The following is a 57,671-nucleotide window of genomic DNA, read 5'->3' as shown; positions in this document are numbered from 1 at the left end:
AGTGCGCCGGCCTGATCGGTCGCAGTGACCACCTCGCAGCCCCACTGCCCAAGCAGCGCGCTCATGCTGTCGAGGATGCCGACTTCGTTATCCAGCACCAGCAGCCGCCTCCCCGGCAGCGGGTTGCCGGTGCTCGGTTGCGCGGCCACTACACTGATGGGCAGCGGCATGTCCTCGCTGATGGGGACTTCGATGCTGAACATCGAACCGCGCCCCGGCCACGAACGCACCGCCACCGGATAACCGAGGACCTCGGCGATACGCTCGACAATCGCCAACCCCAGTCCCACGCCCTTGCGGTCGGCGGCGCGGCCCACGTCCAGTTGATTGAACTCCAGGAAGATGGCGTCCAGGCGGTCCGCCGCAATTCCGCGCCCGGTGTCCCACACCTCCAGGCGCAACCGCTCACCCCGGCGGCGGGCGCCCAGCAGGATGGAGCCCGCGCTCGTGTAGCGGCAGGCGTTGCTGAGGAAATTGCGCAGGATCCGCGTCACCAGCCGCAGGTCGGTGTTGATTGCGTAATGGCCTGTACGCGCCCGCAGGTTCAGCCCGGACGCCGCGGCCACCGACTGGAATTCCGAGACCAGCGGTGCGAACAGTTCGTCGAGACGGTACAGGGCGATGTCCGGCTTGACCGCCGCTTGATCGAGTCGGGAAATGTCCAGCAAGTCGGTGAGCAAATCCTCGGCGCCTTCCAGGGCCTGATGGGTGCGCTCCACCAACACGTGTTCGACGCTGGGCAAGTTGCGCTCGCGCAGGGTGGAAATCAGCAAGCGTGCGGCGTTGAGGGGTTGCAGCAGGTCATGACTGGCGGCGGCAAGGTATTTGTCCTTGCTGCGGTTGGCGGCCTGGGCGGCATCCCGGGCATCGCGCAGGTCCTGCTCGATCTTCTCGCGCTGGGCGATTTGCTGTTGCAGGTTGCGGTTGGCTTCCAGCAACTCGTCGGTACGCGCCGCGACCCGCTGTTCCAATTCGTCGTTGAGGCGGATGTAGCGATTGCGCTCGGCTTCCAGCTCGTCGAGGCGCGCGGTCAGTTCGGGGTAATGACTCTTGCGCGCCGAGTGGTTGCCCAGCCCCAGGAGCCCCGCGAGTGCCCGTTGCTGATCGTCAGAGAGCTTCGCCATAGACGACCTCGACGTCACGCTGGCTGGACTCACGCGGGTTGGTAAGGATGCACGGGTCGTGCATGGCGTGCTGCGACAGAAAGGGAATGTCCGCCACTCGAATCCCATGCAGGCCGAGGGTTTCATGGAAGCCGATCGCATGCTTCAACGCGATCAAATGGTCCACCAGCCGGCCGCAGATTTGCCGGTGGTTGAGGCCCCGGCAATCAATGCCGAAGGTCTCGGCAATCACCTTGAAACGCTCCGGTGCCGCGCTGTAGTTGAACGCCACCACATGTTCCACCAGCACCGCGTTGCACAGGCCATGGGGCAGGTCGAGAAAGCCGCCAAGGCTGTGGGACATGGCATGCACCGCGCCGAGGATCGCGTTGGAAAACGCCAGCCCGGCCTGCATGCTGCCCAGCATGATTTTCTCCCGCAGGGCGATGTCGCCGGGGTTGGCGATCATCTGCACCAGGTTGCCATTGATCAGGCGCATGGCTTCCAGCGCGTGGGGATCGGTCAGCGGGCCGTGGCCGGTGGACACGAAGGCCTCGATGGCATGCACCAGCGCATCGATGCCGGTACAGGCCGAGAGAAACGGGTCCATGCTCGCCGTGGTTTCCGGGTCGATCAGTGAAACATCGGGCACCACCGCCTTGCTGACGATGGAGAACTTCATGCGCTCCTGCTGGTTGGAAATGATCACGAACTGCGAGACATCCGCCGAGGAGCCCGCGGTGGTCGGGATCAGGATCAGCGGCGGGCTCGGCACGCGGATGGTGTCGACGCCTTCGAAGTCGAGGATGCTGCAGCCATGGGCGACCACGATGCCGATGGCCTTGCCGCAGTCCATCGGGCTGCCGCCACCGACGGCGACGATCACGTCGCAATGGTTTTCACGGTAGACCTCGGCGCCGAGCATCACCTCTTCAACCCGGGGGTTGGGCGAAACGGCGGTGTACAGGCAGTAGTCGATGCCGATGGCTTGCAGGCTGGCCTCGACATCGGCCACCCAGCCGACAGCAACCACGCCGGGATCACTCACCACCAACACCTTGCGCGCGCCAAAGGTCTTGGCGTAGTTGCCTACGTTGTGCCGGCAGCCGGCGCCAAAGATGATTTCAGGGGAAACGAATTTACGCAGGAGACTCAGGTTCGGGCTCATTGGTAAGCCTGTTTTTATTATTCTGGAAGATGCGCTCCACACTAACCCATCCGACACTGATTGCAATCAGACCAATGGGTGGCGCTGAAACCGCGACGTACGGCACGATCTACTACTTTGGTACTGATTCCCCTCTCTATCGTCGCATTCCCAAGGCATCGAGACTGGCATGTAATGGGCGCATGACCCTATGGATCGGACCTGCTTGAATAAGCAAAAATAATAAGGCGAACGTCCATGTACAAAATTCTGATAGCCGACGATCACCCACTGTTTCGCGAGGCGATCCACAACGTCATCAGCGACGGGTTCCCGGGCAGCGAAGTGATGGAAACCGGCGACCTGGACAGCGCCCTGACCATGAGCCAGGAGCACGACGATCTGGATCTGATCCTGCTGGACCTGAACATGCCGGGCATGCACGGCCTCAATGGCCTGATCAACCTGCGCAACGAGTCGCCGACGATTCCGGTGGTGATCGTGTCTGCCGAGCAGGACAAGCAGGTCGTGCTGCAAGCCATCACCTATGGCGCGGTGGGGTTTATCACCAAGTCCTCGCCCAGGCTGCAGATGACCGAGGCAATCCAACAGATTCTCAACGGCAATGTGTATTTGCCGCCGGAGATTATTCGCAGCCAGAAAATCAGCGGGCAACGGCGCATGAATGATTGCCTGGGGCTTGCGCCGGAGCTGCTGCAGGCCCTGACCCGCAAGCAATTGCTGGTGCTGGAGCGGATGACCAAGGGTGACTCGAACAAGCAAATCGCCTATAGCCTGGAGATTGCCGAGACCACGGTGAAGGCCCATGTCTCGGCAATCCTGCGCAAGTTGAACGTGCACAATCGGGTGCAGGCGATTCTCAGCGCCGGGGACATCGACTTTGGTGCCTACCTGCGGCGCTGATACCCGTAGGGGCGGGATGCTGACCGCATTTCAAGGCACCTGAATGAGGGCCCGAAACAGCATGCCCGCCGCCACCAGCACACACAGGGTGGCAAAACCCACCTGCAAGGTGCGCGCCTTGATCACCGAGCACAGGCGCCGCCCCGCCAACATGCCGACAATGCTCGAACCGATAAACACCCAGCCCATCGGCTCGATACTGACCCCGGCATGAAACGCGCCGATCACGCCGATCAACGAGATCAGGCTGATCACCATCAGCGAGGTGGCGACGATGCCGCGCATCTGCACATCGGTCAGTTGCTTGAAGGCCGGTACGATCAGGAAGCCGCCGCCCACGCCGAGCAGGCCCGATACCGCACCGGTCACTGCGCCGAGGGCGGCCAGGGTGGCGGTGCATTTGGCGGTCCAGGAAAAGCGCCCGGTCTGTTGATCGAGCATGCAGTTCTTCTGGCCCCAGGACGCGGTGCCGTGGTCGCTCGGCCCGGCCTCAAGCTTCTCCCGTTGCAGCATGCGCCAGGCCACCAGCACCATCAGCGCACTGAACAGGCCCATCAGGACTTTCTCCGACATCTGGTGGGCGAAGAAAACCCCCAGCGGCGAAAATAGCGCGCCAAGCAGCGCAATCAGCAGCGCCGCGCGGTAACGCACCAGGCCATGGCGCAAACCGTCGACAGCCCCCACGGCAGCGGCCGCGCCCACCGCGAACAACGACACGGGCGCGGCCTGGGTCATGGTCAACCCCAGCCCCAATACCAGGGCCGGGACACCAAGAATGCCGCCTCCGGCACCGGTCAAGCCCATGACCAACCCCATCAACACGCCCAGAAAACTTGCCAGCAGCATAGGGTTGCCTCAATCCACCTTGGCCAGACGGGTCAGCCACTCGCGGCCCTTGAGCATGCCGTTCCAGTAGAACCACGGCAGGAAACTCGCCTTGAGGAACCACGCCGAACGCCGCGCCACAGTCGGGTCGAGGGGAAAGGTCGGCAGCAACTTGCCGCCATAGCCGAACTCGGCCAGCACCACCTTGCCCTTCTCCACGGTCAGCGGGCAGGAGCCATAGCCGTCGTACTTGAGGGGCAACGGTGCCTGTCTGCGCAGGGCCAGCAGGTTTTCCGCCACCACCACGATTTGCTTGCGCACCGCCGCGGCGGTCTTGGCGTTGGTGGTGGAACACACATCGCCCAGGCCGAAGATGTGCGGGTAGCGCAGGTGTTGCAGGCTCTGGGGATTCACTTCGCACCAGCCGGCGGCATCGGCCAGGGGGCTGTGGCGAATGAAGTCCGGCGAGACCTGTGGCGGGACGACGTGCAGCAGGTCGAAGGTTTTCTCTTCGACGCGCACATTGCCTTCGGCGTCCTTGATTTCGAACCAGGCCTTGCGCGCGGGGCCGTCGACCTTGACCAGGTTGGAGTTGAATGCCAGTTGCGCCGAGTACTTTTCAACGTACTTCATCAGCGGCGGCACGAAGGTCGGCACGCCGAACAAGGCGGCACCAGCCAGGTTGAATTCGACCTTGATGTTTTTCAGGTCACCCTGGCGGAGCCAGTGATCGCACGACAGGTACATGGCTTTTTGCGGAGCGCCGGCACATTTGATCGGCATGGCCGGTTGGGTAAAGATCGCCTTGCCATTTTTGAGTTGCTGCACCAGCTGCCAGGTGTAGGCGGCGTGCTCATAGCTGTAGTTGGACGTTACGCCATGCCGGCCGAGGGTCTCTTGCAGGCCTTCGATCTTCTCCCAGGCCAGGCGCAGGCCCGGGCACACGATGAGGTTCTTCCAACTGACGCGCTGGCCACTGTCGAGCACCAGGGTTTGCTCGTCGGGCAGTAATTCGCTGACCGCGGCCTGGATCCAGGTGACGCCGTTGGGCAGCACGTCGGCCATGGGGCGCACGGTCCTGGTAACGTCATAAGCCCCACCGCCCACCAGGGTCCAGGCCGGCTGGTAGTAGTGGTGGTCGCTGGGCTCGATCAGGATGATGTTCAGGTGCGGGTCGCGCTTGAGCAGGCTGGCCAGCAGGCCGATGCCTGCCGAGCCGCCACCGATGACAACGATATCGCCACTGATGGTAGGTCCCCAGTGTTGGTCGTTCATGGTCTATGGCCTTTTTCAGTTAATGCACGCAAGGGTCGTTGCCGTATGGCACCACGCCCTAGCTGTTTGCCACCACGATGCCATCCTTTGCCTCGGGTCCTTTAATTCACTTAAGCTCACAAGGTTATGTGGAAACCTAACTGAATGTAAGTCGCCATTAGCTATCTGGGAAACCCGTCATGTCAGCGTTGATTCAATCCTTTCTGGACGAGGCGTCGTCGACCTACACCTACGTCGTCTACGAAACGGACGGTGGCCCATGCGCCATCGTTGATTCGGTGCTCAACTACGACCCGGCCTCCGGACGCACCGGCACCGGCCAGGCGGACAAGGTGATCGCGTTTGTGCGCGAGCATGGCTTGCAGGTGCAGTGGTTGCTGGAAACCCACGCCCATGCGGATCATCTGTCGGCTGCGCCTTATTTGCGTCGCCAGCTGGGGGGCAAGATCGCGATTGGCCAGTCCATCAGCAAGGTGCAGGGAGTGTTCAAGAACCTGTTCAACCTGGAGCCGGAGTTTCGGGTGGATGGGTCGCAGTTCGACCATCTGTTTGCGCCGGATGAGGTGTTTCACATTGGCAACCTGAAGGCCCAGGCGCTGCATGTGCCGGGGCATACGCCGGCGGACATGGCTTACCTGATTGATGACCAGTTGATTCTGGTGGGCGACACGCTGTTCATGCCGGACGTGGGCACGGCGCGCTGCGATTTCCCTGGTGGGGATGCGCGCCAGCTGTATGGGTCGATGCGCAAGCTGTTGGCCTTCGCGCCTGAAACCCGCCTTTATGTGTGCCATGACTATCCGCCCGAAGGACGCGCAGCCAAGTGCCTGACCACGGTGGCTGAACAGCGGGCGGGGAATATTCATGTGCATGACGGGGTGGATGAGGCGGCGTTTGTCGAGATGCGCACCACGCGGGATGCCGGGTTGGGCATGCCCACGCTGTTGTTGCCGGCGATTCAGGTGAATGTGCGGGCCGGGGTGATGCCGCCGGCGGAAGGAAATGGGGTGGTTTATTTGAAGATTCCCCTCAACCAGCTTTGAAATGCACTACAAAATGTGGGAGCGGGCTTGCTCGCGAATGCGGTGTATCAGTCTATATTTTCGGTGACTGACACTCCCCATTCGCGAGCAAGCCCGCTCCCACATTTGTTTTGTGTCGTTCGTTAGCCGAGGTTGATGCCGTTAGCCGGTAGCGGCAGTGCGGTCTTGTAGCGCACTTGCTTGAGGGCAAAGCTGGAGCGGATGTTGGCGACACCCGGGACTTTAGTCAGGAAGTCCATCATGAAACGCTCCAGGGACTGGATGGTCGGCACCAGCACCCGAATCAGATAATCGGGGTCGCCGGCCATCAGGTAGCACTCCATCACTTCGGGGCGATCCGAAATCGCCCCTTCGAATTGCTGCAATGCCAATTCGTTCTGCTTTTCCAGGCTGACGTGGATGAACACATTGACGTGCAGCCCCAGCAGGTCGGCGTCCAGCAGCGTCACCTGGTCGCGAATCAGCCCCAGTTCTTCCATGGCCTTGACCCGGTTGAAACACGGCGTGGGCGACAGGTTGACCGAACGGGCCAGGTCGGCGTTGGTGATGCGAGCGTTCTCCTGAAGGGCGTTCAGAATGCCGATATCGATACGGTCCAGTTTGCGCATGAGACAAAACCACCTGTTTATTATGTTTATGCAGTTTTTTTATCCCCAAATGATCTCCAACGCAATGAAACAGAGATAAATATTCTCCTGAGCCGAGCCTATGATTGTTGTAGGACAAGATTTCTTCTACCCGAAGAAGGACTGTCAGCTACCGCGCCCACTACAAGAAATTCACAAGATAGAGCGTAGAAAGCCATGACTCAGCAGTACGAACCACTGCGCCTGCACGTTCCCGAACCCTCGGGCCGCCCAGGCTGCAAGACCGACTTTACCTACCTGCGCCTGACTGACGCTGGCCTGGTGCGCAAACCCCCAATCGACGTAGAACCCGCCGACACCGCCGACCTGGCCAAGGGCCTGATTCGCGTGCTCGACGATCAAGGCCAGGCCCTCGGCCCATGGGCTGAAGGCGTGCCAGTCGAGATTCTGCGCAAGGGCATGCGCGCCATGCTCAAGACGCGGATCTTCGACAACCGCATGGTGGTCGCCCAGCGTCAGAAGAAGATGTCGTTCTACATGCAAAGCCTCGGCGAAGAAGCCATCGGCAGCGCCCAGGCCCTGGCCTTGAACATCGACGACATGTGCTTCCCCACCTATCGCCAGCAAAGCATCCTGATGGCCCGGGAAGTGCCGCTGGTAGACCTGATCTGCCAGCTGCTGTCCAACGAGCGCGACCCGCTCAAGGGCCGCCAGTTGCCGATCATGTACTCGGTAAAAGATGCCGGCTTCTTCACGATTTCCGGCAACCTCGCCACCCAATTCGTACAAGGCGTGGGCTGGGGCATGGCCTCGGCCATCAAGGGCGATACCAAGATTGCCTCGGCCTGGATCGGCGACGGCGCCACCGCTGAGTCCGACTTCCACACCGCCCTCACCTTCGCCCACGTGTACCGGGCACCCGTGATTCTTAACGTAGTGAATAACCAGTGGGCGATCTCCACCTTCCAGGCCATTGCCGGCGGTGAAGCCACAACCTTTGCCGGACGCGGCGTGGGTTGCGGCATCGCCTCCCTGCGGGTGGACGGCAACGACTTTGTCGCGGTGTACGCCGCCTCCGCCTGGGCCGCCGAACGTGCCCGCCGCAACCTGGGCCCGACCCTGATCGAATGGGTGACCTACCGTGCCGGCCCGCACTCCACCTCCGATGACCCGTCCAAATACCGTCCCGCCGACGACTGGAGCCACTTCCCGCTGGGCGACCCGATCGCCCGCCTCAAGCAGCACCTGATCAAGATTGGTCAGTGGTCCGAAGAGGAACACGCGGCGGTCAGTGCCGAACTTGAAGCCGAAGTGCTCAAGGCCCAGAAAGAAGCCGAACAGTACGGCACCCTGGCCGGTGGCCAGATTCCAAGCGCCGCGACCATGTTCGAAGACGTTTATAAAGAGATGCCGGAGCACTTGAAGCGCCAGCGTCAAGAGTTGGGGATCTGACATGAACGATCACAACAACAATATCGAGCTGGAAACCGCCATGACCACCACGACCATGACCATGATCCAGGCCTTGCGCTCGGCCATGGATGTGATGCTTGAGCGAGACGACAATGTGGTGGTGTTCGGCCAGGACGTCGGTTACTTCGGCGGCGTGTTCCGTTGCACCGAAGGCTTGCAGAACAAGTACGGCACCTCGCGGGTGTTCGACGCACCGATCTCCGAAAGCGGGATCGTCGGCGTGGCGGTCGGCATGGGCGCCTATGGCCTGCGGCCGGTGGCCGAGATTCAGTTCGCCGACTACGTGTACCCTGCCACCGACCAGATCATTTCCGAAGCCGCCCGCCTGCGTTATCGCTCGGCCGGCCAGTTCACTGCACCGCTGACCATGCGCATGCCCTGCGGCGGCGGCATCTACGGCGGCCAGACCCACAGCCAGAGTATTGAAGCGGTGTTCACCCAGGTCTGCGGCCTGCGCACGGTGATGCCGTCCAATCCGTACGACGCCAAGGGCCTGCTGATCGCCTCCATCGAAAACGATGACCCGGTGATCTTCCTCGAACCCAAGCGCCTGTATAACGGCCCGTTCGACGGCCACCACGACCGCCCGGTAACCCCGTGGTCGAAACACCCGCAAGCGCAGGTGCCGGACGGTTACTACACCGTGCCGCTGGATGTGGCCGCCATCGCCCGCCCGGGCAAGGACGTGACGATCCTCACCTACGGCACCACGGTGTATGTGTCGCAAGTCGCCGCCGAAGAAACCGGCATCGACGCCGAAGTCATCGACCTGCGCAGCCTGTGGCCGCTGGACCTGGAAACCATCGTCAATTCCGTGAAGAAAACCCGTCGCTGCGTGATCGTTCACGAAGCCACCCGTACCTGCGGGTTCGGCGCCGAGCTGGTGGCGCTGGTGCAGGAGCATTGCTTCCACTACCTGGAAGCGCCGATCGAGCGCGTCACCGGTTGGGATACCCCGTATCCCCACGCGCAAGAGTGGGCGTATTTCCCTGGCCCGACCCGAGTGGGCGCGGCTTTGCATCGGGTTATGGAGGTCTGAATGGGCACGCACGTTATCAAGATGCCGGACATTGGCGAAGGCATCGCAGAAGTTGAATTGTCGGTATGGCACGTCAAGGTCGGCGACCTGGTGGTAGAAGACCAGGTGCTGGCGGACGTGATGACCGACAAGGCCATGGTGGACATTCCGTCGCCGGTGCACGGCAAGGTGATTTCCCTCGGCGGCGAGCCGGGGGAAGTCATGGCGGTGGGCAGTGTTTTGATCAGTATCGAAGTGGAAGGCGCGGGCAATACCCGGGAATCGGCAGTGGTTGAAGACCTCGCGCCGGTACCCGCACCGGCGCCGAAAGTTGAAGCCAAGGCCGCGCCCGTGGTTGAGCCCAAGCCGGCAGCCAAACCTGCGGTGGCGGCTGCGCAAGCGCCCGTGGCCCGCGAGGCCGATGACCGCCCGCTGGCCTCCCCGGCCGTGCGCAAACATGCGCTGGATGCTGGCATCCAGCTACGACTGGTCCAGGGCTCAGGCCCGGCTGGCCGGATTCTGCATGAAGATCTGGACGCTTACTTGCTCCAGGGTCCGGCGAAAAATTCCGGGGCCTCCAACCCGTACGCCGAACGCAACGACGAGCAGCAAATCCCGGTGATCGGCATGCGCCGCAAGATCGCCCAGCGCATGCAGGACGCCACCCGGCGCGCCGCGCATTTCAGCTATGTGGAAGAGATCGACGTCACCGCCCTCGATGAGTTGCGCGTGCACCTCAACGAGAAACACGGCGCTACCCGCGGCAAGCTGACCCTGCTGCCGTTCCTGGTGCGGGCCATGGTCGTCGCATTGCGCGACTATCCGCAGATCAACGCGCGTTATGACGACGAAGCCCAGGTCATCACCCGCCTCGGCGCGGTGCATGTGGGTGTCGCCACCCAGAGCGATGTCGGCCTGATGGTGCCGGTGGTGCGTCACGCCGAAGCCCGCGACCTGTGGGGCACGGCGCAAGAAATCAATCGCTTGGCGAATGCGGCGCGCAATGGCAAGGCCAGTCGCGATGAGCTGTCGGGCTCGAGCATTACCCTGACCAGCCTCGGTGCGTTGGGCGGGATTGTCAGCACCCCGGTGCTGAACCTGCCGGAAGTGGCCATCGTCGGGGTCAACCGCATTGTCGAGCGGCCGATGGTGATCAAGGGCCAGATCGTGATCCGCAAGATGATGAACCTCTCCAGCTCCTTCGATCACCGGGTGGTCGATGGCATGGACGCGGCGCAATTCATCCAGGCCATCCGTGGCCTGCTCGAACAACCCGCCAGCCTGTTCCTGGAGTAACCCATGTCTCAAACATTGCACACCACGCTGCTGATTATCGGCGGTGGGCCTGGCGGTTACGTGGCAGCGATTCGCGCCGGCCAGCTGGGCATCCCGACCATCCTGGTGGAAGGCCAATCGCTGGGCGGCACCTGCCTGAACATCGGCTGCATTCCGTCCAAGGCGCTGATTCATGTCGCCGAACAGTTCCAGCAAACCGTGCACCACAGCCAGGGTTCGCCGTTGGGTATCGAAGTCGATGTGCCGACCCTGGACATCGGCAAAAGCGTTGAATGGAAAGACGGCATCGTTGACCGCCTGACCACCGGCGTAGCCGCGCTGCTGAAAAAACACAAGGTCCAGGTCATTCAGGGCTGGGCCAAGGTCGTGGACGGCAAGACCGTCGATGTCGGCGACCAGCGCATCCAGTGTGAACACCTGTTGCTGGCCACCGGCTCGAAAAGTGTCAACCTGCCGATGCTGCCGATTGGCGGGCCGATCATCTCCTCCACCGAAGCCCTGGCGCCGAAACGCATCCCGAAACGCTTGATCGTGGTGGGCGGCGGCTACATTGGCCTGGAATTGGGGATTGCCTATCGCAAGCTCGGTGCCGAGGTCAGCGTGGTTGAGGCCCAGGACCGGATTTTGCCGGCCTACGACGCCGAACTGACCCAACCGGTTGCCGAATCCCTGAAGCAACTGGGGGTGAAGGTGTTCCTCAAACACAGCGTCACCGGTTTCGAGAACAATACCCTGCAAGTGCGCGACCCCAGCGGCGAGACGCTGTCGCTGGAAACCGACCAGGTGCTGGTTGCCGTTGGTCGCAAACCCAACACCCAGGGCTGGAACCTCGAAGCCTTGAACCTGGACATGAACGGCTCGGCGATCAAGATCGACAGCCGCTGCCAGACCAGCATGCGCAATGTGTGGGCCATCGGCGACCTCAGCGGTGAACCGATGCTCGCCCACCGGGCCATGGCCCAGGGCGAAATGGTCGCCGAACTGATCAGCGGTAAATCCCGCGAATTCAACCCGGCCGCGATCCCGGCGGTGTGCTTCACCGACCCGGAACTGGTAGTGGTCGGCAAGACCCCGGACGAAGCCAGGGCGGCCGGGCTGGACTGCATCGTGTCGAGCTTCCCGTTCGCCGCCAATGGCCGGGCCATGACCCTGGAGTCGAAAACCGGCTTCGTGCGGGTAGTGGCGCGCCGCGACAATCACCTGATCGTCGGCTGGCAGGCGGTAGGCGTTGGCGTCTCGGAACTGTCCACGGCCTTCGGCCTGAGCCTGGAAATGGGTTCACGCCTGGAAGACGTGGCGGGCACCATCCACGCCCACCCGACCCTCGGCGAAGCGGTACAGGAAGCAGCCCTGCGGGCCCTGGGGCATGCATTGCATCTATAAAATGGCGAAGTTCAAATGTGGGAGCGGGCTTGCTCGCGAAAGCGGTGGATCAGCACCGAATGCATCGAATGACACGCCGCATTCGCGAGCAAGCCCGCTCCCACACAAGCCAAGAATGAAGTATTGTTGCGCCCATCCAGAAATAAACCATAAGCCTGCCTTCGACCAGGCGGTTGACAAAAGATAGAGGGTGTCATGGGTAACGAAAGCATCAATTGGGACAAGCTGGGTTTTGACTACATCAAGACCGACAAGCGTTTCCTCCAGACCTGGAAAGACGGCGAGTGGCAAAAAGGCACCCTGACCGACGACAACGTGCTGCACATCAGCGAGGGCTCCACCGCCCTGCACTACGGCCAGCAATGCTTTGAAGGCCTCAAGGCCTACCGCTGCAAGGACGGTTCGATCAACCTGTTCCGCCCCGACCAGAATGCCGCGCGCATGCAGCGCAGCTGTGGCCGCCTGCTGATGCCACAAGTGCCGACCGACGCCTTCATCGAAGCCTGCAAGGAAGTGGTCCGCGCCAACGAGCGGTTCATCCCGCCGTACGGCACCGGCGGCGCGCTGTACCTGCGCCCGTTCGTGATCGGCACCGGTGACAACATCGGCGTGCGCACCGCGCCGGAATTCATCTTCTCGATCTTCTGCATCCCGGTCGGCGCCTACTTCAAGGGCGGCCTGACCCCGCACAACTTCCTGATCTCCGGCTACGACCGTGCGGCTCCCAACGGCACCGGCGCCGCCAAGGTCGGTGGCAACTACGCCGCCAGCCTGATGCCCGGTTCCCTGGCGAAAAAAGCCAACTTCGCCGACTGCATCTACCTCGACCCGGCCACCCACTCGAAGATCGAAGAAGTCGGCTCGGCCAACTTCTTCGGGATCACCCACGACAACAAGTTCGTCACCCCGAACTCGCCGTCGGTGTTGCCAGGCATCACCCGCCTGTCGCTGATCGAGCTGGCAAAATCGCGCCTGGGCCTGGAAGTGGTTGAAGGCGACGTGCTGATCGACAAGCTGTCGGACTTCAAGGAAGCCGGCGCCTGCGGCACCGCCGCCGTGATCACCCCGATCGGCGGCATCGAGTACAAAGACAAGCTGCACGTGTTCTACAGCGAAAAAGAAGTCGGCCCGGTCACCCAGAAGCTCTACAAAGAGCTGACTGGCGTACAGTCCGGCGACGTCGAAGCGCCTGAGGGCTGGATCGTCAAGGTCTAAGCAACACTGCAAAACCAAACTGTGGGAGCGGGCTTGCTCGCGAATACGGAGTGTCAGTCGACAGATTTATTGACTGATCCACCGCATTCGCGAGCAAGCCCGCTCCCACATTTGATTTCAGCGTTTGGAAAACCGACGTTCAAGCTTTATCCATCGGGATGTTTTCCAGAATCTTCTTGCCCATGCTGATCCGCGGCTCCGCGCCATAACCCAGCGCCTCATAAAACCCCATCACCGCGTCATTGCCACTGGTGATCTGCAGGTTGATCTTCATGCAACCCAGCGCCGTCAACGCCTGCTCCGCATGCCGCACCAACGAGGCGCCCAGGCCCTGGCGGCGATAGTCGTTGTGCACCGCCACTGAATACAACCAGCCACGATGCCCGTCGTAGCCGGCGAGGATAGTGCCGATCACCGCCTTCTTGTCGGTGGCCACGAAGAACAACCCATCGTTGACCGCCAGCTTCTTGTCGATCGCCAGGCTCGGCAGGTTATGCGCCGCGTCATAACCAAACGCCGCCTGCCACAACGCCACCACCTGCGCCCGATGGGCCCGATCGCGATAGACGCCGATGGGATGGCGGGATGACAACGCCTTCTCCATCACCAGCGTGCGTTCATTGCCATGGTAGACATCGCGCACCGTGTGGAAACCCAGCTTGGTGTAGAACGGCTCGGCCGTCAGCGAAGACGGCACATGCAACAAGGTCACCCCGGCTTCCCGGGCGCGCAGCTCGATTTCAATCATCAGCAAGCGCCCGATGCCCTGCCCTTGCAGCGCCGGATTGACGAATACCGAGCGCACCACATTGGCGTCAAGTGCCGCCGTGGCAACGATCACCTCATCCTGAATGGCCACCAGCACCGTTCGACGCGCGAGCAACGCCACGACAGCCTCGGGAGTAAAGTTGCTCGCCACCCGCGCAATCACATCCGCCGGATAATCCCGGGCGTTGCTGTCATGCAGGGCCGCCAGGATGACCTGGCTGATGCCCTCGGCATCGGTAGTTTGGGCGAGACGAACTTCAGTGGGCATGGTTTCTCCATCCAGACAAAAAACCTCAGGCAACACAATACCAATGTGGGAGCGGGCTTGCTCGCGAAGGCGGTGTATCAGCCACCGAATTTATTAACTGACCCACCGCTTTCGCGAGCAAGCCCGCTCCCACATTTTGATCTCCACTCACCTCCACAGCCGATTCGGCTGCCCCACCCCACTTTTCAGCTTTCCCGGCTGAGCCACCCCCTCAGTTCAGCCGGGATTCTTCCTTCACACCGCACAAAATAGCCTCACTGCCCAACCCCATGGACCCGTGCCCCCATGCAAACCACCAACACTGTCCTGATGATCCGCCCGGCGCACTTTGCCTTCAACCCGGACACCGCGATCAACAACCGCTTCCAGCGTGCGCCCCTCGACCCGTTGGCGGCACAGCAGAAAGCGCTGGAAGAGTTCGACGGCTACGTCGACACCCTGCGCCATCACGGCGTGGAAGTGCTGGTGGTACAAGACACCCCCGCTCCCCATACCCCGGATTCGATCTTCCCCAACAACTGGTGGAGCAGCCACGCCGACGGCAGCCTGGTGCTGTACCCGATGGAAGGCCAGAACCGACGACTGGAACGCGACAAAGGCGTACTGCAAGTGCTGGAGCAACGCTTCGCGATCCACAACACCATCGACTTCAGCCACCTCGAACAACAGAACATGTTCCTCGAAGGCACCGGCAGCATGGTCCTCGACCGCCAGCACCGCATCAGCTACGCCTGCCATTCCGGGCGGACCCATCAGGATGCCCTGCGCCAGTTCGCCGAACGCCTTGACTACCAGGTCTGCGTATTCCACGCCGTAGACCGTCACCACGCGCCGATCTACCACAGCAACGTAATGATGAGTGTCGGCCGCGACCTCTCCGTGGTGTGCCTGCAAGCCCTGCCCGATGACCACGAGCGCCAGGCCCTTGAACGCTCCCTGCGCGACACCGGCAAAGACATCGTCGCCCTGGACTTCGACCAGCTGGAAGCCTTCGCCGGCAACATGCTCGAAGTCCATGACCGCGACGGCCAGCCGCTGCTGGTGATGTCGGCCAGCGCCTGGGGCTCCCTCAAGCCCGCCCAGCGCCAGCACGTGGAGCGCCACACGCGGCCGGTGGTGGTGAACATCGACAACATCGAACGCATCGGCGGCGGCAGTGCCCGCTGCATGTTGGCGGAAGTACATCTGCCCGCCCGCCCCTCATTTCAATAAGGAGTCTTCCCATGACCCGCTATATCGACGTCAACGACTTGAGCTACCTGGTTTCGCAAAAAGGCCTGCAAACCTGCATTACCGAGATGGCCGAGTACATCCGCGCCGACTACCTGCGCTGGCAGGACTTTGAAAAATGCGCGCGCCTGGCCAACCATTCCCCCGAGGGCGTGATCGAGCTGATGCCGGTGTCCGACGCGTCGCTGTACGCCTTCAAATACGTGAACGGCCACCCGAAAAACACCCAGAGCGGCATGCTCACCGTCATGGCCTTCGGCGCCCTGGGTGATGTGGACACCGGCAAACCGGTACTGCTGGCGGAAATGACCCTGACCACCGCGATCCGCACGGCCGCCACCTCGGCCCTGGTGGCGCGCTACCTGGCCCGGGACAACAGCCGCAGCATGGCGCTGATCGGCAACGGCTCCCAGAGTGAGTTCCAGGCCCTGGCCTTCCACGCGATGCTGGGCATCACTGAAATCCGCCTGTTCGACATCGACGCCAAGGCCACCGCCAAACTGGCCGCCAACCTCAAAGCCTTCCCGGCGATCAAGGTGATCCTGGCAGGCAGCGTGGCCGAAGCCGTGAAAGGCGCCGACATCGTCACCACCGTCACCGCCGACAAGGCCTACGCCACCATCCTCACGGACGAGATGATCGAACCGGGCATGCACCTGAATGCCGTCGGTGGCGACTGCCCCGGCAAGACCGAACTGGACCGACGAATCGTCGAACGGGCCCGCGTGATTGTCGAGTACGAGCCACAAAGCCGCATCGAAGGCGAGATCCAGCACATGCCGGAGGATTCGCCAGTCACCGAGCTGTGGCAAGTGATCAACGGCCAGGCGCCAGGCCGCGAAAACGCGCGCCAGGTCACCCTGTTCGACTCGGTAGGTTTTGCCATCGAAGACTACTCCGCCCTGCGTTACGTACTGGACGTGGCCACGGCGCTGGACGTGGGCAGCGAACTGGAACTGGTGCCGGACCTTGCCGACCCCAAGGACCTGTTTGCCCGCCTGGCCCAAGCACCGGTGGCACAGCAGAAAAAGCGCGCCTGAGACCGCTCTGGCCTGCCGCTTTGCGTGAAAGGCAGGCCGGAAAAACCCGGTCAACAAGCCGATTCAGCGGGTGCCGCAGCCGTTTCCGCTGTGACCCGCGTTTTAACAGCACATTCCGCCCGCCGCGGCAGGGGTAAACGACACAAAAAACGCACCATCTTGAAGCATTCTCTCTGACAACAAACAGCCCAATTTAGTGAGGCAGCCCAATGTGGCGAGGGAGCTTGCTCCCGCTGGAGTGCGTAGCGCTCCCGGGATTTTGGGGCCGCTGCGCAGCCCAGCGGGAGCAAGCTCCCTCGCCACAAAAGCCAGCTCGCCTTAGCTTTCAACTTTTCTACTGCCCTGACATCAATTACAAAATATAGGGAATACACATGACTCCGCTCCGATCACTTTTCGCTGCGCTGCTCCTGCCATTGGCCGCAACCGCTGCCCAGGCTCAGGAATGGAAAGAAATCCGCTTTGGGGTTTTCCCCGAATACCCACCGTTTGAATCCGTCGCCGCCGACGGCAGCCTGCAAGGTTTCGACATCGACCTGGGCAACGCCATCTGCGCCAAGCTGGAAGTCAAATGCGTGTGGGTCCACAACGAATTCGACGGCATGATCCCGGCCCTGCGCGCCCGCAAGTTCGACGCCATCATGTCCTCCATGGCCGTGACCCCGGCCCGCCAGAAAGTCATCGACTTCAGCGACCGGCTGTTCCTCAGCCCGACCTCGGTGATCACCCGCAAAAGCGCCGACTTCGGCGACACCCCCGAATCCCTGAAAGGCAAACAGGTCGGCGTGCTGCAAGGCTCGCTGCAGGAAGCCTACGCCCGTGCGCACCTGGCAAAACTTGGCGCGCAGATCAAGGCGTACCAGTCCCAGGAACAGAACTACGCCGACCTGCAAAACGGTCGCCTCGACGCCACCCTGACCGACAAGCTTGAAGCCCAGCTCAACTTCCTGTCCAAACCTGAAGGCGCCGACTTCAAGACCGGCCCGGCCTTCAAGGACCCGACCCTGCCGCTCGACATCGCCATGGGCCTGCGCAAGAACGACAAGGACCTGGTGGAGCTGATCAACAAAGGCATCGCCGCCGTCCAGGCCGATGGCACCTACACGCAGATCCAGAAGAAATACTTCGGCGATCAGGATATCTACAACGAGTGACGCCTCCTGTGGGAGCGAGCTTGTGTGGGAGCGGGCTTGCTCGCGAAAGCGGTGGGTCAGTCACACATGTATTGACTGAAACTCTGTCTTCGCGAGCAAGCCCGCTCCCACACAAGCTCGCTCCCACCGTAAAACTCTGCGCTCCATCGAGATACTTCCCATGAATGAATTCCTCAACTTGCAAGGCTTCGGCCCGCTGCTGGCCCAGGGTGCCTGGATGACGGTCAAGCTGGCGTTCCTGGCGCTGCTGCTGAGCCTGTCCCTGGGACTGCTCGCCGCCGCCGCCAAGCTCTCCAGCGTCAAGCTGCTGCGGGTTCCGGCCACGCTCTACACCACGCTGATTCGCAGCGTGCCGGACCTGGTGCTGATCCTGCTGATTTTCTACAGCCTGCAACTGTGGCTGAACGACCTGAGTGAAATGCTCGGCTGGGCCTACTTCGAAATCGACCCGTTCACCGCCGGTGTCATCACCCTCGGTTTTATCTACGGTGCGTATTTCACCGAAAACTTTCGCGGGGCGATTCTCAGCGTGCCCGCCGGCCAACTCGAAGCCGCCACCGCCTACGGCCTGAGCCGCTGGCAGCGCTTTCGCCTGGTGCTGTTCCCGCAACTGATGCGCTTTGCCCTGCCGGGCCTGGGCAACAACTGGCTGGTGCTGCTCAAGTCCACCGCGCTGGTGTCGATCATCGGCCTGTCAGACCTGGTCAAGGCCGCACAAAACGCCGGCAAGACCACCAATGACCCGCTGTATTTCCTGATCCTCGCGGGCCTGGTGTACCTGGTGATCACCACCCTCTCCAACCGCATCTTCAAACGCCTGGAACGGCGCTACAACGTGGGCATCAAGGGGATGGTGCGATGATCGAACTGATCCAGCAATACGGCCTGGCCTACCTGTTCACCGACGGTAACGGCTTTTCCGGGGTGGCGATGACCCTGTGGCTGTTCATTATCTCGGTGGTGCTGGGCTTCATCCTGTCGATCCCGCTGGCGATCGCGCGGGTGTCGGAACACTTCTGGATTCGCTGGCCAGTGGAGGTCTACACCTACCTGTTTCGCGGCACGCCGCTGTATATCCAGTTGCTGATTTGCTACACCGGCCTCTACGGCCTGGACGTGGTGCAGGACAACGCCCTGCTCAACCAGTTTTTTCGCAATGCACTGAACTGCACGCTGCTGGCGTTTGTACTGAACACGTGTGCCTACACCGTGGAAATCTTTGCCGGGGCGATTCGCAACATCCCCCACGGCGAGATCGAAGCCGCCAAGGCCTACGGCCTGCATGGCTGGCGCCTGAACCTGTTTGTGGTAGTGCCCGCCGCACTGCGTCGCGCACTGCCGGCCTACAGCAATGAAATGATCCTGATGCTGCACGCCACGTCCCTGGCGTTCACCGCCACCATTGCCGACATCCTCAAGGTGGCCCGCGACGCCAACGCCGAGACGTTCCTGACGTTCCAGGCCTTCGGCATCGCTGCCCTGTTGTACATGCTGCTGTCCTTTGCACTGGTGGGCCTGTTTCGACTGGCCGAACGTCGCTGGATGCGTTTTCTTGTTCCTACCCGAGGCTAACCCATGAATCAGTCCGCGCAGGCCCTGGCCGCTTATCCCACCGATGTACGCCCCGCTACCCAGCCGGTCGCCGTGGCCGAAAACGCCAACGTCAAACTCCAGGTCGAAGGCCTGCACAAACGCTATGGCGAGCATGAGGTGCTCAAGGGCGTTTCACTGAACGCGCGCAACGGCGACGTGATCAGCCTGATCGGCGCCAGCGGCTCCGGCAAGAGCACGATGCTGCGATGCATCAACTTCCTCGAACAGCCGGACGCCGGGGTTATCACCCTCGATGGCATCAGCATCGAAATGCAGCAAGGCCGCGCCGGCACGCGCGCGCCGCACCAGGCGCAATTGCAGAACCTGCGCACCCGCCTGGCCATGGTGTTCCAGCACTTCAACCTGTGGAGCCACATGACCGTGCTGGAAAACATCACCATGGCGCCGCGCCGGGTGCTGGGGGTGAGCGCCGCCGAGGCGGAAAAACGCGCACGCCTGTACCTCGACAAGGTCGGCCTGCCGGGCCGGGTGGCGGACCAATACCCGGCATTCCTCTCCGGCGGCCAGCAACAGCGCGTGGCCATCGCCCGGGCCCTGGCGATGGAACCGGAGATCATTCTGTTCGACGAACCCACTTCGGCCCTCGACCCTGAACTTGTAGGAGAAGTGCTCAAAGTCATACAGACGTTGGCGGAGGAAGGTCGTACCATGCTCATGGTCACCCACGAAATGGGCTTTGCCCGCCAGGTGTCCAGCCAAGTGCTGTTCCTGCACCAGGGCCGTGTCGAGGAACAAGGCGGAGCCGAAATCCTCGACCAGCCGAACAGCGAACGCTTGCAGCAATTTCTTTCCAACCGATTGAAGTGAACACCACACACCATGGATACCAAGGCCACCGGACCGAACGCCTCACCTGTGCTGGACCGCATCGATGAAGCCATCATCGACGTGTTACGGCACCAGGGACGCATCACCTACGAAAAACTCTCGTCGCTGGTGCACCTGACGCCCAGGCCGTGCCTGGAACGGGTACGCAAGCTGGAACGACGCGGGGTCATCCGGGGTTATGGGGCGATCATCGACGTGCAGATGGTTTCGCCGGGGCTGTCACTGCTGGTGCTGGTGGCCCTCTCCAACCAGAGCGGGCGCTCGGCGCAGAAGGCGTTCGAGGCATGTGTCAAAGCCTGCCCGCAAGTGTTCGAGTGCCAGTTAATCAGCGGGCCGTTCGACTACAGCCTGCGCATGCGCTGCCGGGACATGGAGCACTACCGCGTGCTGACGGAAACCTGGCTGAACAATGATGAATTGCACATCGATAAATTGGTGGCGCATCCCGAGCTGGCGGTCGTAAAAAACACCGCCACCGAACTGGCCTGAATCCGCCCCTACAGGCAATAGAGATCAAATGTGGGAGCGGGCTTGCTCGCGAATGCGGTGTGTCAGCAGCACATCCAGCGACTGATACACCGCATTCGCGAGCAAGCCCGCTCCCACATTTAACCGTGCCCGCTTGAAATTCGCTTGCCTGGACGCGCCCCAATCATCTTCGCCTGCCCATCCCGCTGCTTGCCCGTGCGCGCCTCGCTGATCAGCCCCGGAATCAACTTGCCCTCCGGCAGATTCTTCCAGAACCGGCTCGGCAAATGCCCTTCCATCACCTTCGGATTCAACCGCGCCGGGTTAAAGATATGGCTGTAGTACGTCAACCACATCGCACTGTGGGGATCCTCGACATTCTGCGCCAACGCCTGCCATTCCACCGGGCATTGCCGCTGCTGAATCAACTGCTCCCCGTCGTAATAAACCCCATCCAGGGGCGTGGCGATCATCCAGCGATGACGCCCCATGCGCCCGACAAAATGCTGGCTGGCCACCTTCAAGATATCGTGGGCCGGCTCATGCCACGCCACGTACTCCGGCAACTGCGGCCCCGCCTCTGCCGGCAATGCGATAAACCGCACAAACGCATGCAGGTGATGGGCCTCGCGCTGCACCTGCTTGATCCGCCTCTGCAATTCGCTGCCCAGCTTGTCCCCCGACATCATCGCCGTGCGGTCCCCATGGCTGACGCGCCACAGCACCTCATACAACAGGCTCCAGCGCTGTTCACCGTGATAACACGCGGCAGACTCCAGCAGCTCCAGCAGCGCCTTGGGAATCCGCGCCTGGAACGGCCCGCACTCCGCCGGGTACTGCTCGTCGGTGGCAAACAGGTCCGCCACCTCGGCCACGCCCCAACTCACGTGGCTGGGGTCGATCTGATGGCTGAGCAACCAGCGCGCCTGCTCGCGCCAGGTGCTGAACAGGTTGTCGCATTCCAGGCTGATCATCCCCACAGCCCCATTTGCTGCGGCTGCGGGCGGTCGCGCAGTTGTTCGCGCAGCAGCACGCTGGTGCTTTCCGCTTGCTGCGGGTGGTAGTCGCTGGTGATAAAAAACGGCTTGGCCTTGGTCAGCACACACCGCATGCGCGCCAGGTCTTCGAAGCGGATCTTGCGCTGGCGACGCAGGTCCACCAGCCGCTGGGTGGTGCGCAGGCCAATTCCGGGAATGCGCGCAATAAGCGTCGGCTCGGCCCGGTTCAAGTCCAGCGGGAACACCTCGCGGTGCTCCAGCGCCCAGGCCAGCTTGGGGTCGATATCCAGGGCCAGGTCGCCCGGCCCTTCAAACAGTTCATTGGCGCTGAACCCGTAGCTGCGCAACAGGAAATCCGCCTGGTACAAGCGGTGCTCGCGCATCAGCGGCGGCGCGGCCAGGGGCACGCTTTTCGGGCTGTTGGGGATCGGGCTGAACGCCGAGTAATACACCCGGCGCAGTTTGAAATTGCCGTACAACGCCTCGGCGCTGTGGAGGATGGTGCTGTCGTCGGTGTCATCGGCGCCGACGATCATCTGCGTGCTCTGCCCGGCCGGCGCGAAACGCGGCGCGCGGGGTTCGTTGAGCACCGTCTGCTCACCGGTATAGATGGTTTGCATGGCCTGCTTGATCGAGACGATCTGCTTCTCGGGCGCCAGGGTTTGCAGGCTCTTGTCCGTTGGCAACTCGATATTCACGCTGAGGCGATCGGCATACCGCCCCGCCTCGGCAATCAGTGCCGGGTCGGCTTCGGGAATGGTCTTGAGGTGGATGTAGCCGCGAAAGTCATGCTCTTCGCGCAGGAGTTTGGCGACCCGCACCAGCTGCTCCATGGTGTAGTCGGCCGAACGGATGATGCCGGAGCTGAGAAACAGCCCGCTGACGCAGTTGCGCCGGTAAAAGTCGAGGGTCAGGGTCACCACCTCCTCCGGGCTGAAGCGTGCACGGGGCACGTCGCTGGAGCGGCGGTTGACGCAGTATTGGCAATCGTAGAGGCAGAAGTTGGTCAGCAGCACCTTGAGCAACGACACGCAGCGACCGTCGGGCGTGTAGCTGTGGCAGATGCCCATGCCATCGGTGGAACCCAGCCCCGCCTTGCCTTCCGAGCTGCGCTGGGGCGCACCGCTGCTGGCGCAGGACGCGTCGTACTTGGCGGCGTCGGCGAGGATGCTGAGTTTTTCGATCAACTGCATGGGGCTTCTACCGATACTGGTTTTTTGTACAGTATCAGCAGCCGCCCCCGCGGTTCAAGTGCAGCCTGTCAGCTGGCGGTGGCCAGCAACACGTCCTGCACCGAACGGCTCTTGCCGCGGCTGCGGTCGTGTTCGTACAGCGACGCGGCAATCTCGTCGGCACGGATCGGCAGGATCGACAGCAAGGTATCGCTCAGGCCATGGCTGGCCTGGCTGAAGCCCTGCATGTAGATGCCGGCCTTGCAGCGCTCGTCGGTGACGATGCGGTAGTCGCGGCTGACTTCAAAGTCGCCCATATAGTCGGCCAACGGTGCGAGCAACTGACGATGCATCTGGCGCTCGTAACCGGTGGCCAGTACGACGGCATCGTAATGGTTGAGGCTGGTTTCGCCGGTGGCGTTGTTGCGCAGCGCCAACTCCACACCCAGCGGCCCGGCCGTGGCTTTTTCCACGGTGGTCAGGGTACGGAACGCGTGACGGGCAATGCCGGAAACTTTCTGGCGGTAGAAGATCCCGTAGATGCGCTCGATCAGGTCCAGGTCCACCACCGAATAGTTGGTGTTGTGGTACTCGTTGACCAGGCGCTCGCGCTCGCTGCCGTTCTGCTGGAACACCAGGTCGGTGAACTCCGGCGAGAACACTTCGTTGACGAACGGGCTGTCATCCGCAGGCTTGAGGGCCGAGCCACGCAGGATCATGTCGACCTGCACCGACGGGAAGCTGTCGTTGAGGTCGATAAACGCCTCGGCTGCGCTCTGGCCACCACCGATGATCGCGATGCGCATCGGCTTGCCGTCGACACACGGTTGCTGGGCCATGCGTTCCAGGTACTGGGAGTGATGGAACACCCGACCGTCATCCTTGAGCGCCTTGAACGACGCCGGAATACGCGGCGTACCACCGGCGCTGACCACCACCGAGCGGGTGGTGCGCACGTGCTGTTCACCCTGGGCGTCCCGGGAAATCACCCGCAGCGCCTCTACCTGCTGCTGATGCAGGATCGGCTCGATGGCCAGCACTTCCTCGCCGTAGCGGCTTTGCGCCTGGAACTGCCCGGAAACCCAGCGCAGGTAGTCGTTGTACTCCATGCGGCACGGATAGAAGGTACCCAGGTTGATGAAATCCACCAGGCGCCCGTGGGCTTTCAAGTAATTGACGAAGGAATAAGGGCTGGTGGGATTGCGCAGGGTCACCAGGTCCTTGAGGAAGGAAATCTGCAATTCACTCTGGGTGACCAGGGTGTTGCCGTGCCAGCGGTAGTCGGCCTGTTTGTCGAGGAACAGCACGTCCAGTTTGCCCTGGGCTTTCTCGCGTTCCTGCAGGGCGATGGCCAGCGCCAGGTTCGAAGGGCCGAACCCGATACCGATCAGGTCGTGAACGGCGGGCGATGCAATTGCCTGTGTCATTCCAGTGTCCTCTGGATAAGCCCCGTGGCAGTGGGGCGGGAAAGCCTCAGAGACCTGAAGGCACAGCAACAGGTCGTGTGTTGATAGGAGACGAGGACAATGAAATAAAATTTAGCTAACGCTGGAATCAGTGCGCATCCCACTCACGCATGCGCGCCCGGCAATGCTTCATGGCATTGACGATGTGTTTTTCCACCAGCGCGCGGGAAATACCCAGGCGCTCGGCGATTTGCAGGTGGGACAGGCCGTCGAGCTTGCGCAGCAGGAAGCTGTCACGGCAGAGCGGCGGCAACTCGGCCAGCGCGCGCTCAAGCATTTCCAGGCGCTGGCCGTGGTCCAGGCAGTGATGGGGCGAAGACAGCGAAAAACGCTCCTCGCTGTCGAGTACTTCCAGGGGTTCATCCTGGCGCAGGGCGTTGCGCCGATGCCCGTCGATCACCAGGTTCAGCGCCGTGCGATAGAGAAACGCCCGGGGCTGCTCGATCGGGACCTCACTGGCACGCCCCAGCACCCGCACATAAGCGTCATGCACCACATCTTCGGCCACCTGACGGTTGCCCAGCTTGGCGTTGAGGAAACACACCAGCTCGCGATAGTAGTTTTCCAACATGACTCCCGACCGCCTGTAGGCGGCATTAGGTCCTTTGAGTACGAAGATAACGGCCGATTCGATGATGGCAGTTTGAGGTGCGTGTAATTTATAGTAATTCTCATCTAGTTTTAAACAAGACTTGCAACGCCGGCCAATTATTTTGCCTGACACACCTGTAACGGCATATGTAACGGCCTAAATCCCCGGACAATTTCCTCGTCTACCTGTCAGCTTCCCGCTCCTGCGGGCCGATCTTTCCTGGCTGGAACTCTGCATGAAACGTCCTCGACCTGCCCGACGCGCCCTGCTTGTGGTCGCGTGCCTGATCCCCGTCATCGCTTTAGCTGCCTGGCAGGTCCTGCCGCCGGGCCGGGACAAGCTGGCGACCGTCACCGTGACCCGGGGCGATATCGAAAGCAGCGTCACCGCCCTGGGCACCCTGCAACCCCGGCGCTACGTCGACGTGGGCGCCCAGGCGTCCGGACAGATCCAGAAGATTCATGTCGAGGCCGGTGCCCAGGTCAAGGAAGGCCAATTGCTGGTAGAGATCGACCCCTCCACGCAAAAAGCCAAGCTCGACGCCAGCCGCTATGCCATCGAGAACCTGCAGGCCCAGTTGCAGGAGCAACGGGCCCAGCACGAACTGGCCCGACAGAAGTACCAGCGCCAGCAACGCCTGGAAGCCGGTAACGCCACCCGGGAAGAAGACGTGCAAACTGCCAGGGCCGAACTGAGCGCCACCCAGGCGCGGGTCGACATGTTCCTGGCGCAGATTCGCCAGGCCAGGGCCAGCCTGCGCAGTGACGAGGCAGAGTTGGGCTACACGCGCATTTATGCGCCAATGAGCGGCACCGTGGTCGCGGTGGACGCCCGGGAAGGCCAGACACTCAACGCCCAGCAGCAAACCCCGCTGATCCTGCGGATCGCCAAGCTTTCGCCGATGACCGTATGGGCCGAAGTCTCGGAAGCCGACATCGGCCATGTCAAACCCGGCATGACGGCCTACTTCACCACCCTGAGCGGCGGCAGCCGACGCTGGACCAGCACCGTACGGCAGATTTTGCCGATCCCGCCCAAGCCGCTCAACGAAACCAGCCAGGGCGGTGGCAGCCCGAGCAGCGCCAGCAAAAGCGGCACCGGGCGAGTGGTGCTTTACACGGTGCTGCTGGACGTCGACAACACCGATAACGCCTTGATGGCGGAAATGACCGCCCAGGTATTCTTCGTCGCCGGCCAGGCCAGGGACACCCTGACCGCGCCGGTCGCCGCCCTGCAAGGCAGCCTCGGCGGCGACAAACAGATCGCCCGCGTGGTGGCGAAAAACGGCAGCATCGAGCAACGCGAAATCCGCCTGGGCCTCAGCGACCGCCTGCGGGTCCAGGTGCTGGAAGGCCTGAACGAAGGCGATCACCTGCTGATCGGCCCGGCCGATGGCAGCGGAGGTTGAATGTCGACCCCACTGATCGAACTCAAGGGCATCCGCAAATCCTACGGCGGCGGCGACACGCCGCAGGTTGATGTGCTGCGCGGCATCGACCTGGCGATCCATGCCGGGGAATTCGTGGCGATTGTCGGCGCCTCCGGCTCCGGCAAATCCACGCTGATGAATATCCTCGGCTGCCTCGACCGCCCCACCGAGGGCGACTACCTGTTCGCTGGGGAAAACGTCGCCCGGCTCGACAGCGACGAACTCGCCTGGCTGCGCCGCGAGGCCTTCGGTTTCGTGTTCCAGGGCTATCACCTGATCCCATCCGGCTCGGCCCAGGAAAACGTCGAGATGCCGGCGATCTATGCCGGCATCAGCGCCGCCGAACGCCATGCCCGCGCCAAGGCCCTGCTCACGCGCCTGGGCCTGGCCGAGCGCACCGGCAACCGCCCGCACCAGCTTTCGGGCGGCCAGCAACAACGGGTGTCGATTGCCCGGGCATTGATGAACGGCGGGCATATCATCCTCGCCGACGAACCCACCGGCGCCCTCGACAGCCACAGCGGCGCGGAGGTAATGACCCTGCTGGACGAACTGGCCAGCCAGGGCCACGTGGTCATCCTGATCACCCACGACCGCGAAGTCGCGGCGCGGGCCAATCGCATCATCGAGATCCGCGACGGGCTGATCATCAGCGACTCTGCCGACACCAGCGAGACGCCCCCCGTGGCCATCTCCGGCGCGTTGCAAGCCGTGGACCTGCGCCAGCGCCTGGCCGATGGCGCCGAGCACAACGGCGCCTGGAAAGCCGAGCTGCTGGATGCCGTGCAAGCCGCGTGGCGGGTGATGTGGATCAACCGTTTTCGCACGGCGCTGACGCTGCTGGGGATCATCATCGGCGTGGCGTCGGTGGTGGTGATGCTGGCGGTGGGCGAAGGCAGCAAGCGCCAGGTGATGGCGCAGATGGGCGCTTTCGGCTCCAATATCCTCTACGTCAGCGGGTCGGCACCCAACCCGCGCACACCACCCGGCGTGATCACCCTCAACGACGTCGCCGCCCTGGCGGCCCTGCCTCAGGTCAAGCGCATCATGCCGGTGAACGGCGCAGAGGCCGGGGTGCGCTTTGGCAACGTCGACCATATGGCGTATGTCGGTGGCAATGACACCAATTTCCCGGCCATTTTCAACTGGCCAGTGGTCGAGGGGAGTTACTTCTCCGAGGCCGACGAGCGCGCCGGAGCCACGGTGGCAGTGATCGGCAAACGGGTACGCGACAAACTGTTCAAGGATGTGACCGACCCGATCGGGAAATACATCCTGATCGAAAACGTTCCATTCCAGGTGGTCGGTGTGCTCGCCGAAAAAGGCGCCAGCTCCGGCGACAAAGACAGCGACGACCGTATCGCCATCCCCTACTCTGCCGCCAGCGTGCGCTTGTTCGGCAGCTATAACCCCGAATACGTAGTGATTGCCGCCGCCGACGCGCGCAACGTGCACGACGCCGAACAGGCTATCAATCAGTTGTTGCTGCGCCTGCACAACGGCAAGCACGACTTTGAACTGACCAACAATGCCGCGATGATCCAGGCCGAGGCACGCACCCAGAACACCTTGTCACTGATGCTCGGCTCGATTGCCGCGATTTCGCTGCTGGTGGGAGGTATCGGGGTGATGAATATCATGCTGATGACCGTACGTGAACGCACCCGGGAAATCGGCATTCGCATGGCCACCGGGGCGCGGCAGCGGGACATCCTGCGCCAGTTCCTCACTGAAGCGGTGATGCTCTCTGTGGTCGGCGGCGTCACCGGCATCGGCCTGGCCCTGCTGGTGGGTGGCGTACTCATCCTCAGCAACGTGGCCGTCGCGTTCTCGATTCCGGCCGCCGTGGGGGCCTTCTTCTGCGCCCTGGTCACCGGCGTTATCTTCGGTTTCATGCCGGCCCGCAAAGCCGCTCGACTTGACCCGGTCAAGGCCCTTACCAGTGAATGATCGCCCTATGAAAGTGTCCCTGACCCTCCTCGCCGCCAGCCTGCTGCTGGCCGCCTGCAGCAGCCCCGCACCGCGTCCGGGCGCAGGCATGCAAACACCGCCCGCCTGGCACAGTGCAAACGACGCAACGGCGCTGCGGGACAACCAGCAATGGTGGACAAGCTTCGACAGCCCCCAGCTCAACCAACTGATCGAACGGGCCCGCAGCGGCAGTTACGACCTGGCCAGCGCCATGGCCCGAGTGCGCCAGGCCCAGGCCAGCGCAGTGATAGCCGGCGCACCGTTGCTGCCTGAACTCACCGGCGCGTTCAACGCAAACCGCCAGAAGCTGCTGCGGGGCAAGGGCTACAGCCAGCTGGACGCTACCAGCAGCAACAAGGCCGTGGATTACTTCGATGCGCGCCTGAGCGCCACTTACGAAATTGATTTCTGGGGTGGCAAGCGCGCCGCCCGGGACAGCGCCGTGGAAGAGGTGCGCGCCAGCGAGTTCGACCAGGCCACCGTGGAACTGACCCTGCTCAGCGGTGTTGCGACCACCTATACCCAGTGGCTGTCATTGCGTGAGCAACTGCGCATCGCCCAACTCAACCTGGACAACGCCCAAAACGTGTTGAAGCTGGTGCAGACTCGCCACGATGCAGGCTCCGCCACCGCCCTGGAACTGGCCCAGCAAAAAAGCCTCGTGGCCGCACAACAACGCCAACTGCCGCTGGCACAGCAACAGGCCGACGAGGCCTTGATCAGCCTCGCGGCACTGCTGGGCACACCGGTGCAGGACCTGCACCTGGCCCCGCAACCCTTCGCCCAATTGAACTGGCCGAGCATCACCGCCGGCGTGCCCAGCCAACTGCTCAGCCGCCGTCCCGACATCGCCAGTGCCGAGGCCCGGCTGGCAGCAGCCCAGGCAGACGTCACCGTGGCCCGGGCAGCCATGCTGCCCACCCTCACCCTCAGTGCCGACCTGGGTTCGGGCGCCAACAAGCTCGCCGACGTAGTGCGCAGCCCGTTCTACAACCTCACTTCCGGCCTGGTCGCACCGATCTTCAACAACGGCCGCCTGAGCGCCGAACGGGACAAGGCCCGCGCACGCCAGGATGAGCTGCTGCAGACGTACCGGGGGGCCATCATCAATGGCTTTGCCGATGTGGAAAAAGCCCTGAGCAGCATTCGCGGGCTGGATGCGCAGCGCCAGTGGCAGAGCGAGGAACTGAGGGAGGCGCAGGCCGCCTTCGAGATTGCCCAGAGCCGATACGAGGCCGGAGCGGAGGATCTGCTGACGGTGCTGGAGACGCAGCGTACGTTATACGCGGCGCAGGATTTGAATGTGCAATTACGCCGATCGCGGCTGAACGCAAGCATTGCATTGTATAAGGCACTGGGGGGCGGCTGGCAGGTGCCAGCAAGCACAATCAACTGAATGAAAGCCGGGCTTGCCCGGCCCCCACCGTTGAGCGGCGCCCTTTAGAGCACCCGCTCTTTGACCTTCAAATGCCGCGCATACCAGGGACGCTTCGGCACCTTGCGAAACAGCCCGGCCAGCCTGTCCTCATCCGCCCCGAAGGTAATCCGCAGCGCCAGCTTCATGGTCTCCGGGTCCATCTCCATCGACTTGCCCATCTGCAACCCCGGCGTGGTGCTGCAACCATGGGTGTCCGGCCCCAGCCACGGGTCATCCACCTCCACCCAGCGCCCCGGCGCAAACCAGGGCACGCCGTTGACCTCCAGCCGGCTCACTTCACCCGGATGAAAACGCTCGTGGGCACGAAACCAATCCTCGATGCGGTCATCGATCCAACCATGAAAACGCCAGAACACCGGATTCACGTGAGAAGAAAACGGATCTCCAAGGAAGTCATTCTCTGCCACGTACCAACGCGCGGCAAAGTCAGCCGGGTCCCGTGCAAAAGGCACCGGCGCGCCGTTGGACGGGTCCCGCGGCACCGAGGCCCAGCGCATATGCAGCCAGTCGTGCAGGCCCAGCTCCACCTCAGAGCCGAACTGCCCCAAGGTGAGTTTCGCCAGGTAGCGCGGGTCGCGGTACTGCGACTCCCAGACCTCAAAGTTACTGTGGTAAGTCTCGGCCGCCTTGATATCGCTGACCCACTGGGTATACGCACTGTCATTCGCCGCCATCCAGGTAGGAGGCAACGCGAAACCGTCATGATTGTCGAAATAGCGCACAAACCCCTGGCGATCACGCTCCAGCCCCGGCTGTGGCTGAGGGAAGTACGTCCACGATGGCAAGTCCTGCATCGAACGTGCGGCGCCCAGCATGTGCCGATGCATGAAAAAGAAGTCGATGCCCGAACCGTTGCGATCCTTGCGCGGCCCCCGTGCATCGCGCTCCCGGTCACGCGGACCAGGCTGCCAGCCGATCCCCCGCAAGGCATTACGCTTGTCTTCGGAGAGTTTGTGCCACTGGTCACGGGAAGCGTGCCAGAGCTGGTGAAACAGGCGATGTTCGGGAGCAATCAACCAGGCCAATAGAACCGGGTTGAGACCGATGCGCTCACGCGCCTCGGGAAACAGCCGCTTGGTGGCGACAAAATGATTGTCCCGTTCGAGCAGGGCCAATGGGCGGTCCAGGCTGAGGATCTGCCCGCTCAAGGTGCCGCTGCCGGCGTTACCGAATTCGGCCCAGACTTCATCAAGGGTCATTTTGAACTCGTAGGCTGGAGCCCCGTCCACGGCATCGCGGTCGATCAGGCGCCAGTACAGATGCGCCCCGTCGCCGGGAGTCAGGTCACCCAACACACGATAGCGCGGCTCGCCGTCGGCACGCAGTTGTTCGCCAGTGTCGAGGTAGCCCCGCAGGCCACGCCCACGCGGGGCAACGTCGAGGAGCAATTCCAGGCCCTCCAGGGGCAGGCCTTTCAGGCCGGCATCGCGGCCTGCCAACTGCACATGCCACACGCCACGCAGGCTGTCCGCCAAATGCTGGCCGGCGGTGTCTGCCAGATCCACCGTGGCTTCGCCCGGGGTAATCGGAAACTCTTCACGCGTCAGCTCGCGATGGGCATAAAAGGCCGCAGGCACTGCAGCGCCAGTCAGCGCCAGGCCGGCGATGAACCCTCGTCGAGAAATCGTCATTGCTTTACCTGTGTCAGCCATCAAGCAGGCTTTATCCAAGCTAGAACGTTCGCTGACAGGGGAAATTTAGCACCGCGCCTCCCAGGCTTAAATTTTCCCGGCCATCGCTCGTTCATCCCAGATAGCAAAGGCCTCAACTGACTGAGATGGCAATGACAAAACCACGTTCGAAAAAGGCGTTGTACTTCGGCCTGCCGCTGGTCCTGGCCATTGGCGCCGGGGCCGGGTTCCTGGCTTGGGACCATTGGTTCAGGGGCAATGCCGGGTACCCGTTGGCGGTAATCAAGCAGGCCAATGAGATGCAGGACCGCCTGCTGTCGTTCGACAGTCACATCACCGTGCCGCTCAACTTTGGTACCGCCGGCAACGAAGCCGACAAGGACGGCAGCGGCCAGTTCGACCTGGCCAAGGCCAGCCGGGGGCGCCTGTCGGGTGCAGCCCTGACGATTTTCGGCTGGCCGGAAATGTGGAACGGCCCCAATGCGCCCCACAAGCCCACCGCGGGTTTTGTCGAAGAAGCCCGCCACCAGCAGGAGACTCGCTACAAGATCATCTCCGGCATGGTTCGCGACTTCCCCAACCAAGTGGGCATTGCCTACACCCCGGATGATTTCCGGCGTCTGCATGGCGAAGGCAAGTTTGCGATCTTTATCAGCATGCTCAACGCCTACCCGCTGGGTGATGACCTTAATCAGTTGAACCTGTGGACCGCGCGCGGCATGCGCATGTTCGGCTTCAGCTACATCGGCAACAACGCCTGGTCGGACTCGTCACGCCCACTGCCGTTTTTCAATGACTCACCCGATGCCCTCGACGGCCTCTCGGATATCGGTAAGCAAGCCGTGCATCGCCTCAATGACCTGGGGGTAATCATTGATGTCTCGCAGATGTCCACCAAGGCCCTGGAGCAAGTTGCGCAACTGAGCCGCACACCGATGGTGGCCTCCCACTCGGCGCCACGGGCGTCGGTGGACATACCACGCAACCTCAGCGACAAGGAACTGCAACTGATCAAGAACAGCGGCGGTGTCGTTCAGGTGGTGGGCTTCCCAGCTTACCTGCGCCCCCTCAGCCAGCCCACCCAGGACAAACTCAACGCGTTGCGCGCGCGCTTCGACCTGCCGCCACTGCCCAACCTGGCCGTAGCCCTGATGCCCGGCGACCCGATCATCTCGGCCTGGCCAGAACAAAAGTTTGGCCAATACGCCAGTGCGCTGTACGCCATCCTCGAAGAAGAACCCAAGGCCACCCTCAAGGACTTGGGCGATGCCATCGATTACACCGTGCGCAAGGTTGGCATCGACCACGTCGGCATCGCCTCGGACTTCAACGACGGCGGCGGCCTCAAGGGCTGGGAGAACGTCGGCGAAGTGCGCAACGTGACTGCGGAACTGATCCAGCGCGGCTACTCCGAAGCCGATATCGCCAAGCTCTGGGGAGGCAACTTCCTGCGGGTCTGGGACCAGGTACAAAAAGCTGCCAAGCCATTGGCCAACCGCTGAACCACCCTCAATGAATGAAGTGAATTCATGACCGACCGCCGTACGTTTCTCAAGCAGGCCGGGCTTCTCGCCGCGAGCCTGCCGCTGGGCACTGCCATCATCCCCCAGGCACTGGCAGGCAATGCGGCACCACCTGGCGACCCTTGGGCAGGCTTTCGCCAACTGTTTACCCAGGACCCGGACTACCTGCACTTTTCGAATTTCCTGGTGGCCTCGCACCCCAAGCCGGTGCGTGAGGCCATCGAGCGCTACCGCGCGCAGATCGACCGCAACCCCGGCCTGGCCATGGATTGGGACCTGCAAGAGACATGGAAGCGTGAAGGCCAGGTGCGCGAATGGGCCGGCCGCTACCTGAATGCCAGGCCCGGCCAGATAGCCCTGACCGGCAGCACCTCCGAAGGCCTGGCGATGATTTACGGCGGGATCCAGGTACGCCCCGACCAGGAAATCCTCACCACTGTTCACGAACATTACGCCACCGCCTACAGCCTCGATTTCCGGGTACGCAAGGAAGGCACCCAGGTACGCAAGATCAAATTGTTCGAGAGCGCCCATTCGGTGTCCGTCGATGAAGTGCTCGGTTCTATCGAGCGCAATATCCGCCCCAATACCCGTGTGCTCGGCATGACCTGGGTGCAATCCGGCAGCGGCGTCAAGCTGCCGATCGGCGCGATCGGCAAGCTGGTGGATGAACACAACCGCAACCGTGACGACAAGGACCGCATCCTCTACGTGGTCGATGGTGTGCATGGGTTTGGCGTCGAGAACCTCGACTTCCCGGACATGCATTGCGACTTTTTCATTGCCGGCACCCACAAGTGGATGTTCGGCCCGCGGGGCACCGGGATCATTTGCGCCCGCTCGGAGCAGAACACCGACGTGACACCGATGGTGCCGACCTTCTCCGAAGACACCAACTTCGCCACCACCATGACACCCGGCGGCTACCACGCCTTTGAACATCGCTGGGCTGCAGATGAAGCCTTCAAGCTGCACTTGCAGTTGGGCAAGCCGCAGGTACAGGCACGCATTCATCAGCTCAACGACGAACTGAAGACCCAACTGCTGGCGCACTCGAAGATAGAGCTGGTGACACCCCGCAGCAGCGAGTTGTCGGCAGGCTTCACCTTCTTCCGGGTCAACGGCCAGGACAGCCGCGACGTGGCCGCCCACATGATGAAAAACCGGGTAGTGATCGACTCGGTATATCGGGACGCCGGCCCGGTGATTCGCACTTCCCCGGGCCTGCTCAACACATCGGCCGAGATCCAGCGCTTCATGACGTTGCTGAGCCAACGGTTGTGACGCCTCTTTTTCATTTCAGCGAGATGCTCCCATGAACCATCACCCGCACCTGAAACCGCTGGCCGCAGTGATTATGACAACACTGTGCAGTGCCCTGCTACCGGGCCTGGCCCAGGCGGCCACGCCGACACCCGGTAAAGTGTTCAAGGACTGCAAGGACTGCCCGGAAATGGTCGTGTTGCCCGCCGGTACGTTCACCATGGGCACCCCGGAAGACGAAGTGGGCCGCGAGCCTGATGAAGGCCCGATGCACCCGGTCACCTTTGCCAGGCCCTTCGCCATGAGCCGCTTCCAGGTCACCGCCGGCGAGTGGGACAGCTATGTACGCCAGTCCGGGGTCAAGATTGCCAATGGCGATGAACGACCCGGCCGCGAGTGCGTCGCCAGCAAGCCACGCTACCCCCAGGGGCCGCGCCAACCTGCCGTGTGCATGGACTTCGAGGATGTGCAGAACTACGTCGCCTGGCTATCGAAGAAAACCGGCCATCACTACCAGATGGTCAGCGAAGCCCAACGTGAATACGCCGCCCGCGCCGGCTCCACCGGCCCGTTCCCCTTCCCGTTCGACGAGGGCAAGGGCTACAGCATTGCCCAGCATGCCAACACCTACGGCCCGGCGGATGGCTACAGCTACTCGTCCCCTGTGGGCAGCTACCCGCCCAACGCGTTCGGCATGTACGACATGCACGGCAACGTCTACGAGTGGACAGCCGATTGCTACAACGACGATTACGTCGGCGCCCCAAGCGACGGCAGCGCCTGGCTGACCGGTAAATGCCAGTTCAGACGCATCCGCGGCAACGACTGGGGTGAAGCCCCCGTGTTCTCCCGCTCCGGCAACCGCAATGCGTTGGTACCGGACAACCGCGGCGACTGGATCGGCTTTCGCGTCGTGCTGGATCTGTAAGGCAGCCAGCCCTCTAAATTAACCCTCCCCCCAGTCGTTTTACAGGTGTGTGTGACCCGTCATGCAACGCATTGCGGCGCACCACCGCCCTCTATGCCACCCAGGCCGAGCCCGCGACCGAAGCCGGGCCCGGCCGATCTTCAAGCAGGGAACCTCCATGAGCAAACCAACACGTGGGGTGATCAATGAATTGTTCACCCTGCTCAAACCCTTTCGGCTGATCGTTGTCGGCTCCATTCTGCTCGGCATGGTCGGCGGCCTCAGCGTCACGGTATTGCTGGCGACCATCAATACCGTGCTGCACGCCGACAACGGCCTGACCAACACCGTGGTCGGCGCCTTTGCCGGCCTCTGCCTGCTGGCACTGGTCAGTTCGATCTTTTCCGATATCGGCACCAATTATGTGGGGCAAAAGATCATCGCCCGGCTGCGCAAGGAGCTTGGGGAAAAAGTCCTGTCGGCGCCCATCGAACAGATTGAGCGCTACCGCAGCCACCGCCTGATCCCGGTGCTCACCCACGACGTCGACACCATCAGCGATTTCGCGTTCGCCTTCGCCCCGCTGGCCATTTCGCTGACCGTCACCCTTGGCTGCATGGGCTACCTGGCGATGCTGTCATGGCCGATGTTCTTGATCATGGTGGTCGCGATCATCATCGGCACGGTCGTCCAGTACATCGCCCGGGGCCGGGGAATCAAAGGCTTCATGGAGGCCCGCGACGCCGAAGACGAACTGCAGAAACACTACAATTCCATCGCCGAGGGCGCCAAGGAGTTGCGCATCCATCGTCCGCGCAGGCACCGCATGTTTGTGTCGGGGATAGAAAGCACCGCCGACAAAATCTGCGACACACAAATTCGTTCGGTGAATATTTTCGTCGTCGCCAAGACCCTCGGCTCCATGCTGTTTTTCGTGGTCATCGGGCTGGCACTCGCCCTGCAATCACTGTGGCCGAGTGCCGACAAATCAGTGATGAGCGGCTTTGTGCTGGTGCTGCTGTACATGAAAGGGCCGCTGGAGCATCTGATCGGCACCCTGCCAATCGTCAGCCGCGCGCAGATCGCATTCCGCCGTATCGCCGCGCTGTCGGAGCAGTTTTCCTCGCCCGAACCCCACCTGCTGCTCAGCGACCAAGGCAACCAGAGTACGCCGGTGCACAGCCTGGAATTGACGGACGTGTCCTACAGTTTCCCCGCCACCGAAGGCAGCGCACCGTTTCGCCTGGGCCCGGTCAACCTGAAGATCGAGCAAGGCGACATCATCTTCATTGTCGGCGAAAACGGTTGCGGCAAGACCACCCTGATCAAGCTGCTGCTAGGCCTGTACGCCCCGCAGCAGGGGGAAATCCGCCTCAACGGGCAGCCCGTGACGGCAGTGACACGTGACGACTATCGCCAGTTGTTCACCACGATCTTCGCTGACTACTACCTGTTCGACGACGTGGTGCAGGGCGATACCCATATTCCCGAAGATGCCAACCAATACCTGCAGCGCCTGGAAATCGGCCACAAGGTCAGCGTGCGTGACGGTTCGTTCACCACCACCGACCTGTCCACCGGCCAGCGCAAGCGCCTGGCGCTGGTCAATGCATGGCTGGAGGAACGCCCGGTGCTGGTGTTTGACGAATGGGCCGCAGACCAGGACCCGACGTTCCGGCGGATTTTCTACACCGAGCTGCTGCCGGATCTCAAGCGCCTGGGCAAAACCATCATCGTGATTTCCCACGACGATCGTTACTTCGACATTGCCGACCAACTGGTGCGCATGGAAGCCGGGAAAGTAGCCACCGAACTGCAACCGGCATGAATAAGTTAGATTCTCATTCTGGTTTTTCCGGCCTCATGCGTCTAATTAAGAATCGCTAACAACTACGCAACCATTAAAACCAGTAAGAGTGAGCACAATGTCAGCAATTGCGGGGATTCCACGTTTTACCAAAGCCTTGTTCATGCGCCGTATGCTGCAGCCGGGCTTCAGCGCCACCGCGTTCAGCATGGCGCTGGCGTTGCCGTTCAGTGCGCAGGTTCAGGCCCAGGAGATCAACTTCAATATCCCGGCACAATCGCTGGCAAGCGCCCTGCAGGCACTGGGCACCCAGTCGAACATGCAAGTGCTGTACAGCGCCGATGATGTAAAGGGCCAGCACAGCCAGCCGGTGAGCGGCCGGTTGTCGCCTGAACAGGCGTTGTCGCAGATGCTGGTGGGGACCGGCGCTGTGTTCACCGTTCAAGCCAACACCGTCACCGTACGTGCCCGGGCAACGGGTGATTCACTGGAGCTGGGTGCCACCACCATCAGTGGCCAGGCTGTTGAATCGGCCTACGGCCCCGTGGACGGCTACGTTGCCACCCGCAGCGCCACCGGCACCAAGACCGATACGCCCCTCCTGGAAATTCCGCAAACCGTCAACGTGGTCACCGCTAAACAGATCGAAACCCAGGGCGCACTCAACCTGACCCAGGCCTTGCGCTACACGCCAGGCCTGAACACCGGCGGCTTCACCGACCGCAACGCGATCGCCGACGAAATCACCAGCCGTGGCTTCGCCCCTACCCAGCTGTACCTGGACGGCGCTTACTTGCCCTATGCCGGCAGCCTCGGCGGCGCCCCGCAAATCGATCCGTATACCCTGGAGCGCATCGAAGTGCTCAAGGGCCCATCGTCGGTGCTCTTTGGCCAGAACCAGCCGGGCGGCCTGATCAACATGGTCTCCAAGCGACCGACTACCGAACAACGCAGCGAGGTCAAGATCGGTGCCGGCAGCTACAACCGGGTCAACGGCGCATTCGACACCAGCGGCCCGCTCGACGATCAGAAAGAGTTCAGCTATCGCATCGTCGGCGTCGCGAAGAAAGGCAACCAGCAGGTCGATCATACCCACAGCGAACGCATGCTGCTGGCACCCAGCCTGACCTGGGCCCCGAACGACGACACATCCCTGACCGTACTGGCGCAGATCCAGCGGGACCGAGGCCTGGAAGACTATCAGGCGTTGCCAATGATCGGCTCTCTCGAGCGCGGCCCCAACGGCAAACGCATCGACCGCAACTTCTTCTCCGGCGACTCGAAATACAACGACTACAAACGTGACCAGTTCATCCTGGGCTACGACTTGACCCACAGCTTCAGCGAAAACCTGAAAGGTCGCTCCACCGCCCGCTACACCGACGTACGCGACGACTATAAAGGCTTCTACCTGCGCAGCTTCGTCACCGATGCAGTCACCGGCGCGGTCGACCAGACCCGGGCCAACCGTGTCAAACTCGACTGGCGCCAGCACAACACCGCCTACACCATCGATAACAACCTGGAATACAAATTCAACACCGGCGCGCTGGAGCACACCACCCTGGTCGGCCTGGACTATCGCAACTTCAACCGCAAATACACCGGCTACAACGCCTACAACGTACTGCCGATCAACCTCTACGGCGAAAACAACAACTACGACACCAGCAGCGTGACCCCGGAAAAAACCACCAAGTGGGACAACACCGTGCGCCAGACCGGCGTCTACCTGCAGGACCAGATCAAACTGGACAAGTGGATCCTGACCATTGGTGGCCGTCAGGACTGGGCCGAAGTTGAAAACAAGGACCTGATTGCAAACTCCATCACCGAACAGCGTGACAACAAGTTCACCGGCCGTGTCGGCCTGACCTATGTCACCGACTTCGGGCTGGCGCCGTACGTCAGCTACTCCGAATCCTTCCTGCCGACCGTTGGCACTACCGCGCCCGAACGTGGCGGCAAGGCCTTCGCGCCGACCGAAGGCGAACAGTACGAAGTGGGTGTGAAGTACCAGCCGTTCGAGAAGACGCTGATCACGGCTTCCGTGTACCAGATCAAGCAGAAAAACGTGCTGAGCCAGGATAACGAGTACACACAGTACTCGGTCCAGCAAGGCCAGGTTCGCTCCCGCGGTGTTGAACTGGAAGTCAAATCGACGATTGCCAACGTCGACGTACTGGCTGCTGCGTCCTACCTCGACGCGTTCTACATCAAGAACAACTACGGCAACACCGGTAACCGCACCGAGCAACAGGCTCCGGTTTCGGCATCGCTGTGGGTTGACTACCACTTCACCCAGGCGGTGCTCAATGGCCTGACCTTCGGTGCCGGCGCCCGCTACACCGGCCCCAAACCCGGTGATGCTGCCAACTCGTTCGAGGTCCCGGGCTTTGTGGTCTATGACACCACCGTCAGCTACGACCTGAGCAAGGTATCGCCAAGCCTGCGTGGCGTGGAAACCAGCCTGAACGTGCAGAACGTGTTCAACCGCGAGTACGTGTCCCACTGCAACTACTCGTTCGGCTGCTACTACGGCCAGGAACGCGTCGCCTCGGTTGACGTGACGTACAACTTCTAGGCAACACCCACAAAAAAACCGGGCCTGGCCCGGTTTTTTTATGCCTGTTCTCAAGCTGCCAGCGCGGCTCGCAATGCCTGGGTCAATTGAGCGTACACCTCGTCGATATCCGGCACCACGCTCTGCAGGCGCAGGAAATCGTGAATCAACCCGGCGTACTCGATCACTTCCACCGCCACCCCCTGTTCCTGCAACCGTCGGGCATAGGCACGCCCTTCATCCAGCAGCGGGTCATGACCGGCCAACGCAATCAGCGCCGGTGGCATGCCCGGGTACCCCGGCGCCAGTAACGGCGAGAAGCGCCAGTCAAGACGATCCGCCGCCTCCCGGGCGTAATGCCGGTAGAACCATTCCAGTGTCTCGGTCTCCAGCAGATAGCCCTCGCCGAACAGCTCGGTCGACGGGCTATTGGTAGAAGCGTCCGTCACCGGATAGCACAGCAGTTGCCAGCAGGGTTTAATTGCCAGCGTCGCGGGCTCGAGCACCGACTGCAACGCCAGCACCGTCGCCAGCGTGGCCCCCACACTGTCGCCACCGAAAGCCACGCGGGTGAGGTCCAGGCCTTCGGCTGCAGCGTTATCGGCCAGCCAGGCCAGGGCATCGGCGCCATCGTTCAGCGGCGTCGGGAACCTGTGCTCCGGCGCCAGTCGATAACCCACTGAAACCACCGCACACGGAGTTCTGGCGCAGAACTCGCGGCACACCCCGTCATGGGATTCCAGGCTGCCGACCACGTAGCCACCGCCATGGAAGTACACCAGCACCGGCAGGCTCTGCGCCGAAACGTCAGCTGGACGGTACACACGCAACGCCAGCGTCGCACCATCGCGTGCCGTGAATTCGATGGGGCTGCAGCGCACCTGCGCAGGCGCCTGCCAGCGCAGTTGCGCGGTGGTGCGCTCGAACGCCTCACGAGCCTGGGCGGGCGTTGACAGGTGAAACGGCCCAGGACCGTCCGCCTGGCTTTCTTGCGCCAGGTCGAGGAAGGCATTGAGTTCCGGATGCAAGGACATCGCAGGTTTCCTTATGAAAAAGCCACAGACGAAAGAGGAGCCACAAGGGCCCCTCTTTGTATAACGATGGATCGGCCTCAATCCTTAAGCCGCTTGTGCCACGCAATGCTCGATCAGCGCCTCCAGTTCGGCCTGGTACTCTCGCATCAACTGTTCGACGGTTTCGGCACGGTAGCGGCGCGTGCTGAAAATACAGCGCATCGCCAGGCGTCCGTCATACACCTGCCCCACCACTTCCAGCCAATTGCCCAGGGCCGCCTGCGGGCTGTAGCAACTGCCATAGCTCTCCTGAGCCGGCACCAGCATCGCCTTGTCATCGAAGCTCTGGTCGAACTGCCCCAGGTAGTTGAAGGTGACACGCGCCTGGGGTGCCAGGCGCAAGGTATCGGCCATCGACACACCGCTCATGTGACGCAGGATGCCGTAGCCCAGGCCCTTGTTCGGTACGGCCGCCAATTGCCGCTGCACCGCACGCACCGAGCTCCCGATATCAGCCCCGGCACCGGGTGCCAGGCGCACCGGGAACATGCTGGTGAACCAGCCCAGGCTGCGGCTCAGGTCGATGTCCTTGACCAGGTCTTCGCGGCCATGGCCTTCGAGCTGGATCAATACCGAAGGCTGCCCGCTCCAGCGGCACAACACCCGGCTCAGCGCGGCGAGCAACACATCGTTGATCTGCGTCTGGTAGACCGCAGGCACTTGCTTGAGCAACTGCTGGGTATGCTCCTGCGACAGGCCCATCAGCGCGACCGACTGGTACTGCACCTGGTTCTTGCCACGCGGGTTATCGCACGGTAGCTCACTGCCCGGCTGGTCGATCTGCTCAAGCCACCAGGCTTGCTCCTGCGCCGGATAATTCGCCGCGTACGCTTGCAGCCCCTCGGCCCAGGCCCGGTAGCTGCTGGTACGAATCGGCAGGGCCGGCGCCTGGCCATTGCGGTAAGCCTCATAAGCGACCTGCAAATCCTGCAGCAGCAAACGCCAGGAAACGGTGTCGATCACCAAATGATGGATCACCATCAATACCCGCACCTGGCCATTGCCCAACGTCACATGAGCGGTACGCCACACCGGCCCGTCTTGCAGGTCCAGGCTGCGCTGTACCTGTTCGGCGTACAGCTCAAGCTCCGCCTCATCGGCCACGGTGTGTTGCCATAACAAGGGCTCAGTGGCCCATTGCGCCTGCATGTCCTCCAGCGGCTGGTAATGCTGGTAATAGCGTGCGCCCACCTCACGAAAGCGCAGGCGCAGGGCGTCGTGCTGCTTCAACATGCAGCGCAATGCCAGCTCCAGCGCCGGCAGATTCAGCGCCTGGCGTGCACGCAGCATCAATGCCTGGTTGTAATGGTGCGGCTCGCTCATACGCTGGTCGAACAGCCACTGCTGGATCGGAATCAGGTTGAACTGGCCCTCGGCGGCCACCTGCGAAACATCCTCGATCAGCGTGGCGACGGTGCTTGAACGCTGCTCGAAAATCGCCTCGATGGTCTGCCCGCGCATCAGGTCCCGCAGCTTGAGGTCCATCTTCAGTTCAGGGTGGTTGCGTACCCGCGAGACGACTTGCAGGCTGAGGATCGAGTCACCGCCCAACTCGAAGAAGTTGTCGGTGATGCCCACGCGCTCCACTTGCAACACATCAGCCCAGACCTGTGCCAGCAGTTGCTCGTCACGAGTACGGCCGGGAACATACTCGCCGCCCTTGAATTCAGGCTCCGGCAAGGCCTGGCGATCCAGCTTGCCGTTGGGCGTGACAGGCAGCGCCGCCATGCAGATGACCTGGGTGGGCACCATGTAATCCGGCAATTGCGCGCGCAAGTCCGCCTTGAGGCGATCACCGATGGCCATGCCATCGGGCGTCACCACATAACCGATCAGTTGCTTGCCCGACGCACTGTCACGGGCGATCACCAACGCGTCACTGACATCGTCCAGTTGCCGCAGGCTCGCCTCGATTTCCCCCAGTTCAATGCGAAAGCCCCGGACCTTGATCTGGTGGTCAATACGCCCGACGTAATCAAGCACACCATCAACACGCTGGCGTACCAGGTCGCCGCTGCGGTAGAGACGATCGCCCGGCGACCCGAACGGGTCCGGCACAAAGCGCTCGGCACTCAGGTCCGGACGACGGTAATAGCCGCGGGCAATGCCCTGGCCACCGATGTAGAGCTCACCGGCAATCCCCGGCGGCAGCGGGTTGAGGTCTTCGTCCAGCACGTACAGCGCGCGCTCGCCGACAGCACGCCCGATCGGCGCATAGGCGGCCTCGCACCGGGTGTCGACCGGGACCTTCCAGAGCATCGGCGTGACCACGGTTTCGGTGGGGCCATAGCCGTTGGTAAAGAACTGTGGACGCAGTGCCGCTTTCACTTGTTCGAAGGTCTGGTCCGGCACCGCATCGCCACCGAAGCAATACACCCGTACCGCGGGTGGTTCCTGTTGGCTATGGGCCGCGTACTCGGCCAACTGCTTGAGGTAGGCCGGCGGGAAACAGGCAATCGTGATGCCGTGTTGATGCAAGGCGTCGAAGGTCTGCTCCGGTGTCCACAGGCTGGCATCGCGGATCACCAGCGTGCCCCCGCTCAATAGCGTACTGAGCCAGCGCTCATGAGCGCCGTCGAAGGCAAACGACATGAAATGCAGCTCGCGGGTGCGCTCATCCATGTCATACAGCCCGGCAATGGCCTGGCAATGCATGCTCATCGGCCCATGCGCCACTGCCACGCCTTTCGGCCGACCGGTGGAGCCCGAGGTATAAATCAAGTAGGCCAGATTGGCGCCCAGCAAACTGCTGGCGGGCGGCGTGTCGCTGTAGCCGGCGCGGTCAAACGTATCGATGGCCAGTTGCGCCAGGCCTTCCACCGCCGGGAGGCGCGCCTGCACCTGGCTATGGGTCAGCAACAGCGCCATCGCCGAGTCTTGCATCATGAACGCCAGGCGTTCGGGCGGATAGTCGATGTCCAACGGCACATAAGCCGCGCCGCTTTTCATCACCGCCAGTAACGCCACGATCATCTCGACGGAGCGCTCCAGGGCCACCCCGACCACCACTTCCGGCCCGGCCCCCAGCTCGATCAAGCGATGGGCCAGGCCATTGGCTCGACGTTCCAGCTCACCGTAGCTCAGCGAATCGCCCCCGCACACCAGTGCCGTCGCCTCGCCACGCGAATGGGCATGGCGTGCGATCAGTTCCGGCAAGAGCTGCGCCTGATAGCTGGCATTCGGCGCCGCACTCCACTGCTCAAAGGCTCGCCACTGCTCGGCCCCAAGGCGCTGAAGGTTGCCCAGGCGCGCCGTCGGCGTAACGATCATGGCCTCGAGGGTGTCTTCCATGCAGCGGCGAATCTGCTCTACCGCCTCGACACTGAAGGCATTGCGCAGGAACAGATATTCGATCGACAACTGTTCGCCGAGATTGACCGCCAGGTCCATCGCAAAGTTGGTCACGTCATGGTTACGCGACTCGCCGAAACTCAGGCCGGTGTCCTGTTGCTCACCCAGGCGCTCATCGATCGGGTAGTTTTCAAACACGATGATGCTGTCGAACAGCCCTTGCCCACCCAGCCCCGACCAGCGCTGGATATCCGCCAGCGGCGCGTGTGCGTACTCACGGATGTCCATGTTGCAGGCCTGCAACGCTTGCAGCCACTGATCCAGCGGCTGCGCGGGTTCCAGGGTCTGGATCACCGGTAGCGTATTGATGAACAGCCCCAGGATGTTGTCGGCATTGGCCAACCCCGCAGGACGGCCAGCCACGGTGGCACCGAACACCACAGTGTTCTGCCCGGTAAAGCGTTGCAGCAACAACAGCCACGCGCCCTGGATCAGCGTGTTGGGGGTGATTTGCAAGGCGCGGCAAGCCTGTTGCAGGCGTGCGGTTTGCACCGCATCCCAACGTGAGTAAAGCGCCTGGTGCCCGGGCAAATCCTCGACATGCCGCGGGAACATCGCCTGGTTCAGCGAAGTGGCCTGCTCCAGCGTTGCAAGACGGCTTCTCCAGAAGCCCTCCAGCGCCCGTTGATCCTGGCGTTGCAGCCATTCGATGAACTCGCGGTAACGACCGTTGCGTGTCGGCACGTGGCCCTGGGCATAAAACTGCATTACCTCGCCAAACAGTCGCGAACTGCTCCAGCCGTCCATCAGGATGTGATGGCAGGTCCAGATCATCTGGTAGCGGTCGTCCTCAAGCCGCAGCAACAGCACACGCTGCAACGGCGCACGGGCCAGATCGAACCCTTGCAGGTAATCAGCCGTTGCGCGCTCGCCGATCGCCTGTTCGCTGATGTCCTGGCCGCGCCAATCTTCGATCAGCAGCGGCAATTCGGCCTGGCGGTGGACAATTTGCACCGGGGCGCTCAAGCCATCCTGCCAGTGAAAGCTGGTCCGCAGAATGTCCTCACGCTCAATCACCGATTGCCAGGCTGCGGCGAAGCGCTCGGTATGCAGCCCGTGTACCGGCAGGCTGATCTGGTTGATGTACAAGCCGCTGCTGTCGTCGGCCAGGGTGTGGAACAGCATGCCTTCTTGCATCGGTGACAACGCATAGACGTCTTGCACCTGCGCCACGGGCACCGGCAAGCCGTCAAGGTGCGCCTGGGTCAAACGGGCCAGCGGGAAGTCAGACGGCGTCAGGCCCTGATGCTCTTCGCCGCAGCAATGCTCGATCAGTGCCTGCAACGCGACGCCGTAGGCATCGGCCAATTGCTGGACGGTGGCCTCATCAAAAACGTCGCGGCTGAAGGTCCAGTCCAGGGACAACTGGCCGTTGTACACCCGGCCATCGATGGTCAGCCAGTTGCCCAGCGCCACGTCATCAGCGTGCCCAGCCCCGCTGCCCTCCTCGCTCGGCGCGAATAACGCCTGCTCATCAAAGCTCTGGTCGAACTGGCCGAGGTAGTTGAAGGTAATCCGGGCCTGCGCGAGTTTCGCCAGACGCGAGCGGACATCCTCTGCACCAAGGTAACGCAGCACGCCATAACCCAGGCCCTTGTTCGGCACCGCGCGCAGCTGTTCCTTGATGCCCTTGATGGTGTCTGCCGCGTGCACCGATGGGGTCAATACCACCGGGAACAGGCTGGTGAACCAGCCCAACGTGCGGCTCAGGTCGACGTCGCCGAACAGTTCCTCACGGCCATGGCCTTCCAGTTGCACCAGGCACGCAGGTTGCGCAGTCCACTGGCAAATCACCTGCGCCAGGGCACTGAGCAAAAGGTCGTTGACCTGGGTGCGATAGGCCGACGGTGCCTGCTTGAGCAGGCGCCGAGTCTGTTCTGTATCCAGACGCGTGTTGACCGAATGGCCATGCACCGAAGCCTGGCTGCCCTCAGGCCGCGCCCGTGGCAGTTCCGGCAACGCATGGGCCTGTTGCCCGGCCCAGTAACTCAACTCCCGAGCCAGCCCTTCGCTGTGGGCGTAGCCCTGCAACTGCTCGGCCCACGCCTTGAACGCGGTGGACTTGGGTGGCAACACCACAGGCTGGTTTACCGCAAGCTGCCGGTAGGCCGTTTGCAAGTCTTCCAGTAGCACGCGCCACGACACACCGTCCATCACCAGATGGTGAATCGCCAGATGCAGGCGCGAACTGCCGTCCTGCACTGCGATCAGGCTGCAACGCAGCAGCGGGCCGTGTTGCAGGTCGAGGCTGCGTTGCGCCTGGTTGGCAATGGCGATGATCTCATCGGCGTTCTCTGCCTGGCGCTGCCAGAGGCCTACCGGTTGCGCGCCGACGGCCTCATGGCTGGCCTGCCAGGTACCATCGCCCGATTGCACGAAGCGCAAGCGCAAGGCGTCATGATGGGCCACCACGTGCTCAAGGGCCTGCTGCAGACATGCGCCGTCCAATGGCTCGCGCGGGGTCAGCATCAGCGACTGGTTCCAGTGGTCACGGTGCGCCATGTCATTGGCGAAGAACCAGTGCTGCATCGGTACCAGATGGCTGTCACCGCTGACCGGCCCCTGATCGATCGTTGCGGCTTGATCGGCGCTCGCAGCCCGGGCCAGCGCCTGGATGTTCTGGTGCAGGAACAGGTCCTTGGGGGCCAGGCCGATTCCCTGCTGACGTGCACGGCTGACCACTTGAATCGAATTGATCGAGTCACCGCCCAAGGCGAAGAAGTTATCGGCAGTGCCCACCCGGGCCACGCCGAGCACGGCTTGCCAGATCTCGACCAGGGCACTTTCGACTGCATTGGCGGGAGCCACGAAGTCCTGCTGTACCTCAGCCATGTCTGGCACCGGGAGAGCCTTGCGGTCGAGTTTGCCGTTGGGGCTCAGGGGCATTTTTGCCAGCGGCGTCAGGTGCGTCGGCACCATGTGTTCCGGCAGGGTCTGGCGCAGATGCGCAGTCAGCGCCTCGCGCAGTGCCGGCCAGTCGCTGGCGGCGCCAGGCTGGGTAACGACGTAGCCACTCAGGGCTTTGCCGTTGCGGCTGTCCTGCGCCACCACCACGGCTTCGCGCACGGCCCCGTGCTCCAGCAGACGGGCCTCGATTTCACCCAGCTCGATACGAAAGCCGCGGATTTTCACCTGATGGTCGATACGGCCAATGTAATCAATCACCCCGTCAACGCGGTAACGGGCCAAGTCGCCCGTGCGGTACAGCCGTTCACCCGCGACAAACGGGCTTGCCACGAATCGTTCGGCCGTCAGCTCAGGGCGACGGTGGTACCCACGCGCCAGTCCCTGGCCGCTGAGGTACAGTTCGCCGTTGACGCCGCAGGGCACCGGGTTGAGCTCGGCGTCGAGAATGTAGGTCATCAAGTTCGCAATCGGCTCGCCGATGGGCACTGCGTCACGGCCCTCGTCACGACAGGTCCAGTGGGTGACGTCAATTGCGGCTTCGGTAGGGCCGTAGAGATTGAACAGCCCCGCGCCCGGCAGCTTGGCGAAGACCTGCTGCTGCGCATCGATCGGCAACGCTTCGCCACTGCAAACGATACGGGTGAGGCTGGTGCAGCGGCTGACATTGGCATCCAGCACGAACGCTTGCAGCATCGACGGGACGAAATGCAGGGTAGTAATGCCCTCGCGCTCGATCAATTGGACCAGCTTCTGTGGATCGCGATGATCCCCTGGCGACGCCACGACCAAGCGGATGCCGGTCATAAGCGGCCAGAAAAACTCCCAGACGGACACATCGAAGCTGAACGGCGTTTTTTGCAGCACGCGGTCGTCGGCGTGCAACCCGTAGGCCTGTTGCATCCAGCACAACCGGTTGGTCAGGGCACCGTGGCTGTTGCCAGCCCCTTTGGGTTTGCCGGTGGATCCGGAGGTGTAAATCACATAGGCGAGGTTTTGCGCGACGGCCCGCGACTCGGGGTTGCCTTGCGCCTCACCGGCCAGCCAGGCATCGTCACCATCAAGTATCAGCGTGCGCACCCGGTCCGGCAGCGGCAAGGTTGCGACCAGCGCTTGCTGGGTCAGCAACCATTCGATGCCGCTGTCGTCGATCATGTAGGACAGGCGTTCCGGCGGGTATTCCGGATCCAGCGGTACATAGGCGCCGCCGGCCTTCAGGATCGCCAACAGGCCCACCACCATTTCCAGGCTGCGGTGCAGTGCAATGCCCACCAGCACATCGGGGCCTACGCCACGCGCGATCAAGGCATGAGCCAATCGGTTGGCCCGCGCGTTGAGCTGGGCATAGGTCAGCGACTGACCCTCGAACACCAACGCCACGGCATGCGGGGCCCGCTCCACCTGGGCTTCGATCAAGTGGTGCACCGGCTGGTGGTTCGGGTAGTGGGCGAACGTGCGGTTCCAGTCCTCAACCATCATCCGGCGCTGCACCGCATCGAGCATCGGTAATTCGGCGATGCGCTGGGTGGGGTTGGCCACAATCGCGCGCAGCAGGTTCAGCCAGTGTTCGCCCAGGCGTGCGACGGTGGCTGGCTCAAATAAGTCAGAGGCATAGGACAGTGCGGCACTGATGCCTTCGCTGTACTCGAACGTATCCAGGGAGAGGTCGAACTGCACGCTGCCCGAATCCCAGGTCAATTGCTCCAGGCTCAACCCCGGCAGTTCAATCGCCTCGCGACGAGCATCACTGGCATGGTTGAACATGGCCTGGAACAACGGCGTATGGCTCAGGTTGCGTGCAGGTGCAAGCAGCTCCACCAGTTGCTCGAACGGCAGGTCCTGATGTGCCTGTGCTCCCAGTACCCGCTGCTTGACCTGATGAAGCAATTGGTCAAAGCGCAGGTGCCCCTCAATGTCGGCCCGAAGTACCTGGGTGTTGACGAAGAAACCCAGCATCCCTTCGGTTTCCAGGCGATTGCGGTTGGCAATCGGTACCCCGACACGAATATCCTGCTGCCCGCTGTAGCGGTGCAACAAGGTCTGGAAACCGGCCAGCAGCAGCATGAACAGTGTGGTGTTTTGCTGCTGCGCCAGGCGCTTGAGACTCTCGGCCAGGGACGGCTCGAGGGTGATCGGCAGCCGGGCCCCACGATAGCTTTGCTGAACCGGACGTGGATGGTCGGTTGGCAGTTCAAGGACCGGTTGCTCGCCGCCCAACTGTTCTGTCCAGTAGCTGAGCTGACGTTGCTGCTCACCCGCCGCCAGCCACTGACGCTGCCACTGTGCGTAATCGGCATACTGGATCGGCAGTGCCGCCAACGCCGCCGGTTGGCCTTGACTGAAGCCGCGGTATAACTGCATCAGCTCATCGATCATGACCCGCATCGACCAGGCATCCGACACGATGTGGTGCTGGGTCAGGATCAGCACGTGATCTTCAGCGCCCAGTTGCAACAGCTTGACCCGCAGCAACGGCCCACGCTGCAGATCAAAGAGTTGGCGGGTTTCAGTTTCAATCAAGCCGCGCAGGCCTGGGTCATCCAGCCCGGCAGCCGCCGATTCAAGCGCAATCGCCACCGGTGCCGGCGCGTCGACCCGTTGTACGGGACGCTCGTTCTCCAGCACAAACCGGGTACGCAAGCTCTCATGACGCGCCACCAGAGCGTCAAAACACTGTTGCAAGGCCGCCAGGTCAAGGTGTCCGCGCAAACGCAGGGCCGCGGGAATATGGTAGGCGCTGCTGGTGGGCTCCAATTGCCACAAAAACCATTGCCGTTGCTGGGCATATGACAGGGCAAGCGGCTGGTCGCGTGCAACGCGCGGGATGGCCTGTTCAGGAGTCAACGATGCCGGGGCCATCGCCTCGACAAATGCTTGCAGGGTGTTATGGGCGAACAGCAGGCGCAAAGGCACCTGGACTTGCAGTTGCTGGCGAATCCGCGAAACCATTTGGGTCGCCAGCAGCGAATGGCCGCCCAGCTCGAAAAAGTTGTCACTCAGGCCAACCCGCGGCACGTTGAGCACCTCGGCCCAGATCGCCGCCACCGCTTGCTGCACCGGCGTCTGCGCAGCCACGTAGGTTTTCTGCCATTGGCTGGCATCGGGTTTGGGCAGTTGCCTGCGGTCCAGCTTGCCATTGGGGGTCAGCGGGAACCTTGGCAACAGCACCATATGCGCCGGCACCATGTAGTCGGGCAAGTTGGCCTTGAGCCGGGCGTTCAGGCTGTCGCGCAGGCGACCCTGGCCGTCGGCATCCAGGCCCTGCCATTCGGCGGCGGGGACCACATACGCCACCAACGCCTGGCCGCCCGGGGCATCCTGGGCCAGTACCGCGGCTTCACGTACAGCGTCCTGCTCCAGCAGGCGCGCTTCGATTTCTCCGAGCTCGATGCGGAAACCGCGAATTTTCACCTGATGGTCGATCCGCCCCAGGTATTCGAGGATACCGTCCGGGCGCTGACGTGCGAGGTCGCCGGTGCGGTAAAGCCGCTCGCCGGTGCTGGAAAACGGATGGGGAACAAAACGTTCGGCGGTCAATCCCGGTCGCTGGAAGTAACCCCGCGCCAGGCCGTCCCCGCCGATCAGCAATTCGCCGGCAACACCATAGGGCACCGGCATCAGGTCTGCACCGACGATGTACAGCGATGTGTTGTCGATTGGCCCGCCCAGCCAAGGTTGCGCAGCCTGCGGACGCAGCCGGTGCAACGCCGACCAGACCGTGGTTTCCGTCGGGCCATAGAGATTCCAGACTTCACCGCCAAGGCCAAGCATGCGCACCGCCAGTTCCTGGGGCAACGCCTCGCCGCCGCACAGGCACGTGCACCCCTGGAGCACGTGGGCCTGTTCATTGTCGAGCAACATGCGCCAGGTCGAGGGAGTCGCCTGCACCACGTTGACCTGTTCGGCGTCGATCAGGGCCAGCACGGCGTACGGGTCCTGCGCCACCTCCTGGCCGGTCAGCACGATGCACGCGCCGACCATCAGGGGTACGTAGATTTCCAGGCCGAAAATATCAAACGAGAACGTGGTCAGTGACAACGCCCGATCCTGGGCGGTCATGCCCGGCACCCTGGCCATGCTTGCGACAAAGTTGGTCAGGGCGCCATGTCGCACCATCACCCCTTTCGGCTGGCCGGTGGAGCCAGACGTGTAGATGACATAAGCCAGGTGCTCCGGATCCAGCCGGGTAGGCAGATCGTCACCGGCATGGCCGTCAAGCCAATTGCCCGGTTGATCCAGCACCAGCGTAGTGACCGTGTCAGGCACCGGGATCTGGCTGAGCAGTGAATGTTGGGTCAGCAACAGGTCGATGCCACTGTCCTCAATCATGTAGGCGAGGCGATCCTGCGGGAACGCGGGATCGAGAGGCAGATAGGCGCCGCCGGCCTTGAGGATTGCCAACAACCCGATCAGCATGTGCGGGCTGCGTTCGACGGCAATGCCCACCAGCACACCCGCGCCCACCCCGTGACGTTGCAGCTCCACCGCCAACTGATTGGCCCGGGTATTGAGTTGCCCGTAGCTCAAGCGCTGGCCATTGATGACCAGCGCCTGCGCCTCCGGCGAGCGGGCCACCTGTGCCTCGAACAATCGATGAACATAACCCGCCTGCGGTGTGGCTACCGACGTGCGGACGCAATCGTCGAGCTGCGCTTGGCGCTGTTCAGCGTCAAGCAACGGCAGCTCACCGATGCTTTGTGCCGGGTTCGCGATGATTGCCTGCAGCAGGTTTTGCCAGTGCCCGGCCATCCGCGCAACCGTGTCTGCACCGAACAGATCCGTGGCATAGATCAGCGCCGCAGACAGCCCATCGGGGCGCTCCATGGTTTCCAGGGTCAAGTCGAACTGTGCACTATGGGTATCCCAGCGCAGCCCCTCGACCTTCAATTCACCGGCCGGCCCCTCGCCCGCCGGGCCTTGGGTCTGGTGGTTGAACATCACTTGAAACAGCGGGCTGTGGCTCAGGTTGCGTTGCGGCTGCAAGGCTTCCACCAGTTGCTCGAACGGCAGGTCCTGATGCGCCTGGGCATCCAGCGCAGTCTGCTTGACCTGTTGCAGCAAGGCACTGAAGGAGCCCTGGCTGTCGACCTCACTCTTGAGCACTTGGGTGTTGACGAAAAAGCCGATCAACCCCTCGGTCTCCACCCGGTTACGGTTCGCGGTCGGCACGCCAACCCGAATGTCGTTCTGCCCGCTGTAGCGATGCAGCAAGGCCTGGTAGGAGGCCAGCAGGATCATGAACAGACTGACCCCTTCGCGCTGGGCCATCTGCTTGAGGCCGCAGGCCAGCGCGGTGTCGATATCCAACTCCAGCCGGGCACCGCGATAGCTCATCACGGCCGGGCGCGCAACGTCAGTCGGGAGCTCAAGCACCGGCTGCTCGCCGCCCAGTTGCGCGGTCCAGTATTGCAACTGCCGCTCCCGCTCGCCGGCCTCCATCCAGTGCCGCTGCCAGATGGCGTAGTCGCTGTATTGAATCGGCAACGCTGGCAGTTCCAGGCTCAACCCTCGACTGAACGCGGCGTAACCCTTGACCAACTCCTCGACCATTACCTGCATCGACCAGCCATCGGAAACGATGTGGTGCAAGGTGACAATCAGCACATGGTCATCCGCGCCCAGTTGCAACAGGCACGTACGCAACAATGGCCCCTGCTGCAAGTCGAACAGCCGGCGCGTCTCGTCTTCGATCAAATGCCGCAGTTGCGCCGCATCCGGCACCTGGGCCAGAGGCTGCACCTGCAGACTTACCGGTGCAGCCTCCTGCACTTGCTGCACCACTTGCTCGCCGTGCACCACGAAGGTGGTACGCAGGCTCTCATGGCGCGCGACCAGCGCACTGAAACTCTGTTGCAGCGCCGCAATGTCCAATGGACCGCGCAAGCGCAGGGCCGTAGGCATGTGATAAGCCGCGCTTTCCGGGTCCAGCTGCCACAAGAACCATTGACGCTCCTGGGCAAAGGACAATGACAACGTGTCGAACTCGGCACTGACAGGCGGAATCGGCAGGTTCGCCGGGGAAACGTCCTCTTCGAGCATTTTCTGCAGGTAAAGACGGCGTTTTTCCAGCGGCAGCGTTATGAAGCGCCTGGCAATACGTTGTGCGACAGCGGTGTCCATCAAACCTCCTCGAATTCATCAAGCAGCGCTTCAAGCTTGCTCAATTTTGACGTGCTCATTGACGTGCCGGTCTGCTCCAGTTGCGCGACAAACGCACCGAGGACCGGAAATTGGAATATCAATTGGGGCGTTAACTTCATGCCCAGTTCGAGCTGCAGGCGCGACACCACATTCACCACCAGCAGCGAATGCCCGCCCAGCTCGAAGAAATCATCCGCCAGACCGACCTGCTCAACGTTGAGCACGCCTTGCCAGATGGCCGCGACCTTGCATTGCAGATCGCTTTGCGGCGCCAGGTAAGCCGAATGCAGCGCGCGGGTATCCGGCGCGGGCAGTGCCTTGCGGTCGAGTTTGCCGTTGGGTGTAAGCGGCAGTTGATCGAGGAAGACCAGATGGGTGGGCACCATGAAGTCCGGCATCTGTTGTGCCAGCCGCGCCTTGAGCTGTTCACTCAAGCGCGCCTCGGCCGCCCTATCCAGGCTGCCGTCCTGGCTGACAAGCCAACCCACCAGGCTCGTGCCGGTCGCCGTTTCCCGAGCCAGCACTACCGCGTCTCGTACTTCAGGTTGAGCGTGGAGGCGGGCTTCGATTTCACCCAGCTCAATGCGCAGGCCACGGATTTTCACCTGATGGTCAATCCGGCCGATGTATTCGATTACGCCATTTTCGGCGTGGCGCACCAGGTCGCCGGTGCGATACAGGCGTGCGGCGGCCGACTCGCCAAACGGATCGGGAACGAAGCGCTCGGCGGTCAGCCCTGGACGCTGGTGATAACCACGGGCCAGGGATTCACCACCGATGTACAACTCGCCAATCGCCCCCACGGCGCAAGGCTGCAAGGCGCCGTCCAGCACATAGGTGCATACGTTGTTGATCGGACGACCGATGGCGATGATTCGCCCGTCGTCTTCGACAGTGGCCGCCACGGCATGGCTGCTGGTATCAATCGTGGCCTCCGTGGGGCCATAAAGATTGCGCAGCTCGCCATCGAAGAGGCCCAGGACCTGGCGGGAAAGGTGCGCACTCAGCGCTTCACCGCCGCACATCAGCAGGCGCAAGGAGGCCAGGTGTTCACGGGTCGCCAGCGGCAACAGCGCCTGCAGCAACGATGGCGCCATTTGCAGCACACTGATCCCCCAACGCTCCACCTCGACCCACAAGGTGGTCAAGTCCAGGTTCAATTGCGGCGCGGCCAATACCAGTTGCGCGCCGCTCATCAGTGGCAACCAGAACTCCCACACCGAGGCGTCGAAACTGATGGCGGTCTTCTGCAGGACACGGTCACTGTGATCCAGCTTCAGGCAACCCTGCATCCATTCCATATGGTTGCTCAGGGCGCCATGGCGAATCGTCACGCCTTTGGGTTTCCCGGTGGAACCGGAGGTATAGATCACATAGGCGAGGTTCTGGCTGTCGACGGTTACCGAAGGCTCATGCTCGCCGTAGCCATCGAACCGCTCGGGCAGTGCGTCCAGCAGCAGGCAGTCCACGGCCACGTCGGCGAAGTACGGCTGTACGCTGGTTTCGGTCAACAGCAAGGCAATGCCGCTGTCCTCGACCATGTACATCAAACGATCCTGTGGATAAGCGGGGTCCAGCGGTACATAGGCACCACCGGCCTTGAGGATCGCCAGTAGCCCGACGACCATCTGCACGCAGCGCGGCATGCACAGTCCCACCAACACGTCCGGGCCTACACCCCGCTCGATCAACGCATGAGCCAGGCGATTGGCGCGCAGGTTGAGCTGGGCATAGGTCAGCGACGCTTGATCGGCCAACAGGGCCGGCGCATCAGGCGTGCGTCGAGCCTGGGACTCGAACCATTGATGAACGTGGCGTCGGTCGGTGGCCGGCACTGCCGTGGCATTCCAGTCGCGCAACAGCACGGTGCGCGTCGCCGCGCCAACCAGGTCGATATCACCCAGGCTACGGTCGGCGGCCAGGCTCACCATCTGTGCGAGCACGTGCTCCACCTGCTCAGCCAGGCGCTGGATTGTATGTGTATGGAACGCAGCATGGGCATAAGTGAAGTGCAGGCTCAGGGTCTCATTGAGATTAACGGCCAGGGTCAACGGGAAATTAGTCTGTTCCTGATTACCCACCGTGCCGAAGCTCAGGCCTGACGGTGCCTGCGCTTGCAGGGCCTCGGCCAGCGGGTAGTTTTCGAACACCAGCAGCGTGTCGAACAGGCCTTCACCGCCCTGCCCGGCCCAGCGCTGAATCTCGAACAGCGGCGTGTGTTCATGCTCGCGCAACGCAACGTTGCGGGCCTGAAGCTGTTGCAGCAGGCTGGTGACCGATTGTTCCGGCCGGGGGCTGGCAATCACCGGCAAGGTATTGATGAACAGGCCTATCTGCTGTTCGACGCCTTTGAGTTCGCCGGGGCGTCCGGACACCGTGGCGCCGAAGGCCACCGTGTCATGCCCGGTGTAATGTTGCAGGAGCAGCAACCAGGCCGCCTGGACCACGGTATTGAGGGTGACCTTTTGCTGGCGGGCGAATTCGCCCAGGCGCTGGGTCTGCTGTTGGGACAGTGAGTGATACAGGCTGGCATGGCTGGTTTCGACAGCCGGCTGCGGCGCGGCGAAACGGTTTTCGGCGAGGCGCGTCGGCGCGTCGAGCGCGTGCAGTTGCGCACGCCAGAACGTTTCACTGGCCTTGGCATCACGCCCTTGCAGCCAGGCGATGTAGTCACGATAGCGGCCCGCCGGGCGCGGCAGCACCTGGCCATCGTAACGTTGCAACACCTCGCCCAGCAGCTGCGAGTTGCTCCAGCCGTCCATCAGAATGTGGTGATGGGTATAAATCAGGTGATAACGCTGTTCAGCGGTCTTGACCAGCACCAGCCGCAGCAGCGGCGCGAGGGCGAGGTCGAAACCCTGGTCGCGCTCGCTGGACGCCAACTCGACGAGGGCCTGCGGGGCATCCGTGCGTGTGCTCCAATCCAGCGCGGTGAAGGGTACGCGCACCTGTTTATGCACCACCTGCACCGGTTGCTCGCTGCCTTCCCAGATGAAACTGCTGCGCAAAATGTCATGGGCGTCGACCGCCGCCTGCCAGGCATCTTCGAAACGCTGTGGGTCGAGACCGTCGATGTCCAGGCACATCTGATTGATGTACTGACCGCTGCCGTGTTCGTACAAGCTGTGGAACAGCATGCCCTGCTGCATCGGCGCCAGCGGGTAGATGTCATCCACCGAACGGGCGGCGAGGCCCAGGTTATCGAGCTGCGGTTGGGTAAAGCTGGCCAGCGGGAAGTCGGAAGGCGTCATGCCATGGTTTGCAGGGTCGCAGCAATGACCGATCAACAGAGCCAGTTCCACGGCATAATCGTCGGCCAGTTGCTGGATGGTGGCCTGCTCGAACTGTTGGTGGCTGAACGTCCAGCCCAGGCTCAGTGCGCCATCAAATACCCGCCCGTTGAGGCTCAGCCAATTGCCCAGGGGCGCCATCGCGCTTTGCTCTTCACCGGCGCTTTCGCTGGCCGGGCTGAACAACGCGCCCTGTTCCTTATCGAAGCTGGCGTCGAACTGCCCCAGGTAGTTGAAGGTAATGCGCGGCACCGGCAGCGCTTGCAAGGCTGACCGGCTGGCCTCGTCACCGAGGAAGCGCAGCGCGCCGAAACCCACCCCCTTGTCCGGGATCGATCGCAACCCTTGCTTGATCGACTTGATCGAGTCCCCGAGTGCCGCCGCCGGCGACAACTGGACCGGGAACATACTGGTGAACCACCCCACGGTGCGCGTCAGGTCGATGTTGGCAAACAACTCTTCGCGACCATGGCCTTCAAGCTGGATCAAGGTACTTGCATGCCCGGTCCAACGGCAGACCACCCGCGCCAGGGCGGTCAGCAACAGGTCGTTGACCTGAGTGCGATAGGCGGCTGGCGCTTCCTGCAGCAGTTGCCGCGTCAGGTGTTTGTCCAGACGCGTATGAACAGTGACGGCCTGGCCGTTCTGTGGGCTCGCCTCGGGGTTGAGGCACGGCAGGTCAGCCGGCGCACCCTGCAGTTGCGCCTGCCAGTAGGCCAACTGCTGCTGCAATTGCGCGCTGCGTGCATGCGCTTGCAACTGTTCGGCAAACGTCTTGACCGAGCTGGTCTTGGCCGGCAATTGCAAGGCTTGCCCGGCGAGCAATTGGTTGTAGGCCGTTTGCAGGTCGTCGAACAGAATCCGCCACGACACACCGTCCACCGCCAGGTGATGGATCACCAGCAACAGCCGCTGGGTGCCATCGTCCAGGGTCGCCAACACGGCGCGCAGCAAGGGTCCGGTTTGCAGGTTCAGGCTGCGCTGGGCTTGATTGGCCAGCACTTCCAGCGCGCCAGCATCGGCCACCGGGCGCACCCATAACAGATCATTGCGCATCGATGCGTCGCGATGGCTGGCACTCCAGCCTTCGGCGCTTTCGTTGAACATCACCCGCAACGCATCGTGATGCAGCACCAGCGCCTGCAATGCTTGCTCCACCAGCGCCGCTTGCAGCGCACGGGCCGGTTGCAGCAGCACCGACTGGTTGTAGTGGTGACGCTGCGGGATAGTGTCGGCAAAGTAAGCCTGTTGAATCGGCAGCAGCAACGCCGGGCCCTGCACCGCAGCCTGATCGATTACCTGCACCGGGTCACCGGTCTGCGCGACAGTCGCCAATGCCTGCACCGTCTGGTGCTGGAACAGGTCTTTTGGACTAAAGCGGATGCCGGACTGCCGGGCGCGGCTGACCACTTGAATCGAGATAATCGAGTCGCCACCCAGTTCGAAGAAGTTGTCGGTGAGGCCAACCCGTTCCAGTTTCAGCACGTCTTGCC

36 protein-coding genes (1 of these 36 running past the window's edge) are annotated in these 57,671 nt (G+C 62.4%); 22 read left to right on the top strand and 14 right to left on the bottom strand.

Annotated elements, in window-relative coordinates:
* Both HX807_RS16295 and ercA read right to left on the bottom strand, forming a co-directional pair.
* Window positions 1-1,124, bottom strand: partial view of a hybrid sensor histidine kinase/response regulator gene (locus HX807_RS16295; protein ID WP_003207799.1) — the 5' portion only. Its footprint begins 247 nt before the window's first position; 1,124 of the gene's 1,371 nt are visible here — the first part of the coding sequence; its start codon is at window positions 1,122-1,124; its stop codon lies beyond the left edge, outside the window.
* A complete protein-coding gene (gene ercA, locus HX807_RS16290) occupies window positions 1,108-2,271 on the bottom strand; it encodes an alcohol dehydrogenase-like regulatory protein ErcA (protein WP_003207798.1) in 1,164 nt (387 codons plus the stop codon). The genes HX807_RS16295 and ercA overlap by 17 nt, the downstream gene beginning before the upstream one ends.
* 237 nt (window positions 2,272-2,508) lie before the next feature.
* Between ercA and HX807_RS16285 the strand changes: the two genes are divergently transcribed.
* Entirely contained in the window at window positions 2,509-3,174 is a 666-nt protein-coding gene (locus tag HX807_RS16285; RefSeq protein ID WP_177050469.1) for a response regulator transcription factor, read from the top strand.
* 30 nt (window positions 3,175-3,204) lie between these two features.
* On the opposite strand, the gene HX807_RS16280 is transcribed toward HX807_RS16285, so the two are convergent.
* Window positions 3,205-4,020, bottom strand: a complete 816-nt coding sequence (locus tag HX807_RS16280) for a sulfite exporter TauE/SafE family protein (protein ID WP_003207794.1) — start codon at window positions 4,018-4,020, stop codon at window positions 3,205-3,207.
* Window positions 4,021-4,029: 9 nt separating this feature from the next.
* Entirely contained in the window at window positions 4,030-5,274 is a 1,245-nt protein-coding gene (locus tag HX807_RS16275) for an FAD/NAD(P)-binding oxidoreductase (RefSeq protein WP_087694487.1), read from the bottom strand.
* 179 nt (window positions 5,275-5,453) lie between these two features.
* Here HX807_RS16275 and HX807_RS16270 point away from each other — a divergent pair, with 179 nt between their 5' ends.
* Window positions 5,454-6,317: an MBL fold metallo-hydrolase gene (locus tag HX807_RS16270; RefSeq protein ID WP_003207791.1), complete on the top strand. Its 864-nt coding sequence runs from the start codon at window positions 5,454-5,456 to the stop codon at window positions 6,315-6,317.
* A gap of 122 nt (window positions 6,318-6,439) precedes the next feature.
* On the opposite strand, the gene bkdR is transcribed toward HX807_RS16270, so the two are convergent.
* Window positions 6,440-6,925 carry a Bkd operon transcriptional regulator BkdR gene (bkdR, locus tag HX807_RS16265; RefSeq protein WP_003212855.1) on the bottom strand — a complete coding sequence of 162 codons (486 nt, stop codon included), beginning with the start codon at window positions 6,923-6,925 and terminating at the stop codon, window positions 6,440-6,442.
* A gap of 195 nt (window positions 6,926-7,120) precedes the next feature.
* Here bkdR and HX807_RS16260 point away from each other — a divergent pair, with 195 nt between their 5' ends.
* The 5 genes from HX807_RS16260 to HX807_RS16240 all read left to right on the top strand — a co-directional run bounded on the left by HX807_RS16260 (window position 7,121) and on the right by HX807_RS16240 (window position 13,289).
* Window positions 7,121-8,356, top strand: a complete 1,236-nt coding sequence (locus HX807_RS16260) for a 3-methyl-2-oxobutanoate dehydrogenase (2-methylpropanoyl-transferring) subunit alpha (RefSeq protein ID WP_003212857.1) — start codon at window positions 7,121-7,123, stop codon at window positions 8,354-8,356.
* A 1-nt stretch (window position 8,357) separates the two neighbouring features.
* Complete coding sequence (locus HX807_RS16255; RefSeq protein ID WP_003212859.1) at window positions 8,358-9,416, top strand: alpha-ketoacid dehydrogenase subunit beta; 1,059 nt, start codon at window positions 8,358-8,360, stop codon at window positions 9,414-9,416.
* Window positions 9,417-10,691, top strand: coding sequence for a dihydrolipoamide acetyltransferase family protein (locus tag HX807_RS16250; protein ID WP_003212860.1), 1,275 nt, complete (start codon window positions 9,417-9,419; stop codon window positions 10,689-10,691).
* A 3-nt stretch (window positions 10,692-10,694) separates the two neighbouring features.
* Window positions 10,695-12,074 carry a dihydrolipoyl dehydrogenase gene (gene lpdA / locus HX807_RS16245; RefSeq protein WP_008434480.1) on the top strand — a complete coding sequence of 460 codons (1,380 nt, stop codon included), beginning with the start codon at window positions 10,695-10,697 and terminating at the stop codon, window positions 12,072-12,074.
* Window positions 12,075-12,269: 195 nt separating this feature from the next.
* Window positions 12,270-13,289, top strand: coding sequence for a branched-chain amino acid aminotransferase (locus HX807_RS16240; protein ID WP_003212864.1), 1,020 nt, complete (start codon window positions 12,270-12,272; stop codon window positions 13,287-13,289).
* Between the two features lie 139 nt (window positions 13,290-13,428).
* Here the strand turns inward: HX807_RS16240 and HX807_RS16235 are convergent, their stop codons facing one another.
* On the bottom strand, window positions 13,429-14,325 hold the full coding sequence (locus HX807_RS16235) for a GNAT family acetyltransferase (protein WP_008434482.1): 897 nt from the start codon (window positions 14,323-14,325) through the stop codon (window positions 13,429-13,431).
* A gap of 285 nt (window positions 14,326-14,610) precedes the next feature.
* On the opposite strand from HX807_RS16235, the gene ctlX reads away from it, so the two are divergent.
* The 7 genes from ctlX (at window position 14,611) to HX807_RS16200 (ending at window position 20,680) form a co-directional block, all read left to right on the top strand.
* Entirely contained in the window at window positions 14,611-15,537 is a 927-nt protein-coding gene (gene ctlX, locus HX807_RS16230) for a citrulline utilization hydrolase CtlX (protein ID WP_177050467.1), read from the top strand.
* An 11-nt stretch (window positions 15,538-15,548) separates the two neighbouring features.
* Window positions 15,549-16,595, top strand: a complete 1,047-nt coding sequence (locus HX807_RS16225) for an ornithine cyclodeaminase (protein WP_087694492.1) — start codon at window positions 15,549-15,551, stop codon at window positions 16,593-16,595.
* A gap of 374 nt (window positions 16,596-16,969) precedes the next feature.
* Window positions 16,970-17,749 (top strand): ABC transporter substrate-binding protein, encoded by a 780-nt coding sequence (locus tag HX807_RS16220; protein WP_003212870.1) that lies wholly within the window; start codon window positions 16,970-16,972, stop codon window positions 17,747-17,749.
* A 160-nt stretch (window positions 17,750-17,909) separates the two neighbouring features.
* Entirely contained in the window at window positions 17,910-18,611 is a 702-nt protein-coding gene (locus HX807_RS16215) for an ABC transporter permease (protein ID WP_177050466.1), read from the top strand.
* Complete coding sequence (locus HX807_RS16210; RefSeq protein WP_003208574.1) at window positions 18,608-19,321, top strand: ABC transporter permease; 714 nt, start codon at window positions 18,608-18,610, stop codon at window positions 19,319-19,321. Before HX807_RS16215 ends, HX807_RS16210 begins: the two co-directional genes overlap by 4 nt.
* 3 nt (window positions 19,322-19,324) lie before the next feature.
* Complete coding sequence (locus HX807_RS16205; protein ID WP_003208573.1) at window positions 19,325-20,170, top strand: ABC transporter ATP-binding protein; 846 nt, start codon at window positions 19,325-19,327, stop codon at window positions 20,168-20,170.
* A 12-nt stretch (window positions 20,171-20,182) separates the two neighbouring features.
* Window positions 20,183-20,680, top strand: a complete 498-nt coding sequence (locus HX807_RS16200; RefSeq protein WP_003208571.1) for an Lrp/AsnC family transcriptional regulator — start codon at window positions 20,183-20,185, stop codon at window positions 20,678-20,680.
* Window positions 20,681-20,799: 119 nt separating this feature from the next.
* Here the strand turns inward: HX807_RS16200 and HX807_RS16195 are convergent, their stop codons facing one another.
* From HX807_RS16195 to HX807_RS16180, 4 genes are all read right to left on the bottom strand, one after another.
* The gene (locus tag HX807_RS16195; protein WP_177050465.1) at window positions 20,800-21,633 is read right to left on the bottom strand and encodes a TIGR03915 family putative DNA repair protein; all 834 of its coding nucleotides are present in this window, start codon (window positions 21,631-21,633) and stop codon (window positions 20,800-20,802) included.
* Window positions 21,630-22,850 carry a putative DNA modification/repair radical SAM protein gene (locus HX807_RS16190; RefSeq protein ID WP_177021070.1) on the bottom strand — a complete coding sequence of 407 codons (1,221 nt, stop codon included), beginning with the start codon at window positions 22,848-22,850 and terminating at the stop codon, window positions 21,630-21,632. Before HX807_RS16190 ends, HX807_RS16195 begins: the two co-directional genes overlap by 4 nt.
* A gap of 68 nt (window positions 22,851-22,918) precedes the next feature.
* On the bottom strand, window positions 22,919-24,256 hold the full coding sequence (locus HX807_RS16185) for a lysine N(6)-hydroxylase/L-ornithine N(5)-oxygenase family protein (RefSeq protein ID WP_003208565.1): 1,338 nt from the start codon (window positions 24,254-24,256) through the stop codon (window positions 22,919-22,921).
* Window positions 24,257-24,383: 127 nt separating this feature from the next.
* Entirely contained in the window at window positions 24,384-24,866 is a 483-nt protein-coding gene (locus HX807_RS16180; RefSeq protein WP_102369561.1) for a sigma-70 family RNA polymerase sigma factor, read from the bottom strand.
* Between the two features lie 256 nt (window positions 24,867-25,122).
* Between HX807_RS16180 and HX807_RS16175 the strand changes: the two genes are divergently transcribed.
* The 3 genes from HX807_RS16175 to HX807_RS16165 are packed head-to-tail and all read left to right on the top strand — an operon-like array spanning window position 25,123 to window position 29,683.
* Window positions 25,123-26,295 carry an efflux RND transporter periplasmic adaptor subunit gene (locus HX807_RS16175; RefSeq protein ID WP_177050464.1) on the top strand — a complete coding sequence of 391 codons (1,173 nt, stop codon included), beginning with the start codon at window positions 25,123-25,125 and terminating at the stop codon, window positions 26,293-26,295.
* The gene (locus HX807_RS16170; RefSeq protein ID WP_177050463.1) at window positions 26,296-28,266 is read left to right on the top strand and encodes a MacB family efflux pump subunit; all 1,971 of its coding nucleotides are present in this window, start codon (window positions 26,296-26,298) and stop codon (window positions 28,264-28,266) included.
* 7 nt (window positions 28,267-28,273) lie between these two features.
* Window positions 28,274-29,683 carry an efflux transporter outer membrane subunit gene (locus HX807_RS16165; protein WP_177050462.1) on the top strand — a complete coding sequence of 470 codons (1,410 nt, stop codon included), beginning with the start codon at window positions 28,274-28,276 and terminating at the stop codon, window positions 29,681-29,683.
* A 44-nt stretch (window positions 29,684-29,727) separates the two neighbouring features.
* Here the strand turns inward: HX807_RS16165 and HX807_RS16160 are convergent, their stop codons facing one another.
* Entirely contained in the window at window positions 29,728-31,356 is a 1,629-nt protein-coding gene (locus tag HX807_RS16160) for a PvdJ/PvdD/PvdP-like protein (RefSeq protein WP_177036774.1), read from the bottom strand.
* Window positions 31,357-31,508: 152 nt separating this feature from the next.
* Between HX807_RS16160 and pvdM the strand changes: the two genes are divergently transcribed.
* The 5 genes from pvdM to HX807_RS16135 all read left to right on the top strand — a co-directional run bounded on the left by pvdM (window position 31,509) and on the right by HX807_RS16135 (window position 39,440).
* The gene (gene pvdM, locus HX807_RS16155) at window positions 31,509-32,858 is read left to right on the top strand and encodes a pyoverdine-tailoring dipeptidase-like protein PvdM (protein ID WP_008434503.1); all 1,350 of its coding nucleotides are present in this window, start codon (window positions 31,509-31,511) and stop codon (window positions 32,856-32,858) included.
* 27 nt (window positions 32,859-32,885) lie between these two features.
* A complete protein-coding gene (locus tag HX807_RS16150; protein ID WP_003208551.1) occupies window positions 32,886-34,163 on the top strand; it encodes an aminotransferase class V-fold PLP-dependent enzyme in 1,278 nt (425 codons plus the stop codon).
* A gap of 31 nt (window positions 34,164-34,194) precedes the next feature.
* The gene (locus HX807_RS16145; protein ID WP_177050461.1) at window positions 34,195-35,070 is read left to right on the top strand and encodes a formylglycine-generating enzyme family protein; all 876 of its coding nucleotides are present in this window, start codon (window positions 34,195-34,197) and stop codon (window positions 35,068-35,070) included.
* A 157-nt stretch (window positions 35,071-35,227) separates the two neighbouring features.
* A complete protein-coding gene (locus HX807_RS16140; RefSeq protein ID WP_003208548.1) occupies window positions 35,228-36,877 on the top strand; it encodes a cyclic peptide export ABC transporter in 1,650 nt (549 codons plus the stop codon).
* A gap of 97 nt (window positions 36,878-36,974) precedes the next feature.
* A complete protein-coding gene (locus HX807_RS16135) occupies window positions 36,975-39,440 on the top strand; it encodes a TonB-dependent siderophore receptor (RefSeq protein WP_102605425.1) in 2,466 nt (821 codons plus the stop codon).
* A 50-nt stretch (window positions 39,441-39,490) separates the two neighbouring features.
* On the opposite strand, the gene HX807_RS16130 is transcribed toward HX807_RS16135, so the two are convergent.
* The 3 genes from HX807_RS16130 to HX807_RS16120 form a co-directional block, all read right to left on the bottom strand.
* A complete protein-coding gene (locus tag HX807_RS16130) occupies window positions 39,491-40,453 on the bottom strand; it encodes an alpha/beta hydrolase (protein ID WP_177050460.1) in 963 nt (320 codons plus the stop codon).
* Between the two features lie 84 nt (window positions 40,454-40,537).
* On the bottom strand, window positions 40,538-52,867 hold the full coding sequence (locus HX807_RS16125; protein WP_177050459.1) for a non-ribosomal peptide synthase/polyketide synthase: 12,330 nt from the start codon (window positions 52,865-52,867) through the stop codon (window positions 40,538-40,540).
* Window positions 52,867-57,671, bottom strand: a 4,805-nt coding sequence (locus HX807_RS16120; RefSeq protein ID WP_177050457.1) for a non-ribosomal peptide synthetase, incomplete at its 5' end; no start/stop codon positions are given. The genes HX807_RS16125 and HX807_RS16120, both read right to left, overlap by 1 nt.

It is taken from the genome of Pseudomonas sp. D8002, assembly GCF_013385695.1.
Lineage (GTDB): Bacteria > Pseudomonadota > Gammaproteobacteria > Pseudomonadales > Pseudomonadaceae > Aquipseudomonas.
This window is presented reverse-complemented; position numbering and strand designations above follow the sequence as displayed.

Coding starts and splice junctions, on each gene's coding strand:
- HX807_RS16175 (WP_177050464.1), top strand. CDS start 25,123: ATGAAACGTCCTCGACCTGCCCGACGCGCCCTGCTTGTGGTCGCGTGC.
- ercA (WP_003207798.1), bottom strand. CDS start 2,271: ATGAGCCCGAACCTGAGTCTCCTGCGTAAATTCGTTTCCCCTGAAATC.
- ctlX (WP_177050467.1), top strand. CDS start 14,611: ATGCAAACCACCAACACTGTCCTGATGATCCGCCCGGCGCACTTTGCC.
- HX807_RS16195 (WP_177050465.1), bottom strand. CDS start 21,633: ATGATCAGCCTGGAATGCGACAACCTGTTCAGCACCTGGCGCGAGCAG.
- HX807_RS16165 (WP_177050462.1), top strand. CDS start 28,274: ATGAAAGTGTCCCTGACCCTCCTCGCCGCCAGCCTGCTGCTGGCCGCC.
- HX807_RS16185 (WP_003208565.1), bottom strand. CDS start 24,256: ATGACACAGGCAATTGCATCGCCCGCCGTTCACGACCTGATCGGTATC.
- HX807_RS16210 (WP_003208574.1), top strand. CDS start 18,608: ATGATCGAACTGATCCAGCAATACGGCCTGGCCTACCTGTTCACCGAC.
- HX807_RS16250 (WP_003212860.1), top strand. CDS start 9,417: ATGGGCACGCACGTTATCAAGATGCCGGACATTGGCGAAGGCATCGCA.
- HX807_RS16220 (WP_003212870.1), top strand. CDS start 16,970: ATGACTCCGCTCCGATCACTTTTCGCTGCGCTGCTCCTGCCATTGGCC.
- HX807_RS16160 (WP_177036774.1), bottom strand. CDS start 31,356: ATGACGATTTCTCGACGAGGGTTCATCGCCGGCCTGGCGCTGACTGGC.
- HX807_RS16170 (WP_177050463.1), top strand. CDS start 26,296: ATGTCGACCCCACTGATCGAACTCAAGGGCATCCGCAAATCCTACGGC.
- HX807_RS16225 (WP_087694492.1), top strand. CDS start 15,549: ATGACCCGCTATATCGACGTCAACGACTTGAGCTACCTGGTTTCGCAA.
- HX807_RS16240 (WP_003212864.1), top strand. CDS start 12,270: ATGGGTAACGAAAGCATCAATTGGGACAAGCTGGGTTTTGACTACATC.
- HX807_RS16275 (WP_087694487.1), bottom strand. CDS start 5,274: ATGAACGACCAACACTGGGGACCTACCATCAGTGGCGATATCGTTGTC.
- lpdA (WP_008434480.1), top strand. CDS start 10,695: ATGTCTCAAACATTGCACACCACGCTGCTGATTATCGGCGGTGGGCCT.
- HX807_RS16200 (WP_003208571.1), top strand. CDS start 20,183: ATGGATACCAAGGCCACCGGACCGAACGCCTCACCTGTGCTGGACCGC.
- pvdM (WP_008434503.1), top strand. CDS start 31,509: ATGACAAAACCACGTTCGAAAAAGGCGTTGTACTTCGGCCTGCCGCTG.
- HX807_RS16125 (WP_177050459.1), bottom strand. CDS start 52,867: ATGGACACCGCTGTCGCACAACGTATTGCCAGGCGCTTCATAACGCTG.
- HX807_RS16285 (WP_177050469.1), top strand. CDS start 2,509: ATGTACAAAATTCTGATAGCCGACGATCACCCACTGTTTCGCGAGGCG.
- bkdR (WP_003212855.1), bottom strand. CDS start 6,925: ATGCGCAAACTGGACCGTATCGATATCGGCATTCTGAACGCCCTTCAG.
- HX807_RS16270 (WP_003207791.1), top strand. CDS start 5,454: ATGTCAGCGTTGATTCAATCCTTTCTGGACGAGGCGTCGTCGACCTAC.
- HX807_RS16255 (WP_003212859.1), top strand. CDS start 8,358: ATGAACGATCACAACAACAATATCGAGCTGGAAACCGCCATGACCACC.
- HX807_RS16280 (WP_003207794.1), bottom strand. CDS start 4,020: ATGCTGCTGGCAAGTTTTCTGGGCGTGTTGATGGGGTTGGTCATGGGC.
- HX807_RS16260 (WP_003212857.1), top strand. CDS start 7,121: ATGACTCAGCAGTACGAACCACTGCGCCTGCACGTTCCCGAACCCTCG.
- HX807_RS16190 (WP_177021070.1), bottom strand. CDS start 22,850: ATGCAGTTGATCGAAAAACTCAGCATCCTCGCCGACGCCGCCAAGTAC.
- HX807_RS16235 (WP_008434482.1), bottom strand. CDS start 14,325: ATGCCCACTGAAGTTCGTCTCGCCCAAACTACCGATGCCGAGGGCATC.
- HX807_RS16140 (WP_003208548.1), top strand. CDS start 35,228: ATGAGCAAACCAACACGTGGGGTGATCAATGAATTGTTCACCCTGCTC.
- HX807_RS16180 (WP_102369561.1), bottom strand. CDS start 24,866: ATGTTGGAAAACTACTATCGCGAGCTGGTGTGTTTCCTCAACGCCAAG.
- HX807_RS16215 (WP_177050466.1), top strand. CDS start 17,910: ATGAATGAATTCCTCAACTTGCAAGGCTTCGGCCCGCTGCTGGCCCAG.
- HX807_RS16205 (WP_003208573.1), top strand. CDS start 19,325: ATGAATCAGTCCGCGCAGGCCCTGGCCGCTTATCCCACCGATGTACGC.
- HX807_RS16150 (WP_003208551.1), top strand. CDS start 32,886: ATGACCGACCGCCGTACGTTTCTCAAGCAGGCCGGGCTTCTCGCCGCG.
- HX807_RS16130 (WP_177050460.1), bottom strand. CDS start 40,453: ATGTCCTTGCATCCGGAACTCAATGCCTTCCTCGACCTGGCGCAAGAA.
- HX807_RS16135 (WP_102605425.1), top strand. CDS start 36,975: ATGTCAGCAATTGCGGGGATTCCACGTTTTACCAAAGCCTTGTTCATG.
- HX807_RS16145 (WP_177050461.1), top strand. CDS start 34,195: ATGAACCATCACCCGCACCTGAAACCGCTGGCCGCAGTGATTATGACA.